Origin of the sequence: Nitrosomonas oligotropha, assembly GCF_009833085.1 — a bacterium.
Classification (GTDB): domain Bacteria; phylum Pseudomonadota; class Gammaproteobacteria; order Burkholderiales; family Nitrosomonadaceae; genus Nitrosomonas; species Nitrosomonas oligotropha.
On the sequence record NZ_QRBZ01000002.1, the window covers coordinates 114,835 to 172,505 of the forward strand.

Annotated in this window: 54 protein-coding genes (2 of these 54 only partly in view); 39 read left to right on the plus strand and 15 right to left on the minus strand. The window is 50.7% G+C overall.

Features of this window, described 5'->3' with window-relative positions; genetic code table 11:
• The 4 genes in view from ABD07_RS00865 to ABD07_RS00880 are tightly spaced (at most 44 nt apart) and all read left to right on the plus strand, a layout consistent with a single transcriptional unit that may run on beyond the window.
• Window positions 1–2,299, plus strand: the 3' portion of a protein-coding gene (locus ABD07_RS00865; RefSeq protein ID WP_160816706.1) for an ABC transporter permease. The gene continues 212 nt to the left of window position 1, outside the view; only the last 2,299 of its 2,511 coding nucleotides appear in the window; its start codon lies beyond the left edge, outside the window; the stop codon is at window positions 2,297–2,299.
• 4 nt (window positions 2,300–2,303) lie between these two features.
• On the plus strand, window positions 2,304–3,497 hold the full coding sequence (gene hemW, locus ABD07_RS00870; protein WP_160816707.1) for a radical SAM family heme chaperone HemW: 1,194 nt from the start codon (window positions 2,304–2,306) through the stop codon (window positions 3,495–3,497).
• Window positions 3,498–3,541: 44 nt separating this feature from the next.
• Complete coding sequence (locus ABD07_RS00875; protein ID WP_160816708.1) at window positions 3,542–4,345, plus strand: formate/nitrite transporter family protein; 804 nt, start codon at window positions 3,542–3,544, stop codon at window positions 4,343–4,345.
• Window positions 4,346–4,362: 17 nt separating this feature from the next.
• Window positions 4,363–4,773, plus strand: a complete 411-nt coding sequence (locus ABD07_RS00880; RefSeq protein WP_160816709.1) for a hemerythrin domain-containing protein — start codon at window positions 4,363–4,365, stop codon at window positions 4,771–4,773.
• A gap of 110 nt (window positions 4,774–4,883) precedes the next feature.
• Here the strand turns inward: ABD07_RS00880 and ABD07_RS14870 are convergent, their stop codons facing one another.
• The 7 genes from ABD07_RS14870 to ABD07_RS00915 form a co-directional block, all read right to left on the minus strand.
• Window positions 4,884–5,552, minus strand: coding sequence for an FxDxF family PEP-CTERM protein (locus ABD07_RS14870; protein ID WP_240142354.1), 669 nt, complete (start codon window positions 5,550–5,552; stop codon window positions 4,884–4,886).
• 306 nt (window positions 5,553–5,858) lie between these two features.
• Window positions 5,859–6,320, minus strand: coding sequence for a BLUF domain-containing protein (locus tag ABD07_RS00890; protein WP_108698320.1), 462 nt, complete (start codon window positions 6,318–6,320; stop codon window positions 5,859–5,861).
• Window positions 6,321–6,352: 32 nt separating this feature from the next.
• On the minus strand, window positions 6,353–7,948 hold the full coding sequence (locus ABD07_RS00895; RefSeq protein ID WP_160816710.1) for a sensor domain-containing protein: 1,596 nt from the start codon (window positions 7,946–7,948) through the stop codon (window positions 6,353–6,355).
• Window positions 7,949–8,193: 245 nt separating this feature from the next.
• Window positions 8,194–8,448: a type II toxin-antitoxin system RelE family toxin gene (locus ABD07_RS00900; protein ID WP_160816711.1), complete on the minus strand. Its 255-nt coding sequence runs from the start codon at window positions 8,446–8,448 to the stop codon at window positions 8,194–8,196.
• Entirely contained in the window at window positions 8,426–8,647 is a 222-nt protein-coding gene (locus ABD07_RS00905) for a ribbon-helix-helix protein, CopG family (RefSeq protein WP_160816712.1), read from the minus strand. The genes ABD07_RS00900 and ABD07_RS00905 overlap by 23 nt, the downstream gene beginning before the upstream one ends.
• Window positions 8,648–8,838: 191 nt before the next feature.
• Window positions 8,839–9,132: a helix-turn-helix domain-containing protein gene (locus ABD07_RS00910; protein WP_160816713.1), complete on the minus strand. Its 294-nt coding sequence runs from the start codon at window positions 9,130–9,132 to the stop codon at window positions 8,839–8,841.
• 280 nt (window positions 9,133–9,412) lie between these two features.
• A complete protein-coding gene (locus ABD07_RS00915) occupies window positions 9,413–10,678 on the minus strand; it encodes an esterase/lipase family protein (protein ID WP_160816714.1) in 1,266 nt (421 codons plus the stop codon).
• Between the two features lie 775 nt (window positions 10,679–11,453).
• On the opposite strand from ABD07_RS00915, the gene ABD07_RS00920 reads away from it, so the two are divergent.
• The 3 genes from ABD07_RS00920 (at window position 11,454) to ABD07_RS00930 (ending at window position 13,698) form a co-directional block, all read left to right on the plus strand.
• Window positions 11,454–11,750 carry a DUF1840 domain-containing protein gene (locus tag ABD07_RS00920; RefSeq protein WP_160816715.1) on the plus strand — a complete coding sequence of 99 codons (297 nt, stop codon included), beginning with the start codon at window positions 11,454–11,456 and terminating at the stop codon, window positions 11,748–11,750.
• 597 nt (window positions 11,751–12,347) lie between these two features.
• A complete protein-coding gene (locus ABD07_RS00925; protein WP_160816716.1) occupies window positions 12,348–12,770 on the plus strand; it encodes a winged helix-turn-helix transcriptional regulator in 423 nt (140 codons plus the stop codon).
• Between the two features lie 49 nt (window positions 12,771–12,819).
• The gene (locus tag ABD07_RS00930) at window positions 12,820–13,698 is read left to right on the plus strand and encodes a glutathione S-transferase N-terminal domain-containing protein (RefSeq protein ID WP_205010641.1); all 879 of its coding nucleotides are present in this window, start codon (window positions 12,820–12,822) and stop codon (window positions 13,696–13,698) included.
• Between the two features lie 49 nt (window positions 13,699–13,747).
• Here ABD07_RS00930 and ABD07_RS00935 read toward each other — a convergent pair whose 3' ends face one another.
• Window positions 13,748–15,259: a YifB family Mg chelatase-like AAA ATPase gene (locus tag ABD07_RS00935; RefSeq protein ID WP_160816717.1), complete on the minus strand. Its 1,512-nt coding sequence runs from the start codon at window positions 15,257–15,259 to the stop codon at window positions 13,748–13,750.
• A gap of 78 nt (window positions 15,260–15,337) precedes the next feature.
• Entirely contained in the window at window positions 15,338–15,634 is a 297-nt protein-coding gene (locus tag ABD07_RS00940) for an accessory factor UbiK family protein (protein WP_160816718.1), read from the minus strand.
• 241 nt (window positions 15,635–15,875) lie between these two features.
• Here ABD07_RS00940 and ABD07_RS00945 point away from each other — a divergent pair, with 241 nt between their 5' ends.
• Genes ABD07_RS00945 through ABD07_RS00960 form a run of 4 tightly spaced genes read left to right on the plus strand, consistent with a single transcriptional unit; the run spans window position 15,876 to window position 19,304 of the window.
• Window positions 15,876–16,880, plus strand: a complete 1,005-nt coding sequence (locus tag ABD07_RS00945) for an aminoglycoside phosphotransferase family protein (protein WP_160816719.1) — start codon at window positions 15,876–15,878, stop codon at window positions 16,878–16,880.
• A 19-nt stretch (window positions 16,881–16,899) separates the two neighbouring features.
• Window positions 16,900–17,616 (plus strand): N-acetylmuramate alpha-1-phosphate uridylyltransferase MurU, encoded by a 717-nt coding sequence (murU, locus tag ABD07_RS00950; protein ID WP_160816763.1) that lies wholly within the window; start codon window positions 16,900–16,902, stop codon window positions 17,614–17,616.
• Between the two features lie 18 nt (window positions 17,617–17,634).
• Window positions 17,635–18,942 carry a Xaa-Pro aminopeptidase gene (gene pepP, locus ABD07_RS00955; RefSeq protein WP_160816720.1) on the plus strand — a complete coding sequence of 436 codons (1,308 nt, stop codon included), beginning with the start codon at window positions 17,635–17,637 and terminating at the stop codon, window positions 18,940–18,942.
• Window positions 18,939–19,304, plus strand: coding sequence for a hypothetical protein (locus ABD07_RS00960; protein ID WP_108698306.1), 366 nt, complete (start codon window positions 18,939–18,941; stop codon window positions 19,302–19,304). Before pepP ends, ABD07_RS00960 begins: the two co-directional genes overlap by 4 nt.
• 32 nt (window positions 19,305–19,336) lie before the next feature.
• Here the strand turns inward: ABD07_RS00960 and ABD07_RS00965 are convergent, their stop codons facing one another.
• The gene (locus ABD07_RS00965) at window positions 19,337–21,655 is read right to left on the minus strand and encodes a penicillin acylase family protein (RefSeq protein ID WP_240142355.1); all 2,319 of its coding nucleotides are present in this window, start codon (window positions 21,653–21,655) and stop codon (window positions 19,337–19,339) included.
• Window positions 21,656–21,942: 287 nt separating this feature from the next.
• On the opposite strand from ABD07_RS00965, the gene flhB reads away from it, so the two are divergent.
• Genes flhB through motD form a run of 7 tightly spaced genes read left to right on the plus strand, consistent with a single transcriptional unit; the run spans window position 21,943 to window position 29,800 of the window.
• Window positions 21,943–23,085, plus strand: coding sequence for a flagellar biosynthesis protein FlhB (gene flhB / locus ABD07_RS00970; protein ID WP_108698304.1), 1,143 nt, complete (start codon window positions 21,943–21,945; stop codon window positions 23,083–23,085).
• Between the two features lie 53 nt (window positions 23,086–23,138).
• A complete protein-coding gene (gene flhA / locus ABD07_RS00975) occupies window positions 23,139–25,220 on the plus strand; it encodes a flagellar biosynthesis protein FlhA (RefSeq protein ID WP_160816722.1) in 2,082 nt (693 codons plus the stop codon).
• The gene (flhF, locus tag ABD07_RS00980; RefSeq protein WP_160816723.1) at window positions 25,217–26,545 is read left to right on the plus strand and encodes a flagellar biosynthesis GTPase FlhF; all 1,329 of its coding nucleotides are present in this window, start codon (window positions 25,217–25,219) and stop codon (window positions 26,543–26,545) included. The genes flhA and flhF overlap by 4 nt, the downstream gene beginning before the upstream one ends.
• Window positions 26,538–27,434, plus strand: coding sequence for a MinD/ParA family ATP-binding protein (locus ABD07_RS00985; RefSeq protein WP_160816724.1), 897 nt, complete (start codon window positions 26,538–26,540; stop codon window positions 27,432–27,434). The genes flhF and ABD07_RS00985 overlap by 8 nt, the downstream gene beginning before the upstream one ends.
• A gap of 6 nt (window positions 27,435–27,440) precedes the next feature.
• Complete coding sequence (locus ABD07_RS00990; RefSeq protein ID WP_160816725.1) at window positions 27,441–28,157, plus strand: RNA polymerase sigma factor FliA; 717 nt, start codon at window positions 27,441–27,443, stop codon at window positions 28,155–28,157.
• Window positions 28,158–28,201: 44 nt separating this feature from the next.
• Window positions 28,202–28,960, plus strand: a complete 759-nt coding sequence (locus tag ABD07_RS00995) for a flagellar motor protein (RefSeq protein ID WP_205010642.1) — start codon at window positions 28,202–28,204, stop codon at window positions 28,958–28,960.
• A 48-nt stretch (window positions 28,961–29,008) separates the two neighbouring features.
• On the plus strand, window positions 29,009–29,800 hold the full coding sequence (gene motD / locus ABD07_RS01000) for a flagellar motor protein MotD (protein ID WP_108698299.1): 792 nt from the start codon (window positions 29,009–29,011) through the stop codon (window positions 29,798–29,800).
• Between the two features lie 11 nt (window positions 29,801–29,811).
• Here motD and ABD07_RS01005 read toward each other — a convergent pair whose 3' ends face one another.
• Both ABD07_RS01005 and flgM read right to left on the minus strand, forming a co-directional pair.
• Complete coding sequence (locus ABD07_RS01005; RefSeq protein WP_160816726.1) at window positions 29,812–30,276, minus strand: flagella synthesis protein FlgN; 465 nt, start codon at window positions 30,274–30,276, stop codon at window positions 29,812–29,814.
• Window positions 30,276–30,581 carry a flagellar biosynthesis anti-sigma factor FlgM gene (gene flgM / locus ABD07_RS01010; RefSeq protein WP_160816727.1) on the minus strand — a complete coding sequence of 102 codons (306 nt, stop codon included), beginning with the start codon at window positions 30,579–30,581 and terminating at the stop codon, window positions 30,276–30,278. The genes ABD07_RS01005 and flgM overlap by 1 nt, the downstream gene beginning before the upstream one ends.
• Before the next feature lie 284 nt (window positions 30,582–30,865).
• Between flgM and ABD07_RS01015 the strand changes: the two genes are divergently transcribed.
• The 17 genes from ABD07_RS01015 (at window position 30,866) to ABD07_RS01095 (ending at window position 48,856) form a co-directional block, all read left to right on the plus strand.
• On the plus strand, window positions 30,866–31,615 hold the full coding sequence (locus tag ABD07_RS01015; RefSeq protein ID WP_160816728.1) for an EI24 domain-containing protein: 750 nt from the start codon (window positions 30,866–30,868) through the stop codon (window positions 31,613–31,615).
• Window positions 31,616–31,663: 48 nt separating this feature from the next.
• Window positions 31,664–32,497, plus strand: coding sequence for a DUF3025 domain-containing protein (locus ABD07_RS01020; RefSeq protein ID WP_160816729.1), 834 nt, complete (start codon window positions 31,664–31,666; stop codon window positions 32,495–32,497).
• Window positions 32,498–32,651: 154 nt separating this feature from the next.
• The gene (gene ndk, locus ABD07_RS01025; protein ID WP_160816730.1) at window positions 32,652–33,077 is read left to right on the plus strand and encodes a nucleoside-diphosphate kinase; all 426 of its coding nucleotides are present in this window, start codon (window positions 32,652–32,654) and stop codon (window positions 33,075–33,077) included.
• Between the two features lie 24 nt (window positions 33,078–33,101).
• Entirely contained in the window at window positions 33,102–34,202 is a 1,101-nt protein-coding gene (gene rlmN / locus ABD07_RS01030) for a dual-specificity RNA methyltransferase RlmN (protein WP_160816731.1), read from the plus strand.
• Window positions 34,199–34,987, plus strand: a complete 789-nt coding sequence (gene pilW, locus ABD07_RS01035; RefSeq protein ID WP_160816732.1) for a type IV pilus biogenesis/stability protein PilW — start codon at window positions 34,199–34,201, stop codon at window positions 34,985–34,987. The genes rlmN and pilW overlap by 4 nt, the downstream gene beginning before the upstream one ends.
• 5 nt (window positions 34,988–34,992) lie before the next feature.
• The gene (locus tag ABD07_RS01040) at window positions 34,993–36,174 is read left to right on the plus strand and encodes a helix-turn-helix domain-containing protein (RefSeq protein ID WP_240142356.1); all 1,182 of its coding nucleotides are present in this window, start codon (window positions 34,993–34,995) and stop codon (window positions 36,172–36,174) included.
• Between the two features lie 38 nt (window positions 36,175–36,212).
• Entirely contained in the window at window positions 36,213–37,451 is a 1,239-nt protein-coding gene (gene ispG / locus ABD07_RS01045) for a flavodoxin-dependent (E)-4-hydroxy-3-methylbut-2-enyl-diphosphate synthase (RefSeq protein ID WP_160816734.1), read from the plus strand.
• Window positions 37,451–38,710, plus strand: a complete 1,260-nt coding sequence (gene hisS, locus ABD07_RS01050) for a histidine--tRNA ligase (RefSeq protein WP_160816735.1) — start codon at window positions 37,451–37,453, stop codon at window positions 38,708–38,710. The genes ispG and hisS overlap by 1 nt, the downstream gene beginning before the upstream one ends.
• A gap of 39 nt (window positions 38,711–38,749) precedes the next feature.
• Window positions 38,750–39,385 carry a YfgM family protein gene (locus ABD07_RS01055; protein ID WP_108698288.1) on the plus strand — a complete coding sequence of 212 codons (636 nt, stop codon included), beginning with the start codon at window positions 38,750–38,752 and terminating at the stop codon, window positions 39,383–39,385.
• On the plus strand, window positions 39,363–40,622 hold the full coding sequence (gene bamB, locus ABD07_RS01060) for an outer membrane protein assembly factor BamB (protein ID WP_160816736.1): 1,260 nt from the start codon (window positions 39,363–39,365) through the stop codon (window positions 40,620–40,622). The genes ABD07_RS01055 and bamB overlap by 23 nt, the downstream gene beginning before the upstream one ends.
• Window positions 40,623–40,678: 56 nt before the next feature.
• On the plus strand, window positions 40,679–42,076 hold the full coding sequence (gene der / locus ABD07_RS01065) for a ribosome biogenesis GTPase Der (RefSeq protein ID WP_160816737.1): 1,398 nt from the start codon (window positions 40,679–40,681) through the stop codon (window positions 42,074–42,076).
• Between the two features lie 170 nt (window positions 42,077–42,246).
• Window positions 42,247–44,925 carry a bifunctional acetate--CoA ligase family protein/GNAT family N-acetyltransferase gene (locus ABD07_RS01070; protein WP_160816738.1) on the plus strand — a complete coding sequence of 893 codons (2,679 nt, stop codon included), beginning with the start codon at window positions 42,247–42,249 and terminating at the stop codon, window positions 44,923–44,925.
• Between the two features lie 103 nt (window positions 44,926–45,028).
• Window positions 45,029–45,697, plus strand: coding sequence for a uracil-DNA glycosylase (locus tag ABD07_RS01075; RefSeq protein WP_160816739.1), 669 nt, complete (start codon window positions 45,029–45,031; stop codon window positions 45,695–45,697).
• Between the two features lie 32 nt (window positions 45,698–45,729).
• Entirely contained in the window at window positions 45,730–45,918 is a 189-nt protein-coding gene (locus tag ABD07_RS01080; protein WP_090315907.1) for a tautomerase family protein, read from the plus strand.
• A gap of 5 nt (window positions 45,919–45,923) precedes the next feature.
• Entirely contained in the window at window positions 45,924–47,741 is a 1,818-nt protein-coding gene (gene uvrC / locus ABD07_RS01085) for an excinuclease ABC subunit UvrC (protein WP_160816740.1), read from the plus strand.
• Between the two features lie 57 nt (window positions 47,742–47,798).
• A complete protein-coding gene (pgsA, locus tag ABD07_RS01090) occupies window positions 47,799–48,383 on the plus strand; it encodes a CDP-diacylglycerol--glycerol-3-phosphate 3-phosphatidyltransferase (RefSeq protein ID WP_108698284.1) in 585 nt (194 codons plus the stop codon).
• Window positions 48,384–48,415: 32 nt separating this feature from the next.
• The gene (locus ABD07_RS01095) at window positions 48,416–48,856 is read left to right on the plus strand and encodes a YaiI/YqxD family protein (RefSeq protein WP_160816741.1); all 441 of its coding nucleotides are present in this window, start codon (window positions 48,416–48,418) and stop codon (window positions 48,854–48,856) included.
• A gap of 171 nt (window positions 48,857–49,027) precedes the next feature.
• On the opposite strand, the gene ABD07_RS01100 is transcribed toward ABD07_RS01095, so the two are convergent.
• Window positions 49,028–49,288 (minus strand): hypothetical protein, encoded by a 261-nt coding sequence (locus tag ABD07_RS01100; protein ID WP_160816742.1) that lies wholly within the window; start codon window positions 49,286–49,288, stop codon window positions 49,028–49,030.
• Between the two features lie 472 nt (window positions 49,289–49,760).
• Here ABD07_RS01100 and ABD07_RS01105 point away from each other — a divergent pair, with 472 nt between their 5' ends.
• Window positions 49,761–51,191, plus strand: a complete 1,431-nt coding sequence (locus tag ABD07_RS01105) for an esterase-like activity of phytase family protein (protein WP_160816743.1) — start codon at window positions 49,761–49,763, stop codon at window positions 51,189–51,191.
• A 181-nt stretch (window positions 51,192–51,372) separates the two neighbouring features.
• Here ABD07_RS01105 and ABD07_RS01110 read toward each other — a convergent pair whose 3' ends face one another.
• Window positions 51,373–52,236 carry a DNA adenine methylase gene (locus ABD07_RS01110; protein ID WP_160816744.1) on the minus strand — a complete coding sequence of 288 codons (864 nt, stop codon included), beginning with the start codon at window positions 52,234–52,236 and terminating at the stop codon, window positions 51,373–51,375.
• 449 nt (window positions 52,237–52,685) lie between these two features.
• Window positions 52,686–52,853 (minus strand): hypothetical protein, encoded by a 168-nt coding sequence (locus tag ABD07_RS01115; protein WP_160816745.1) that lies wholly within the window; start codon window positions 52,851–52,853, stop codon window positions 52,686–52,688.
• Window positions 52,854–52,967: 114 nt separating this feature from the next.
• On the opposite strand from ABD07_RS01115, the gene ABD07_RS01120 reads away from it, so the two are divergent.
• From ABD07_RS01120 to ABD07_RS01130, 3 genes are all read left to right on the plus strand, one after another.
• Window positions 52,968–55,832, plus strand: coding sequence for a ribonucleoside-diphosphate reductase subunit alpha (locus ABD07_RS01120; protein ID WP_160816746.1), 2,865 nt, complete (start codon window positions 52,968–52,970; stop codon window positions 55,830–55,832).
• 83 nt (window positions 55,833–55,915) lie between these two features.
• Window positions 55,916–57,103 (plus strand): ribonucleotide-diphosphate reductase subunit beta, encoded by a 1,188-nt coding sequence (locus tag ABD07_RS01125; RefSeq protein WP_160816747.1) that lies wholly within the window; start codon window positions 55,916–55,918, stop codon window positions 57,101–57,103.
• 69 nt (window positions 57,104–57,172) lie between these two features.
• On the plus strand, window positions 57,173–57,671 hold the 5' portion of the coding sequence (locus ABD07_RS01130) for a TIR domain-containing protein (RefSeq protein ID WP_160816748.1). Its footprint extends 422 nt past the window's final position; the window shows 499 of its 921 coding nt (coding positions 1–499); the start codon lies at window positions 57,173–57,175; the stop codon falls past the right edge of the window.

Genomic DNA, 57,671 nt, shown 5'->3' on the forward strand with positions numbered 1-57,671 from the left:
ATACGCCGATGAAGCTCAGCGGCTCGGTTTATCCGTTTCATCGCTGACCAAACTTGCCAGCATGATCTCCAATGGGGATAGCAATCTGCTAACTGAGATTAAGTCGGTTACGGAAGGCTATCCGTTACGCGGACATGTGCATTTGGCCAATCAGTCATCGCAAGCCTCCGCTACGGAAGCGGAAATCCGCGCAGCCGATGGAATTCCGCAGCCGGGCGCCATCTGGGTCGATGAAAAAGCCATGACCCGGTTGGATCTTAAGATCGGCGATGTGGTCGATGTCGGTGTTACTCAATTGACGGTCACCGAGATGGTGGTGCGCGAACCGGATCATTCGGTGGGATTCATCAACATGGGGCCGCGCGCCATCATTAACGCGGCCGATCTGGAAAAAACCGGTTTGATACAAGAAGGCAGCCGTGTCTCCTATCAATTGCTGATCGCGGGCGAACCGCATGCGGTGCAGCAATTCCGTGATTGGGCAAAACCTCAACTGACCAAAGCGCAAAGAATGGAAGGTATCCGCGATGCGCGTCCGGAAATTAAAGCCGCGCTGGAGCGTTCGGAAAAATTTCTCAGCCTGGCAGCACTGGCCAGCGTGGTGCTGGCCGCCGCTGCAATCGCCTTGGCCGTGCGCCGTTTTACCCAACGCCATCTGGACGGCTGTGCCGTGATGCGCAGCCTGGGGGCCAGCCAGCGCCAGCTGTTTTATATGTATGTCTATTATTTCGTTGCGCTGGGGGTGATCGCCAGCAGCATTGGCTGTTTGCTCGGTTTTGCCGCGCAGCAAATTTTGACGCATTGGCTGACCGGCCTCGTGGAAACCGAATTACCGTGGCCAAATTGGCTGCCGGCGGTGCAAGGTCTGCTGGTGGGGCTGGTGTTGCTGCTCGGGTTTGCCTTGCCGCCCGTGCTCAATTTACGCAGTGTTCCGGCATTGCGTGTGCTGCGCCGGGATATCGGATTGTCCAATGCGCATAGCATTGCGGGCTATTTACTGGGATTGGCGGCTTTATCCCTGCTGTTTATTTGGAAAGCCCAGGATCTGAAGCTGGGGCTCTATATCGTAACCGGATTCATTTCAGCCATCGCCATTTTCGGCGGTCTCGGCTGGCTGCTGATCCGTGTGCTGGCAGGATTGCGGCATCAAGCAGGCGGCGCTTGGCGCTATGGCCTGGCCAGTATCCGCCGCCGCGCGGTTTCCAGTGTTTTGCAGGCAGTGGCGCTGGGTTTGGGCTTGATGGCTTTATTGGTGCTGACTTTGATCCAGGATGACCTGATCGATGATTGGCACACCAGCTTGCCGCCGGATGCGCCGAATCATTTTCTGGTGAATATCCAGGCGGATCAACTGCAACCGTTGCAGGAATTTTTTCAGCAGCATGAGCTGGAACCGCCACGGATGTATCCGATGGTTCGCGGCCGTTTGATCAAAATTAACGGCAAGGAAGTATCCGCGGAGGATTATGCCGATGATTTGCATGCGGAGAGGCATGTCCGGCGCGAATTCAATTTAACCTGGGCCGATGAATTGGGAGCGGATAACGAAGTAGTGCAGGGCGCCTGGTGGGATCACGGTACACAGAAAGCGGAATTGTCGATCGAAGAAGGTATCGCCAAAACCATTCGCGTCAAACTGGGCGATGAGCTGACCTACGATATTGCAGGCAGTCATTTTTCCGCCAAAATCACCAGCATGCGGAAAATCGATTGGGATACTTTCCGCGTCAACTTTTTTGTCGTTGTGCCTCCCGGTTTGCTGGAAAATTACCCGGCCAGTTACATTACCAGTTTCTATGTGCCGCCAACGGAAATTCATCGTGTTCATGAATTGGTTAAGGCATTTCCGAATATTTTGGTGGTCGATGTGGCGACGGTGATCGGTCAAGTGCAGCAGATGATCCAGCAGGTTTCGCAAGCGATCGAATTTGTGTTTTTATTTACGCTGCTGGCTGGTTTTGCCGTACTGTACGCCGCGATAGCCGCAACGCAGGATGAGCGCATCTACGAAGCGGCTATTTTTCGGGCATTGGGCGCGCGGCGTGAGCAATTGTCGCGCGCCTGGGCCGCGGAGTTTGTGATCCTGGGCGGACTATCCGGATTATTCGCATCGGCGGGCGCCAGCGCGCTAGGGTATGTGATCGGCAAGCATGTGCTGCATCTCAATTACACGTTTAATCCGTGGATCTGGGCGGTGGGTGTGTCCATCGGCGTGATTGGTGTGTTGATCGCCGGTTTGCTGGGCACGCGCTCGGCGCTATCGAGTCCGCCATTGTTGACGTTACGTAAGATCGGATAAATCGATGACCGGTTTGCCAGCTCCAAAACTTAAAGCGCTGCCGCCACTGAGTTTGTATATCCACATTCCCTGGTGTCTGAAGAAATGTCCTTATTGCGATTTCAATTCACACGAAATTCGCGGACAGGACAATCAAACACCCGAAGATGAATATGTGGCGGCACTGCTGCGCGATCTTGAATTCGCCCTGGCCGATGTGTGGGGGCGGCGTCTGAGCAGCGTATTTTTCGGCGGCGGTACGCCAAGCCTGTTCAGCGCCCGTTCGATCGATACCATCTTGACGGCGGTACGCACACTGCTGCCGTTGGAACATTTCGCCGAAGTCACGCTGGAAGCCAATCCCGGTACGTTTGAAGCACAGAAATTCGCCGAATTTCGTGCGACAGGCATCAACCGTTTGTCGATCGGTATCCAAAGCTTTAATCCGCAGCATCTGAAAGCCTTGGGGCGGGTGCATGACGATCAAGAGGCGCATCGCGCCGTCGAAATTGCGTTGCAGAATTTTGACAATATCAATCTCGATCTGATGTATGCGCTACCCGGGCAAACCTTGCCGGAAGCGCAAAACGATATCGAAACGGCATGCGCTGCGGGGGTCACGCATATTTCCGCTTATCATCTGACGTTGGAGCCGAATACGCTGTTTCACCGCTTTCCGCCGGAACTGCCCGATGACGAACAAGCGGCAGCGATGCAGGAAATGATTGAACAGGTTACGGCAAGCCAGCAGTACCGCAACTACGAAACCTCGGCGTTTGCACGCGCAGGCAAGGAGTCGCGCCATAACATGAATTACTGGCAGTTCGGCGATTATCTGGGGATTGGCGCGGGTGCGCACAGCAAAATCAGTTTCGCCGATAAGATCGTGCGCCAAATGCGTTACAAGCAGCCGAAAGAATATCTGGCCAAAGCACAATCCGGTGAATCGTTGATTCACACACACCAGGAAGTGACTGCGGAAGACCGTGGCTTTGAATTCATGATGAACGCGCTGCGGCTTACCGGCGGGTTTGATACGGCATTATTCCAGGAGCGTACCGGCTTGCCGCTCAGCGCCGTGCGGCAACAGCTGGATGAAGCCGAACAGCGCGGTTTGCTGGTGTACGATCATCTGCGCATCAAGCCGACCATTCTGGGCAGACGATTCCTCAACGATCTGCTGCAAATCTTTCTGCCGGGAAAAAATTCCGCCGGATAATACGCTAAAATCGCAACCTCGAATTTGTCATTGGAGGAGGCGTCATGGCGTATGTAAAACCGGAAGAAATCGTCGAAAACATGCTGCAAGCGGGGGCGAAAAAAGCCAACCTGCCGGTCAGCCAGCTGTTGTTGCGTGGTTTTTTGTCCGGTGCTTTCCTGGGTTATGCCACCACGCTGGCGATTCTGGCGGCGACGCAAACCGGTTGGGGCATCGCTGGTGCTCTGGTGTTCCCGATGGGTTTTGTCATGATCGTGCTGCTCGGTCTGGAACTCGCCACCGGTAATTTCGCGCTGATCCCGATTGCCGTTAAAGACAACAGAGCGCCGTTCAACCGCCTGCTCGTCAACTGGACTTGGGTGCTGACCGGCAATCTGATCGGCAGCGTCACCTACGCGTATTTATACTGCATTGTAGCGACCAAAATGGGTTCTATCGATCCGGCCACCATCCCGGCATTGCACCGTACCATCACCATCGCCGAGACCAAGACGCTCGAATACGCCAAACTGGGCTTCGACGGCACGATCGCTGCGTTTACCAGCGCAATGCTCTGCAACTGGATGGTGACGTTGGGCGCTGTCATGGCCTTCACCTCGACCAACACCATCGGCAAAATCGCCGCGATGTGGCTGCCGATCATGACGTTCTTCGGTTTGGGTTACGAACACGCCATCGTCAATATGTTCGTGATCCCCGCCGGTATGTGGCTGGGTGCGGATATCACCATCGCGGATTGGTGGCTGTGGAACGGATTGCCGGTGATTGCGGGAAATTTGTTTGGCGGGATGCTATTTACCGGATTTATGTTGTATTGGAGTTATGGCAAATCGGCTAATCAGTCTTGATTATTTGGATTTTTACTATGCCCCGAACCGGCGCTTTACTTTCATTATCCCGTGAACATCATTCGTCGCTGGTGTTGGCGCGCGCTATCCGTCAAGCAGCGGGGAGCGGCGATAGTGCCGCTTTCCCGGCGATGATGAAACGCATCGAAGCACATTGGCGAACCGTATTGTGTGAACATTTTGCGCGAGAAGAACAATTGTTGCGTTTGGCGGCGGATGCAGTGGATGCTGCATCCGCCGATCGAATCCTGGCCGAGCATGCGGAATTGCGCAGTCTGGCTTGCGGGCCTTGTGCACTGGATTTGCCTGCGCGGGTGCAGCGGTTCGGTGAATTATTGGCTGTGCATGTGCGCTATGAGGAGCGTGTGCTTTTTCCGCAATTGCAATCGCACCCGAGCATCGATTCCGCAGCTACGGAATCGACCTAGCGCATATCAAGTCAAGCGGAGACAAGCGCGAATTTTCCGGAATTTCATCCGGCTAGAAAAACAAATCCCGCTACGCGAGCGGGATTTGTTAGCAATGCAGTGAAATGCGATTATGCGTTTGCTTTTTTGCGGCGTGCTGCGAAACCCAACAATCCGAGACCGGCTAACAGCATGGCATAAGTTTCGGGTTCGGGAACCGGTGCAATACCGGCGACACCAACTGTAAATCCATGCCAGCCTTCGGAAACATGGGTAAACGTGATGGAATCAAAAGAACCTGGCAATCTGATCACGCCGTGAACTTCACCGGAACCGAAGAATCCTGTGCTTGTTCCGTTCAGAATGGGTGTGCCGGAACCCCAGTATCCAGGACCGAAGCTGTCGATTACGATAGGCACGCCAAAATCCACGGTGTTGCCATTCCAGCTGACCAATCCGATGTATGGATCCACGACGGTTTGTGAAAATTTGATCGTGACGGTACCGCCTGTGCTAAGTGCAACGATGTCGGAAGCGGGCGGCGCGTTATCGACGGTGCCGTTGGTATACGCTGTTCCTGTCCAAAAATTCGTTCCTGCGCCGGTTGTTACGAAAGAATGCGCACCGGTAGCGGAGTAACCGACACCGACCGTGGTTGATCCAACCAACAGATCGCCGGATGCCGAAAACGAATCGGTTGAGGTGGTCCAATCCGTCCAGGATACGGTTACCGCAAATGCGGATGCAGAGAACAAAGTTGTAATGAGAGATCCGGCTGCGAGTTGTATGATGCGTTTCATGATGTTCACCTTATGCCTGAGTAAGTAAAAATAAATCCAATCGTTACCAACGATATATTCAACACTAAGGCGATATGCTAACCGGTAAGGCGGTTTAATGCTGTAGTCAGATGTTCCTTAATTTTTTAGGACGATTGCCCTGGTTACGGGGTACACGATGCGTGTAATTTGGCAAATTGGTTGTTGGAATAGGTATTCGCGGTCACCGGAAATTGTGTGGTACGCAAGGTTGATTGGGTTGACGAGAGGATTTCCCGCCGGGATGAAAGTTTACTTTACAGCGATGAATTAGCGGTTTGGTCCGGGTTAAGCAATTTTCTCCAGATCGCTGCCGGTTTTTTCAGCCGCGTATAAATGCACGTGCAACAGATCGTATATGCGCTCCCCGCTGAGTTGCTTCACATCGAATCCCGTCGCCAGCTGGATTTGCGTGAATTCCTTGCTGGCCAGGGTATCGTAGCCGATGTAGCCCATCGACCAGCGTGAGAAGCGGCGCGTGTCTACCGGCTCGAAATCAAGAACTACCACGTCGCCATGGCGCGGATCGCACTGAATGCGCTCAAAAGTTTCCTGAATCTGATCGTGCACGCCTTCGAGCACCTGAGCAAAGCATTCGCGGTTGAACATGAGCGCGCCGGTAATGCCGGATGCCGCATTCCGTTGCCGGGAAATGGCCAGTATCTGCTCGATTTCCTGATGAACATTTTCGTTGCTGCCAAGAATCGTATTGCGGCTTAAATAAATGAGCCGGTATAAATTTTGCGTCATGGTTGCTTCCTCACTGCGATGGTCATCGTAAACTATGATATGAGCGCTTGAATTTGTTCAGCCGGGACCGGTTTGCTGATTAAATAGCCTTGAATTTCCATGCAACCATTACGTGCCAGATAATCGAACTGCTCTTCTGTTTCAACGCCTTCGGCCAGGGTTTTTATCCCCAGCGCGTTACCGAGCGTGATTACCGCTTTAATCAGGGTGCGTGACTTGTCAATTTGCATACGGTGAACAAACGATTGATCGATTTTGATTTTTGAAAACGGAAAACTGCTCAAATAATTGAGAGAAGAATATCCTGTGCCAAAATCATCCATCGCGACGGATACGCCCAACGCCTGTATTTCCCTGAGTTGTTCCAATGCGTTGGTTACATTTTTGATCAGCAAGCCCTCGGTGATTTCCAGTTCCAGGCGCTGCGGCGTGAGGCCGCTGGCTGAAAGCGCCGCTTGAACGATTTGCTTCAGGTTGCCGCTTTCAAACTGCACGGGAGAGACATTGACGGCGATCTTGATGTCTTCCGGCCAGGCCGTTGCTTCCCGGCAAGCCGTTTGCAGCACCCACTTGCCGATTTCGTGAATTTCCCCGGTTTCCTCCGCCAGTGGAATAAAACGGACCGGCGATATGATTCCGGCACCCGGTTTTTCCCAACGGATCAGTGCTTCAAAGCCCACTATTTTTCTATCCTGCATGCGGACTTGCGCTTGATAAAATAACGTAAATTCCTGCAAAAAAAGCGCGCGCCGCAAGCCAACCTCAAGATCATACTGTTCACCCGCATTCTTTTGCAGCGATTGCTCATACAAGCGGTAGCTCCCGCGCGCGTTGTGCTTGGCATCATGCAGCGCCAATTCGGCATGCTTGATCAGATCGTCGCTTGATTCGGTATCTTGATGCAAAATCGCCAGTCCGATGCTGGCGCTGATATTGGCTTGTTGACCATTGATCAAAAAAGGGCGCTTGAGCAGCTCGATGATGCGTTCCGCCATTGCGATAGCAGCGACGGGTTGATTTTGATTGATTTGCAGCACGACGAATTGATCGCCTGCAAAATGCGCCACGAGATCATCCGAGCGAACGATGCGTAACAACCGCTGCGCGGCAAATTTCAATAATTGATCACCGGCATCGTGCCCCAGCGTTTCATTGATCCGCTTGAAGCGATCCAGGCCGATCATGATCATGGCCAGCGAAGCAGCGCCGGATTCATCCGGCTTCCAATGTGCGATGCATTCATTGAGCATGCCGCGACTGGCCAATGGCACAGCGCTATGATTCTGTGCCTGATGGTTGATTCCGGATTGAGAAAAATTGCCGGAAGACAGATTCTCAACCATGATCAACCGCTGTTCCTGATTGCACGCGATGACATGCACATGAAGCGTTTTGTTATCGACGGCGGAAACCAGTTTGATCGTTTCCGTATGCTGCCCGGCAACGGCTTGCCGGAGTAAACCGGCTGCCGATGCATTGAGCGGTGCGATCAAATCAAACAATGTTTTATTCGCAACATCCGCTGGCAGGGCAAGTAGATTCAGAAAAGCCGGATTGGCGGAAATGATTTTTCCTGCCGTATCCACCCAAGCGAATCCGCAAGGCGAATCGATAGCCGTAAAATCCATTGCACTATGCTGTGATTGACGATTGTTAATCTTGAGCTCCCCAATGGCTGAATGATTCAGGGAATTATAAATCATTCCAATTCCAAACCGGGATGGCGAATGATGATGTGATTTACATGAAGAATCTCTGCTGCACTATGTGCTTGTGCTTATTGAATTGACCCTGAAAGGCGAAAAGGGGTAGGTCTAGAATCAAGAATGTACTGAACACTATTATTGATGAGTGACCTGAACCTGGCGCGAATTTACCGGTAAACTTCGCGGCGATGGCCGATGCGAATAACTAACACCGTCAATTGTGCATCATGCACTTCGTATACAACGCGATACGAACCGATGCGAATGCGGCGCAGTCCTGAATATTCTCCTTTGAGCACGCCACCAGCAGCCGGGTTTATTTTAAGTTGATCAATCGCTTCGATAATGCGGAGCCGATCTTCATAGGCTATGTTTCTTAATGACTTCAGCGCGCTTTGCTTAATGCTGACGGAGTAACTCATGCTTTGCGGTTTCCCAATCTAATACTGGATCAGCCGGATCGCGCAAAACTTCTATGGCACGGGAAATATCTTCAAAATCGTCCAGGTAATATTCAACAGCCTGTCTGATTACATCGGCACGCGTGCGATGCAATTTTGTAGCAGCTTCATCCAGAGCAGCAATCAATTCATCCGGTAGTCTTGCTGATATTTGGCTCATTTCAGGGTTCCAATTTTAATTTTTAATGTCAACGAAATTCACTGAATGTCACATTAGCGTAAGCTTATACATTTTGCAAATTAAATTCGGTTAATGTGCCTTGTGGATTGCCATTGTTGATCCTGGATGACGCAAGCTTATCCAGGCTACTGGTTCATGATCAATAAAACCGATGCGCCAAGCCAAAACCGTCAAACAAAAGTCGCTGACGATACTCCGAATTGCTTGCTCAATGTCCGGATCTGGCGGATGTTGAGTTCTCGCTTGCCGGATAGAATTTCCGAGACGACATCTTGGCTGTCGATTTCTGTTAAATCGTTTTGTTTAAGCCCATGCTGTTGTTGCATGAGGAATTTGAGCGTATCGATGTCGGTTGTATCGGGTGAGCGCAAATGTAGTGTTTCATAATCTTCGATCAGATCGCCGACGATATCGGCCAAACTCATAGCCGGATGTTTGAGAGTATCTTGGATTGCACGCACCATGATGACACTGAGATGCCGCGGGAGGATCCTGACATCAAAGTCCGCCCAGCGGGTTTGATGCTTCGGAATGATTGGTGATTCGGAGCTGCCTTCACGGTTCCGAGGGATTCCGGTGGCAATTCACCGGATTGGCCTTTCAGGGTCTTACGGCTTTCACCATCGTAACCGGGATTTGGCTTTTTTTGCAGGGCACGTTTAAATAACGCTTTGGTGAGTTGTATGGATTATCGGCAATTCAGGTGACATTGCTCCATAAACTCACCATCTATTGCATTGCTATCTATTGTAAATTTCTCAAAATTTCTGCCCCTACATCAATATCGGTTGTTTCGCAGGTATGTGTCTGACCTACGCTCCCGATGACAGGCACCTTGATTTTGTTGCCACATTCCCGGAATGGAATGTCAATTTTGGCTGACTTCAGTTCAAGAGGAAGTTCCCCGGTTACCGCTATAAGATTCTGGGAAGTATCGGTTACGATTCCATCTCCCTCTTTGAAATCCACTAAGCCGGTCAAGGTAGGCTGTCCCGTTCCAATGATTGAAACGTAGGATACATTCGCTGGAAGGGGATGCGTAGTCAAGTCATTCAGCACATCCAAAGCTGAACTGCTGGGCTGTAAATCTCTGATTGAAACACTGTTTGAGTCGATATGGTAAGGTAGAAGATCGCAAATGCCGACTTTATCGAAAATGTCGAAAATATCGAAGTTAACGTGACATGTCTCGGCCCAGAAACTCCCTTGATGTGGAGTTCCTATCGTAATGAGTCTCGCAACATCATCCCGGTACGGAATTGCCGTTGATGAATCGAACACGCGAGCCAATCCCTGCAGATATTCTCTAGCAGCAAGACCACCTGTGCTATGGCCAATCAAAAGGACTTTTGTGGCTCCGGGGTTTGCGTCTAAAACCGCTTGAATGATTACAGCTAATTCTCCTCCCTGAACATCAAGGGGTAATTCCTGATTGTCAGAGAAATTTGCTGTGTAGAAGTTACCGGCGCTTCCTGTACAGCCCATAGAATCCGCTGGGCAGCTGATAGTAACAGTTTTGGCGGCTGGGTTAAAAGCAGGGATCCCGCCAAATGTCCAACCAGCGTTGTTGATGAGATATTCCCTATAAGTTGCCCATGTGTCCGCAGAGGAAGCGATACCATGAACAAAGATAATAGGGTACGGCTTTTCTCCACACCCTGATTCTTTTAGTAAAAGGGATAAATCTCCCATATCCCGCGGCGTGGCATCGCTTGGTCCCTGATAGTAGACATGATTATCTGTAGAGGAAACGCCTACATACGCATTGGTGCCGGGGTAATAACGATAGATGTAGGGTGACGCGAATTGCACGCCTGATACCGGCGGCGAAAACAGGCTGGGATAGAAAGTTTGCGCCCAGTTCATCATGCACACTATACCCGGCGGTGTTGCGGTATCCGCTTTCACTGCTGAATCATCAGCCGATGCGGTTTTGCAAAACGTTACGAGAATTAACAATCCAAGTACGTGCACTAGCAAGGAGTTGTTTTTACGTTGTTGGTTATCCATAGTATTTTTCCAAAGTAAAGAAGCAAGGCGGCCAATGATGAGAAATTATCCATACTGAATAACCAGATCTCGAAACGAGACTGGTGCCGCATCAAAAGCTTCGAGAATACTATAATGATGAATCTAATCGCGGTCGGTACGGAAGCGCACATAAAATGCGGGGTTGTGAATAGCGGATTGTGAGAATGCCGACGGCAACGGCTCCAGCCGCCGCAATGTTTTGATACTGCAGCCGGTCAAAGAGTACCGGCACACAAACTGATCACCGCGTTTCTATCCTGCGCTGACATTCCGGGGCGGCCTGTAAGCTGAATATCACTGCTTCACCAGATATCGAAACATAGGGTGTGTGTGCCACCGTACAGAACCGATGATATTTCAAGGAGATAATTAATTTACTACTAACCCACTCGATTGAAGTTTAAAAGGAGATCGCGATGCTTAAAACCAGTTATTTTAGCCGCCTCACAAAAGGAGCCGGTTCGTCGCGGAATATTTCAGCTTTTAAAAACCGGCAAGAAGGCAAAATGGGTTACATCCTATTGTGGCTTCTAGGAATTCCCTTACCCATTCTGTTTTTCGTCTTTCTGTTGCGGGGTTGCGACTAGTCCGGTAAATCAGGAAAGAAAATTCTGCAAAAAACACTTTCAACCGATGACTTGGTTTTTCTTGTTCCGGTATTGAATGATCGCTCAGCGGAAATTATGCCGGGTGCGGTATTGATAGCGAAGAATGCGAAGGCTTGCGAACTTTTGATGCACTCGAGGAGAATGATATGCTCGTAACATTTACAACCGATGCGTATGCCGACATAACGATGTTCGGCGACGTTGCGCTTGCTATGCTTAAAATGATGGGACACAGCAAAACAGTCCCCGGCGCTATTTTGGCCGCGGATGTTCCTATGGCATTGGATCGATTAAAAGCCGCAATAAATGCAGATAACGCTTCTCCGCCTGCTGAGAAAGAGAACGAAGATGAACCGGTAGTGAGTATGGCCGATAGAGCGCTACCGCTGATTGATTTACTGACTGCTGCAGCCGAGGCTGAGTGTAACGTGATGTGGAAATAGTTTTCTATATCAAGAGAAAGATCTTCATCAGTATTTTCGTCAATCTTATTCACGATGAATACTTGGGTAATGTCGTTATTGTTCCCCGCCGGATAAAAATGATATTGGCTAAATATTTCCTTGCGCTTTCTATATCACCGATCCAATCCGGTGACTTTCTGACTGAAAATAACAAGACCTTCGCTATCAATTAGTAGCGTACCGAGTTTTTTCTCGATGCGATTTCCCAATCTAGAATGGGATCAGCCGGATCGCGCAAAACTTCTATGGCACGGGAAATATCTGCAAAATCGTTGAAGCAATATTCAACAGCCTATCTGATCACATCGGCACGTGTGCAATGCAATTCTCGAGTTTTTATTTCAACGAAATTCATTGAATGTCACATTTGTGTCGGCTGATATATTTTGCAAATTAAATTCAGCTAATGTGCCTTATGGATTGCCTTTGTTGATCCTGGATGACGCGAGCTTATCCAGGCTACTTGCGATTGAGTACAAGCCATATTTTTTATTGTCTGCATTGATTGTAAAATGCAAGTATAATTTAATAATTGCAAAGAGCAAGTAAATCTACAGTGTAGACAAACACAAAGTTATGACAAAACTAAATCAGATCGGCCGTTCCTCCTGCCCAGTCAGCTGCGCATTGGACATAATCGGCGATAAATGGACGCTGCTTGTGGTCCGTGACCTCATTTTCTTCCGTAAACGATACTTTGGGGATTTTCAAAATTCCCCAGAAAAAATCGCCACCAATATTCTTTCCGATCGCCTGAAAAGGCTGGAGGAATGCCACATGATTTTGCGGCGCCAAGATCCGGCTAATGCACGAAAGGTTATTTATATGCCTACTGAAAAATGCTTGGATCTGGTTCCCCTGATTATAGAGCTGGTAAGTTGGGGCGCAAAATATGTTCCTGAAAGCGATGCGCACGAAGATCTGGTTCAACGATTTCAACAGAATCGGGCGGAATTCATGGCGGAAATACACCAATCCCTGCGTGAAGAAATGGAGTGAGTAAGAATAAAAATCAAATATTCAAAAACTTAATTTTATTGGACTGCCCGTGGCATTACTGCCACGGGTGCAGCATGACATGCCCCCTACAGGGCATCTACTTAATAAACTTAATGCAAAAGGAGTTTCTATGCTAGATCAATCAAATGCCGAGCGTACCCTTTACGGATTCTGGCTTTCACCATATATGAGTCAGGTCGCACATTTCCTCTCGGAAACCGGGCTAAATTATCGCTATGAGCGAGTGTCGCCGTTTCAGGGGAGTACACTTACCCCCGAACACAAAGAACGAAATCCTCTGGGAAAAATTCCCACTCTTAGTGATATCAACGGCGTTAATATTTCGGAAAGTCAAGCGATCTGCCGCTATCTCGCGAGAATCTACCCCGAAGCGCGGAGGTTTTATCCGATTGACGATCCATTGTTGTGCGCAGAGATTGATGCTAAGAATGACTACATTGCTTTCTCGATCGCTGGTCCATTTTTTAATTGGTTTGTTGTCAGCGCGTATTTCCCAAAAGCATGGAAACTCAACGTCGAAAAAGAAGCGCATACATACAGTCTTTGTTCTGTCTTAATGACTAAAATGTGGTTAACCCGGCTTGTTAATGGTTCGAAAATGGAACCGTTCCTTTTTGGCAATGAACCTTTTCTACCGGATTTCCAGTTGTTTTATACGCTCGAACTGAGTCAAATGTTTTCTGAGTTGTTCGAAATGCCTGAGATGCATTTATTTCGAGACGATGCAATATTGCAGAAGTTTTACTATGCAATGTGCGAGCGCGCTTCTACACGCGAAATACTGATGGCTAAAGAATCAGAATTGGATGTTACTAAGAATGAGCTCTTCGGGGGATTCGGTGAAGCTTATCTTGATAAGCATATCGATAGAGGAATTCTGGAAAAGGTATTCGGGCATACAGTCTGACTAAAATCAGATTTTCTATTGGGTTCCAAAAGACGCTGCAACATGAAAGCTATTGCTTATCCAACCGGCGATACTGAATCGCTTCCGCAATATGCTGATTGCTGATTTTCTCGATCCCAGCCAAATCTGCAATCGTTCGCGCGACTTTGAGAATACGGTGATACGCCCGCGCGGATAGGTTTAAACGGCTGATTGCTTGTTTCAGCAGATTCTCGCTTGCGTCATCGAGTGCGCAGAGCCGATCAATTTCCTTAACGCTTAAGCGGCTGTTGGTTTCCCCTTGCCGGTCAAGCTGCAGTTGATGCGCTTTTTCTACACGCTGGCGGATGGTGCTGCTTTTCTCGCCCGTTGTTTGTTGCTTCATTAATTCCTGCTGCGGCACGGCGGGTACTTCGATTTGCATGTCGATGCGGTCGAGTAATGGGCCGGAGATCCGGCCGCGGTAGCGAGCGATCTGGTCGGGGGTACAGTGGCATTTGCCGGAGGGGTGGCCTAAATAGCCGCAAGGGCAGGGGTTCATCGCGGCAATTAACTGAAATTGCGCTGGAAATTCGGCTTGCCGGGCGGCGCGGGAGATGGTGATTTTTCCGGATTCGAGCGGTTCGCGCAGGACTTCCAATACTTTGCGGTCGAATTCGGCCAGCTCGTCCAAGAATAGTACGCCGTGCATCGCCAGTGAAATTTCCCCGGGGCGCGGATGGCTGCCACCGCCGACGAGTGCGATGCCGGAGGCGGTGTGGTGCGGGGAGCGGAATGGGCGTTTTTTCCAGTTATCGGTATTGAAGCTACCCTGGCTCAATGATTGTATTGCGGCGGATTCCAACGCTTCCGCTTCGGTCATGGGCGGTAGAATACCGGGGAAGCGCGCCGCCAGCATCGATTTTCCGGTACCCGGCGGGCCGATCATCAGCAGGCTGTGTCCACCGGCGGCCGCGATTTCTAGCGCGCGTTTGGCGTGCACTTGTCCTTTGACTTCGTCCAGATCCGGATAAGCTGAGCTACTGGAATCCCTGTCATTTTCGAACGCATTTTGATACACCGGCAAGGGTTCGTGTCCGCTCAAGTGTGCGCACACTTGCAGCAGCGACTTGGCGGCATAGATCGTAGCATTGTTGACGAGCGCCGCTTCAGCGGCGTTTTGTTGCGGTAACACAAAACTCCGGCCGGATTGCGATGCGTTGTAGGTCATCGCCAGCGCGCCGTGGATTGGCCGTAATTCGCCGGTCAGCGCGAGTTCTCCGGCCCATTCGTATTGATCCAGCTTATCGCCGGGAATCTGCCCCGTCGCCGCGAGTATTCCCAAAGCGATGGGCAAATCGAAGCGCCCGCTTTCTTTGGGCAGATCGGCGGGCGCCAGATTCACGGTAATGCGTTGCGCGGGGATTTTGAATTGCGCGTTTTGCAGTGCCGCGCGGACGCGGTCTTTACTTTCTTTGACTTCGGTATCGGGGAGTCCGACGATGGTGAAGCTGGGCAAACCGTTGGCGATGTGTGTTTCCACCGTCACCAACGGTGCTTGAATACCTGCCAGCGCCCGGCTATACAGAACAGCGAGAGACATAGGCGTGTCGCAATCCTAGCGGCGCAAGTACGGCCTGGAGCAGGTCTGAACGAAGCCAGGAATGATGACCTGTGTGACTTACCCTTCGGTTTGCATTTGATCCGAAGTCACATTTCTTTCCGCTGATGCGGGGGTGGATTGATTAAAGCGTGCTTCCAGTTCAGTGACCCTGGCTTCGAGCAGGATTAATTTCTCCCGGGTGCGTTGCAACACTTCCTGCTGGATATCAAATTCATCGCGCGTAACGAGATCAAGCCGTGAGAATGCGCCCGATAACAGGACGCGGATATTTTTTTCGATATCTTTGGCCGGGCTGTTCTGCAATATTTCGCTGACTTTGGTATTGATTTCGTCGATTACATTTTTGTTAAGCATTGATGTTCTCCTTGTTGATGACTTACCAGTTGATCAGCTGATTGGGATGGCTACGTGATAAAATCCAAAACACTTTTTACTTTACGAAAACGGATTATCCACTGTTATTCAATTGGGTTCCAGTTTAAACAAACTGTGAACAATCGCCGGTTATTGTGCCATGTTGCCGCCAACCGGTGAATAGATGAATACACTCAATTAATGCTTTGTTTTAATACCGGTAAATTATCCGGGTACATCAATGGAACGTAAACAATTACTTGAACATTGGCTGCAGGATCAATTTCCCGCGCAGCCATTTACTCTGCAGCCTGCATCCGCGGATGCCAGCTTCCGCCGCTATTTCCGCGCAACGTTCGGCGATCGGACATTCATCGTCATGGACGCGCCGCCGCAACAGGAAGACTGCACGCCGTTTTTGCGCGTGGCGGAGATTCTCGCGGCCAGTGGTGTGCATGTGCCGGAAATACTGGCGCAAAATTTGGATTTGGGTTTTTTGCTGTTGTCCGATCTGGGCAATACGACCTTTTTGCAGGCGTTGAATGACCAGCCTGGCGATGCCAGCCAGCTGTACGGCGAAGCGATGGATGCGTTGATCAGCATGCAATTGTCGCATCAAGCGGAAAATTTACCGGCTTACGATGAGGCGCTGTTGCAACGGGAACTGGATTTGTTTCCGGATTGGTATATCGCAAAACATTTGCAAGCGGATTTGTCGGAACAGCAACAAACTGTTTTACGCACGGCTTTTGCCCGGATTCTGCAGAACAATCTGGCGCAACCCAGAGTACTGGTGCATCGCGACTATCACTCGCGCAATCTGATGGTGACATCCCCGAATCCGGGCGTCATCGACTTTCAGGATGCCGTGTATGGCCCGATTACCTACGATCTGGTGTCGCTATTCAAGGATGCCTATATCCGCTGGGACGAGGAGCACATTCTGGATTGGTCGATCCGTTATTGGGAAAAAGCACGCAAGGCCGGATTGCCGGTCACTGCCGATTTCGCGGAATTTTACCGCGATTTTGAATGGATGGGTGTGCAGCGCCATCTCAAGGTGCTGGGCATTTTTGCTCGCCTGAATTACCGCGACGGGAAAGCAAACTATCTGAACGATATGCCGCTGGTGATGGAATATCTGCGCAAAGCATGCGAACGCTATCGCGAGCTTGGCCCGTTGCTGAATTTGCTGGATGAATTGCATCCGGTTGAATCAGGTCAGAAAGTTGGTTATACCTTCTAAACCCATTCCCTATAAAGCGATGATTCTCGCGGCCGGGCGCGGCGAGCGCATGCGCCCGCTGACCGATGCGCTACCGAAACCTTTATTGAAAGCGGGCGGTTCTGCGTTGATCGAATATCAATTGCACAATCTGGCGCGCGCGGGTTTTACCGATATCGTCATCAATCATGCCTATCTGGGAGAAATGATAGAAAATGCATTGGGTTGCGGTGAGCGTTATGGTGTTACTATCCGCTATTCGCTTGAAAAAGTGGTGCTGGAAACGGCGGGCGGGATAGCCAATGCGTTGCCCTTGTTGACGGATGAATTCGCTAATCTGCCGTTTCTCGTCGTTAACGCGGATATTTTTTGCGATATGGACTACGCGGCGCTGCTGCCGGTTTTGCATGCGATGCAAACGGACACACACCGGCGGCTTGCTCATCTGGTCCTGATTGACAATCCGCTGCATCATGCCGATGGTGATTTTGCGTTGCAGGGCGATCAAGTAAAATTGACCGGTAATCCTAAGCTGACATTCAGCGGTATCGGCATCTATCGAGCACAGCTTTTTAGCGGCATATCACCCGGTTTACCGGTAAAACTGGCGCCGCTGCTGCGGCAAGCCATGACAGAAGGAAAAGTCAGCGGTGAATATTTTTCCGGCCAGTGGGTCGATGTCGGAACACCGCAGCGGCTTGAATGGCTGGACAAACAACTCCAATCGCGCGCAGAATCAGCCGCAGGATCGGTTTAAGGACATCAGAATTCGTTTATGACACATTTTTCACATTTCATCGCCCGCCGCCAGCATCTGGCCAGCACAATGCAATCCGGCATCGCCGTCATTCCAACAGCGCCGGAACGGTTGCGTAACCGGGATGCGCATTATCCGTACCGGTTCGACAGCTATTTTTATTATTTAACCGGATTCCGCGAACCCGAAGCGGTGCTGGTGCTTGTTGCCGCGACCGGTAAAACGCCGGTGAAGCATATTTTATTCTGCCGCCAGAAAGACCAGGAACGCGAGATCTGGGATGGTTTCCGTTATGGCCCAGAGGCCGCCAAAACAATTTTCGGTTTTGACGAAGCATACCCAATCGATCAGCTGGATGAATTGCTGCCCAAATTATTGGCCGATCAAACGGCTGTCTATACGGCGTTGGGATTGGACGCGGCGTGGGATCAACGCGTTATCGGCTGGTTAAACCGGGTGCGCGAACAAGCCCGCACGGGTGTCGCGGCGCCGGAGCAAATCCGCGATAGCCGGGTATTATTGGATGAAATGCGTTTGATCAAAGGCACCGACGAATTGCAGATCATGCAGCGCGCCGCGGATATCTCGGCACAAGCGTATCAGCGCGCGATGCAGACGGTGCGTCCCGGCATGCGCGAATTTGAGATCGAAGCGGAATTGCTTTATACCTTCTACCGGCACGGGTCGCAGGCACCGGCTTATACTTCTATTGTGGCGGGCGGCGCGAATGCGTGTGTGCTGCATTATGTGCAGAATGACGCCGAGCTGAAATCGGGCGATTTATTACTGATCGACGCCGGGTGCGAGTTGGATGGCTATGCGTCGGATATCACCCGCACATTTCCAGTGAACGGTAAATTTACCGCCGCGCAGCGCGATGTGTACCAGCTGGTGCTGGCGGCGCAAGCCGCTGCGATTGCGCAAGTGCAGCCGGAAAAGCACTGGAATGATCCGCATCAAGCGGCATTGCACGTGCTGGCGCAGGGTTTTATCGATCTGGGATTGTGCCAAGGCAGTGTCGATGCCGTGCTGGAATCGGAAGATTACAAACGCTTCTACATGCACAGAACCGGGCACTGGCTAGGCATGGATGTGCACGATGCCGGTGAATACAAGCAGAAGGGCGAATGGCGCGCATTACAGCCCGGCATGGTACTCACTGTTGAACCGGGGTGTTATATCCGTCCGGCGGATAATGTGCCGGAACATTTCTGGAATATCGGTATCCGAATAGAAGACGATGTCGTGGTTACCCCATCGGGTCATGAGATTTTGACGCAGGCAGCGCCCAAAACAATTGCCGAAATAGAGGAGTTGATGCAATGAGCGACGAAGAAAGGAAAATTATTATCAGCAGGGTTTCCGAGTACCGCCAGGACGAATCGGGCCAGTATCAGCGCGTACCGGTTTCTCCGGTGAATCGCTGGCTGACCTATGCGATACTTATTCCCGTTGTGGCGATCATGATCGTACTCGGCATGTTCTTTTTTGCCGCCTTTCTTGCTCTGCTGGCGGTGGCCATTTTGGTGGTTGGAACACGTTTCTGGTGGCTGCGCAGAAAGTACGAAAACGCCATGCAACATCCCGGCGATGCCAACCGGCAAGCGGAAACGGATCAGACCGTGATCATCGAAGACGCGCAGATCATTGAAGAAACGGAAGCCCGCAACGGGCAGAAGAAACATTAAACCGGGTTAAATCAATCCGCGTTGATTACCAATTATTTCGATGGAATCAATTTCATCTGTCTTTCAGCAATCCCCGGAAGAAACGCCGTCGGTTTCCCGCTGATCCAGTTGGCGTGTCCGCTGCCGTAATACGGCGACAGCGGGTGCCCGCTTTGTCCGCCGGGCATATCAAAATACCCTTGCTCTTCCTGCCCCGGCGCAACTACCGAGCGTTGTGACGCGCCAAAATTGGGCGATTGTACGCGTGGTATGTTGTGATCGCCGGGCAGCGGGTCATGCGGCATATCCAGCCATTGCGCGATCCATGCGGGCAGTTTCTGGCTGAGCGGATGTTTGATTTGTGCCGCGTTTTGCATTCCCCAGTTTCGTCCGGTAATACCGCCATCCTGCTGCAATTGCGTTGCAACCGTTTGCGCGCAGCGGTAGAGCAATTCATCCCAGGTTTCATACAGTGCCGGAAGCAGATGCTGCGGCTGATGATCGATCAATTGCCAGAGAATCGACTCGGTTTGGCTCAGTCTGGGCAGTTCAAAATGTTCATGATGCTGACGTACCGGTGCGGCAAATCCGTTCAGCACGGTTTTCATCACTTCATAGCGGTACGCGCGCACGATGCGGTACGCGACGGAGTCCACGGCAGCTTGTTCATTCCAACCGGTAAGCGCGGTTTTCATTAGCGGAATCCATGAAGCTGCGTCGTCTGTCGTTTCAAGTGTGGTTTGCAACAATCGATGCCAGCGTGTGAGTAACAATGCGCGGTAATCCAGTTGAATGGCTTGTAAGTCATCGACCGTAAACTGTTCTCGAGCCAATAAGCTGTCACGGATTTGCGTGGCGCGTGCGCCCAGATCGAAGCCGCCGTTGCCCAGCAGCGCGAGTTGATCGCCCGAAACGGTGCGCGAATTGGCCGACCATAATCGCTGCGAGGCGGGATTGTGCAGTACGGGATAATGCCCGGGGTCGAGCCAGCCATGCCAGCCGGTATTAGGTTGCGTCCAATCGGCGGGTATTTGCGCGTCATAATGACCGGAACGCGCGGGAATGCGGCCCGCGAGCGTCCAGCTGATATTGCCATCGCGATCACCGGCGATGAAATTTTGTACCGGAATACCGAATCGTTGCGCAATGCTGGCGGCCTGTGTGGCGGTTTTTACTTGTTCCAGTTGGATCAGATTGAGATTGACGGCTTCCGGCCGCAGTGCAGTCCAGGCCAGCGCCAGCGGGGTTTTATCATGATCTTCCGCAATGACCGGTCCCCATTCGGTTTCGGTAATCGTCAACACTTCATCCGAGGCGTTGCGGATGCGGATAGTTTCTTCGGCGATCCGCAGCGGTTGCCAGCCGGTTGCGCTGAGATAGCGCGTGTTATCGCGGTCATCGATGGTAATGCGCACCCAATCGGAGAAATCGCCATGACTATTGGTAAAACTCCATGCGATGTGCCGGTTCGATCCGGTCACGATCGAAGGCACGCCAGGCAAGCTGATGCCGGTGATGTCATGCAGTTGCTCTGTTGCGGCCGCATCGGGATAAATCAGCCGGGAACGGAACCACAGATTCGGCACCCGCAGCGTCAAATGCATGTCGTTGGCGACGATTGCGGCGCCATCGGCCAACGCGCCGGAAACCGCGAAACTGTTACTGCCCGGGGATTGTTCCGTGCCTGGGCGGCCATCCTTGAATAAATGTTTATCCAGCACTTGCAGGTTGATATCGTTTACTGGCGGGAGTGGTATCTGATCAATCGGCGCATCCAGCAGCGGTGCGTCCCAGTTCCCGGCATTCTGCGTCAGAAACTGATAGACCGAGGCGGGTAGCGTTGCGTGCATACGCGATAGCGCCAGCTCCCGGTCGATATTTTCTTGGTTCAAGGTAAAAAACATCGCATAAATGACCAGGATACTGTCCTCGTTGCGCCAAGCGACAGGCTGGTTTTGTGTCAGCAAATAAGGAAACGGGCGCACCGCCAAAGCGGCGAATCCCTGGTTCACGCCGGTGCGGTAAGCATCCAACAATTGCCGCTGTTCCCCGGAAAGCTGCTTCAGCACCTCGGTTGCGCGGGCGCGCATGCGGAATAACCGTGCTTTACGGTCATGCGGCGCTGCACCGGAGCCGAATAATTCGGCCAATTCACCCGCCGCCTGACGGCGCATCAAATCCATCTCGAAGAAACGTTCCTGTGCATGCACGAAACCCAGTGCTTGCGCCAGATCCAGCCGGTTATCACCCTGCAAGGTAACGCTGCCCAAGGCATCCCGGTCGATGGCTACCGCGTCGGATAAACCGGGCAGCGCCATTTCGCCGTCATAACGCGGCAAGCTGCCACGCAATAATAAAGCCGCTGTAAGCATCGAAAAGCACACGATTAGCAGGCTTGTTATCAGGAAGGGGCGGATAAAACGTAACGTAGACTGCATAAGGAAATGAAAGTAATTAGACCGTTGGGTGAATACCGGTGAATGGCATGCACAGAATGCGCGATATCATGCGTGAATTATTATCTAAAATATTGATATTAATAATTATTAATCATTGTTTTCAATATTTCGATAATAAAGGGGATGATTCCTTCTTTATTCCCGCTATTGAATCCCAGTGTTCGCAATGATAATTCATTTGCAGATATTTGGAGTTTGTCATGGCTGAAGATAGCGATTTAGAACGTACCGAGGAGGCGACGCCGAAGCGCATAGAGAAAGCGCGAGAGGAAGGGCAGGTTGCGCGTTCTCTGGAACTGACTACGTTTACTGTATTACTGGCGTCCGCTGCCGGAATACTGTTCATGGGAACCGGCATGATGGACAAATTGCTGAAACTCATGAAAGCGGGCATGCAAATGGACCGGGAGCTGGCATTTCAGCCGGACCTGATGATCAACCGCATGTATGAGCTTGCTTTTGAAGCTTTGATCGCAATCGCACCTTTGTTGTTTTTACTGCTGGTCGTAGCATTCTTCGCACCGATGTCATTGAGCGGCTGGATGTTCAGCACCAAGGCGCTGATGCCCAAATTTGACCGCATTGACCCCATTAAAGGTATCGGCCGGATTTTCTCCGTGCACAGCTTGGTCGAGCTGGTGAAAGCGCTTCTTAAAACGATCGTGATTGGCAGTGTCGCCGCGCTGGTGATTTGGCACAACAAGGAATCCGTGATGATGCTGCTGACCATGCCTGTCGATCTTGGCATCAGCCGCACGGGTGAATTCCTGACCATGAGTTTTCTGCTGATCGTGGGCGCGATGATTGTGGTTGTAGTGATCGATGTGCCTTACAAACTCTGGGAACATGCCAAACAATTGCGCATGACCAAGGAAGAGATCCGCAAGGAGTTCAAGGAAAGTGAAGGCGATCCATTCATTAAAGCACGTGTCCGCGGTTTGCAACGGGAAGCCGCGCGCCGCCGCATGATGGCGGAAGTGCCGAAAGCAGATGTGATTGTCACAAACCCGACGCACTATGCCGTGGCGTTGCGTTATCACAGTAACAGCATGCGGGCGCCGAAAGTCATCGCCAAGGGCGTGCATTTACTGGCGGCGCGTATCCGCGAGGTCGCCGAAGAACATCGTATCCCGATTCTGGAAGCTCCGCCGCTGGCGCGTGCTTTATATCACCACGCCGAGTTGGAAAGTGAAATACCGGAAAAATTATATACCGCGGTTGCCGAAGTGCTGGCTTATGTTTTCCAGTTGAAGCGCTATAACGAATACGGCGGCAAAGCACCGCAGCCGCCGGTGGATGTGCCGGTTCCGGCTGAATTGGATCCGGGACAACAGGCAGTCTAACGGGACCGGATAATGTTGAACATGATTGATTATCAGTTTTTATCGAACACACTATGAATAATGCAGCTACATTGTCATCCGTAGGAATGCTTAATAATCTTAAGAATTTGGCCGGACCAATCTTGATTATTATGATTCTGGCCATGATGGTGTTGCCGTTGCCGCCATTCATTCTGGATGTGTTCTTCACGTTCAATATTGCGGTATCGATCATCGTGCTGATGGTCAGTCTGTACACCCGGTATCCGCTGGATTTTGCGGTTTTCCCGACCATTCTGCTGATTACTACTTTGCTGCGATTATCGCTGAATATCGCTTCCACCCGGGTGGTATTGCTTGACGGTCATACCGGGCCCGATGCGGCCGGTAAAGTGATCGAAGCGTTCGGACACTTTCTGGTAGGCGGGAATTACGCCGTCGGTATCGTCGTATTCATTATTCTGGTGGTGATCAACTTTGTTGTGATTACCAAGGGTGCGGGGCGGATTGCCGAAGTGAGCGCGCGTTTCACCTTGGACGCCATGCCGGGTAAGCAAATGGCCATCGATGCCGATCTGAATGCCGGTTTGATCGGCGAGGATGAAGCGCGCAAACGCAGAGCGACAATTTCTCAGGAAGCGGATTTTTACGGTTCCATGGATGGCGCCAGCAAATTCGTGCGCGGCGATGCCATTGCCGGCATCTTGATTATGCTGATTACCATCATCGGCGGGTTGATTGTCGGTGTCATGCAACACGATCTGGATCTGGGCGTGGCGGCAAAGAATTATACCTTGCTGACCATCGGCGACGGCTTGGTCGGGCAAATTCCGGCGCTGATCATTTCCACCGCTGCCGGTTTGATGGTGAGCCGAGTCACTACCGACGAGGATCTGGGCGAGCAAGTTCTGAATCAGATGTTCAGTCAACCGCAGATATTGGTTATTACTGCTGTTATTTTAGGTGTGATGGGAATGATTCCTGGCATGCCGAATTTTGTATTTTTGCTGATTTCGTCCATTTTGGGTGGAATAGCCTACTTGAAAATAAAAAATCCAGTTGTTAAGCCGGTTGAAACGGCGGTTCCGGAATTGCCTTCCATCGAAAAAACGGACGCAAGCTGGAGTGACGTCACGCCGATCGATACGTTGGGACTGGAAGTCGGCTATCGCTTGATTCCTTTGGTCGATAAAGCGCAACAGGGCGATCTGCTGAAAAGGATCAATGGCATCCGCAGAAAATTCGCCCAGGAAATCGGTTTCCTGCCGCCGGTCATTCATATTCGCGACAACCTGGAACTGCGTCCGAATGCTTATTGCATCACGCTAAAAGGATCGATCATCGGGCAAGGCGAGTCGTATTCCGGCATGTATCTGGCGATCAATCCAGGCCGCGTCACCGCGCAGTTGCCGGGTGCAGCGACGACCGATCCGGCGTTTGGTCTGCCCGCCGTTTGGATCGAAGCCAATTTGCGTGAGCAAGCGCAAATCAACGGTTATACCGTGGTCGATGCCAGCACCGTGGTGACCACCCATATCAATCATCTGATTCATATGCACGCAGCCGAGTTGCTGGGGCGGCAGGAATTGCAAAAGCTGCTGGACCATCTCAATGCGCAGTTTCCGAAACTTATCGAAGATTTGGTGCCGAAGTTGCTGCCGTTATCGACGGTACAAAAAGTTTTGCACAACTTATTGGAAGAAAATGTGCATATCCGCGACATGCGCACCATCATTGACGTGTTGACCGAATATGCGGCGCACACACAAGACGCGATCGAACTGACTGCAGTGGTCAGAACCGCTCTGGGGCGTGCGATCGTCGATCAATTTTATCCTGCCGGTTCCGAAGTGCAAGTCATGAGCCTGCATCATGACCTGGAGAACATACTGGGTCAGGTGATGCAGACCGGTGGCGGACAAGGCGCGGGGATCGAGCCCGGATTGGCCGATACCCTGTTGCGGGAAGCGCGTAACGCAGCGCAGCAGCAGGAAAAACTGGGATTGCCGATGGTGTTGCTGGCGCCGGGTCCGCTCCGCTTTTTGCTGGCTAAATTTTTACGCCGCGCGATTCCACAGTTAAGGGTGTTGGCGCATTCTGAAATTCCGGATTCACGAAAAATCAAAATCACTTCCGTGATTGGAGGTAACAAATGAAAGTAAAACGCTATCTTGCTTCCACATCCCGTGAAGCGCTCCGTCATGTCAAAGAGGAATTGGGTGAGGACGCGGTTATTCTGTCGAACCGGAAAACCCGCGACGGCGTGGAAATCATGGCGCTGGCGGATTCCGATATGACCGATCTGGTGCAACCCCACACCCCGTCAATACCGGCTATGTCGTCGATGAAATCAATGCCTTCAATGCCGCCGTCGCAGGGTATTTCGCATTATGAACAAAGCAAAATGCTGAGTGCGGCGGAACCGTATCCGTATCCGGCCATGCCACCAATGGGCAATGAACCGGCGGAATCCCGCAAAACGTCGAGCGATGTGCTATCCGCATCCTTAGCCAAGGATATCATCGCTGAGATCCAAGCAATGAAAAGCACGTTGGAAGATCAGCTTGCCACCGTGGCTTGGGGGAGTTTCACCCAACGCAGCCCGGAAAAAGTAAAGCTGTTACGTACCCTGCTGGATACGGGATTCAGTCCGCTATTGGCGCGCCGTCTGATCGACAAGCTATCCGCCGGCCTCGATTACGAGCACAGCCTGAAACAAGCCATGTCAGCGCTGGCATTTAATCTGCGGACAGCGGCCAGTGACGACATGATTGAAAAGGGTGGGGTGTATGCACTGATCGGCCCGACCGGCGTCGGTAAAACCACCACTACAGCGAAACTGGCGGCGCGTTGCGTGATCCGGCATGGCGCCGATAAGGTGGCGCTGCTGACGACCGATAGCTACCGTATCGGCGGCCATGAACAATTGAGAATTTATGGGCAACTGTTGGGTATTCCCGTGCGCAACATCAAGGATACCGAGGATTTGCAGCTGACGCTGTCGGAACTCAAAAATAAGCATATGGTGCTGATCGATACCGTGGGCATGAGCCAGCGCGATCAAATGGTGGCGCAGCAAATTGCCATGCTCAGCAACTGCGGCGCGGATGTGAAACGCATGCTCATTCTCAGCGCCACATCCAGTGGTAGCACATTGGATGAAGTGATTGCCGCCTATCAGAAGAACGGGATTTACGGTTGCATCATCACAAAAATCGATGAAGCCGCGAGCCTGGGCGTGGCGCTGGATGTCGTCATCCGCAGAAAATTGCCGCTGCACTATGTCGCCAACGGGCAGAAGGTTCCGGAGGATATTCACGCCGCCAATTCACGATATTTGCTGCATCGCATTTTTAAATCGGCGCCGGGCGATACGGCTTTTACTCTACAGGATGCCGAGTTTGCGTTGGTCATGGCGACGCGGAACACTGAGCCAGCACTATCGGAAGAAAGATCGTTAGCGGGATTCATGTATGACTAGGCTGATTTTACAAGACCAGGCCGCGGGCTTGCGCAATCTGACTTCCTATCAGAAGCGTGATCCGGCGCGCGTTTTTACCATCGCTGGCGGCAAATCGCGTGTCGGGAAAACCAGTGTGGTGGTGAATCTTGCGGCAGCGCTGGCGCAAAACGGTCAACGGGTTTTATTGATCGATGAAAATCCTTGCCATAACAATATCTGCACCAGTTTGGGTTTGCAGGCGCGTTTCGATTTGCTGCATGTGATTCACAAAGATAAAAGACTCGACCAGGTGCTGCTGCAAGGCCCGGAAAATATCACGATCTTATCGGCGATGCGCGGCATTCATGCATTGAACACGTTGAACCCGCTCGAACAGGATTGGCTGGTTAAGAGCTTTTCCGAGCTGACGGAGTCGGTCGATATCGTGTTGATCGATACCGCCATGACCGGCACGACGCATGTTCTACCGTTAAGCCTGGCTTCGGAGCAAGTCATGATCGTGATTTCCGGTTCTGCGGCGTCGATTACCGGTGCTTACGCGTTGATCAAAATCATGAGCCAGGAGTATTCCAAGCAGCATTTTCTGATTTTAGTGAATAAGGTTGAATCGGAAACGGAAGCATTGATGATTTACCAGAATTTATACCGGGTGGCGCGCCAGTATTTGTCGGTTTCGCTTGAATATGCCGGTTACGTTGAAAGCGATGAGCGATTACGCAGTGCAACGCAATTGTGTAAACCGGTGATTGAGATGTTTCCGGCTTCGCAAGCAACTGCTTGCTTCCGGCATGTGGCGGAAAATATTTTGCGCTCTACTTGCCCGGATAAATATAGCGGGGGAATGGATCATTTCATGCAGCGATTGATTATGACGAGTCATCTGAGTATGGCTAATTTTACGGTGTGATTGAATATGTATACTGCGACTGGAACTAAAACGATTGATAAAGAACAATTTATCACTGAATTTACGCCGCTGGTCAAGCGCATTGCTTACCATATGATGACGCGTCTGCCAGCAAGCGTACAGGTTGATGATTTGATTCAGGCCGGCATGATCGGTTTGCTGGATGCGATTAATCGCTACGAGGGATCTTACGGACGCCAGTTTGAAAGTTACGCGGCGCAACGGATACGCGGTTCGATCCTGGATGAGTTGCGCGAAGCCGATTGGCTGCCGCGCAGTATCCGGAAAAAGATGCGCCGGATCGAAGCGGCGGTGAACATGCTGGAACAACGCAATGGCTGCTCGCCGAGTGAACTGGATCTGGCAGCCGAGCTGGATATGTCGCTGGATGAATATCACGAGACCCTGCAAAGCGCACGCGGTGCGCAGTTGATTTATTACGAAGATTTTCAGCAGGATGATGAAGAGCCGTTTCTGGATCGTCTTTATATTGATTCCGAAGGTGATCCGCTGAATGCGCTGCTGGATGAGAATTTCCGCAGCACATTGATTGCTGCCATTGATAACCTCCCGCCGCGGGAAAAACAGGTCATGGGCATGCATTACGAGCAGGAAATGAATCTGAGGGAAATCGGCGAAGTCCTTGGCGTCAGCGAATCCCGTGTATGTCAGTTGCACACGCAAGCAGTGGCAAGGCTGCGTAGCCGCTTAAAAAATATTTGAAGTGTTTTATACCGGATTATCCGCGCCATTAAACGGATTATGTGATGCTTAAAAAATCAAAGATGGATTTGAACAGCGTCTTCGGCATTCTGCTGGCCTTGGTGGCGATCGTAGGCGGGCAGTTTCTGGAAGGCGGTCATCTCAGTTCTTTGTTGCAAGCGGCCGCATTTGTGATTGTGATGGGCGGTACTGTCGGAGCGGTTTTACTGCAAAGCCCGATGAAAATTTTTATCAATGGTGTGCGAATGGGCGCATGGGTTTTCTTTCCGCCGGAACAATCGCCGCAAGCGCTGATTAAACAAATTATCAACTGGGCGCATATCGCACGGAAGGAAGGGTTGCTGGTGCTTGAAGAGTTTGTTCCCGGCGTAAAAGATCCGCTGACAAAGAAGGGATTGCAACTGCTGGCGGATGGCAGTCCGCCGGAAAAACTGCGCGAGGCCCTGGAAATTGATGTCCTGGCTTTGGAGAATCATCAACGGCAATCGGCCCGGATCTGGGAAGCTGCCGGCGGTTATGCGCCGACGATTGGTATTTTAGGCGCTGTACTCGGATTGATTCACGTAATGGAAAACTTGTCCGATCCCAATCTTCTGGGAAACGGTATTGCGGTTGCTTTTGTGGCGACAGTCTACGGTGTGGGATTGGCCAACCTGGTTTTCTTGCCGGTAGCCAATAAACTCAAAACGATCATCGGCGAGCATGTCGTGATGCAGGAAATTCTGGTCGATGGCTTTGTGGCGATTGCGCATGGCGAGCATCCGCGCCTCATCGAGAGCCGGTTGAACGGCTATTTCATTTAAATCCGCTGCAAGCAGAATACCGGTCAGTCAATAATTCTTGAAAATCCGATGCTGAGAAAAAGAAAACAAAAAAATGACGATCATACTGAAAACCAGGAACGCTGGCTGGTGTCCTATGCTGATTTCATAACGCTGCTGTTTGCTTTTTTTGTGGTGATGTATGCCGTTTCATCGGTAAATGAAGGAAAGTACCGCGTTCTCAGTTCTTCGTTAGTGAGCGCATTTAAGAGCAGTAATCCGACAAACGCAGTGCCGGTGCAATCCACGGAATTTATACCGATCAATATCCATCCAACAAATGAAACGGATTCAATCAAACTGATTGATAATCTCAGTATTCATAAAGCGAAAAAACAAGAAAAAATGAAAAGCATGGCGAAAAATATTCTTCATGCTTTGGATCCTTTAGTGAAAGATGGTCAAGTGAGAATTACCCAGAGTTCTTTGGGAATAACGGTTGAGATCAATGCCAGCGTTCTTTTTTCACCAGGACAAGCTAAATTGGCTGAGAATTCAAGCTTGACGCTACAGGCCGTAGCCAATGTGATCAAGGGTCATGAACATGAGATTCATGTTGAAGGACATACGGATAATATGCCCATCCACAATGGCAGTTTTCCATCAAACTGGGAATTATCGACTGCGCGTGCCAGCAGCGTAGTCAGATTATTTATAGAAAATGGCGTTGAAGCGCACCGGCTGACTGCAGTGGGATATGGCGAGAATCGGGCAATAGAAAGTAATGACACCCCTGAGGGAAGAAAAAGAAACCGCCGGGTATCGGTTATGATTTTATCTGCCGATCCGGATAAAGTAACTGAAATTCCTATCGTTGAGTAATTGCGCAAAGATCAAATGTAAGTTTGACCTTTTGGGCCATAGAGCGAAACATTTCCTGCTGCACAGTGCAGTGCGGCGAAAGCGCGTTGATTATGTTGCAGTTGAGTTGAAATCATCAAACCGTTTGAATGATTCAGCTGTTGAGCTATTCTTGCCAAATCGAGTAATTCATTCCATAAATTTTTTACTTCTAATAGATCTGAATGTTGCTCGATTAATCCCATCAACCAGGCATCAATACTGTTTTTCTCCAGATTCAGCCCTTGTTTCTTAAGATAATCAGTGCGATGTTCATCAAACTGAATCAATTCTTCGATTAAACGTGATTTATCTGAAGCCAGGAAATCTATCGCTTCTATTTTTCCTTCCACGAGTGCATTTTCTTCTTTTTTGAGAATCTCAATAAAAGCTTGAAAAATACCTTTTTCATCCTTCAGTTCTTTCAAAAAGCACATTACGTGCTGTGATGGAGACATTAGACGGCACCTTTCTTCGATTGAATTAATTCTTTAACTGTTTCGAGTAATCGATCAGCCACAACTTCCGGATTTATCTGAAAATTACCTTCGCTAATCGCTTGTTTTATTTCCGCGACACGCGCAGTATTTACGATCGAGCCATTTGCGGAACTGCTATCAATACTTTGCAGTTTCGCCGCATTCGGGCTTAAGTGCACACTATCTTCTTGACTCGCATCCTTGCTCGTTGTGATATCCGCACGCCTTTTTCCATCACTGACAGATACGGTTGACACTGGCTGTAATGATTTATCTATTTTCATTTTTAGACCTCTTGACGAAATTCATTGAGTGCCTTATCGACACCTTTGCTCAGAACTTTAGTAATCAAAGCTTTTTCATGAAGCTTAGGAATATTAAAGCAAATGATTAAATTTTATTTTGTTGTAATGTTGTTACGACACAAGTTGAAATGAAATTCAGTGTTTTTTAAATATATATAATTCTATTATTTTGCAGGGTTTGGGTGACTGGTAAACCAAATGGATATCGTAGATAATCAATTTTCCTCGGAAATCATCATATATTATTTTTAACCGGTAGCTAAATGTCTTTCATATTTAAAGCAAGTGCCAGCGCATTTCGTGACTTAGTACGCTTCAAGATTGCTTGGATCATTATTTGGCCAATTTTGGTTTCGATCCTATTCTGGTTCATCATCGGTTTTGTTTTTCAGAATAGTTTTTCTGAATTAGTCGCCATGTTATTTGATCAGATTGGAATTGGCGAATGGTTGCGGAATCTTGAGTCCGATTGGGTGTCCGCTGTTATTCAGAATCTCATATACTTTATGGTGTATGTGCCGCTCGTAATAATGACAACACTGATGATTACCGCTATTTTTATAATGCCAGCGCTTATCAATCTGGTGGCGAATCGTGACTATCCCGAACTCAAGCGGGAATATGGCGGTTCCATCGCCGGCAGTGTCATCAATGCAATTCTGGCTTGCGGTGTTTTCATACTCATTTGGGTGGTCACGTTACCGTTATGGGCGGTAGGCGCGGGTATCATTATTCCTTTTGCTGCCGCCGCCTTTATGAATCAGCAGCTATTCCGCTACGATGCATTATCGGAGCATGCCAGCAAACAAGAAATCAAGACGATATGCGCGGAAAACAGATATTCACTGTGGGGATTGGGATTGTTGACCGGGCTAATTCAATTTATACCGGTACTCAATTTGCTGGCGCCAATTTATACCGCGCTCGCGTTTATTCATTTTGGATTGGATCATCTGAAGATCTTGCGCGCTCAAAATCTACTGGATAACAACTTACCTGCGGATAATCACTAGCCCGTAGCCGTTGAAGCAGTAATAATTCCGGTCAAACTGAAATCAGGAATGAATGTGCAACAGTGGAATCCTGATTTCATTGAGCTTTCACCGATATTTAAGCCTTTTTTGTATCTGCAGGGCTATTTCAAGAATCAGCAATCCTGGCCCGAGCCTGACGATTTAAATAAGCTCTGCGCCTTGCAGAGCCGGGAGATGCTGACCCGATCTGGAAAACCAGTTTGCTTTGTACCTCAGCTTCCTGGAAAGCTTGATGCTGAGCAACGATATGAGTCCGGAATTTATTTGACAGGTCAGATACCGACCAGAGTAGAAAATTGGCACGATTTTTTTAATGCTTTGGTATGGCAAATTTTTCCGCGCGCTAAGTCCGTGCTGAACCAGTTGCATTATCAGGCGCAGTTGGTCGAGTTATCGAATCAGGAACCAAATCGGTGCAAATTACGAGATGCTGCAACGCTGCTCGATGAATCTGGTGTGATTGTCGTATGCAGTCAGGCAGCATTAATCCAGTTGATAAAAGATTTTGAATGGAAGGAATTATTTTGGCGGCAGCGAAAAACGGTGTTGTCATCAATGCGTTTTTTTGTTTTTGGCCATGGATTGTACGAGAAGGCATTGAATCCCTATACCGGTATGACAGGCAAAGCGGTAATTTTTAATGTGCCGGAAACTTTCTTTGCGCAGAATTTACCGGCGCAATTGTGTGCTATCGATGCCATGTTGGAGCTTTATTTATTGCAAACGTTATCGTCAAGTTCCGATTTGGTGCCGGTTCCGCTTTTGGGGTATCCGGGCTGGATTGGCGATAACAACAACGAGCCTTACTATGAAAATAAACAATATTTTCGTGATCGCCCTAAACCCAGGCAAATGAGATAAGCGTTTTTCTTTATCGATTCTCACAGGTGCATGGATTGCATGGATTCCGCAACGAAAAACGCCCGGCACCGGAATTAATCCATATGTTTTACGAATCCCGGCTGTTTTTTTGTTAAAATACACCGCTTAATTTACTAATTTATTGGAGTATTTAATGGCAATTGAAAGGACACTATCCATCATTAAACCGGATGCTGTGGCGAAGAATGTAATTGGGCAAATTTATTCCCGTTTTGAATCAAATGGTTTGAAAATCATTGCGGCACGGATGATGCATTTATCACAAGCTGAAGCTGAGCAATTTTACGCCGTGCATCGTGCGCGTCCGTTTTTTAACGATCTGGTTAAATTTATGACCTCGGGTCCTGTGATGGTGCAAGTATTGGAAGGGGATGACGCCATTAAAAAGAACCGCGATTTAATGGGCGCTACCGATCCCAAGAAAGCGGAGAAAGGAACGATTCGCGCCGATTTTGCCGACAGCATTGACGCCAATGCGGTACATGGTTCCGATGCACCGGAAACAGCAGCGATTGAAATTGCCTGTTTTTTTCCAACATTAAATATCCATTCCCGTTGAAGCACTGCGTACTGTAGCTCAATAGTGACAATCAATCTGTTAAATTACGATGGCAAAGGTCTGGCTGATCTTTGCACCGGAATAGGCGAAAAACCTTTTCGCGCCAAGCAGCTGTTGCACTGGATCCATCAATCCGGTACAGCGGATTTTGCTGCGATGAGCGACTTGGCCAAAAGTTTGCGTGAAAAACTTGCTGCGATGGCGGTTATCGAATTGCCGCAGATCACTTCGGATCATGTCGCCGCAGACGGTACCCGCAAATGGCTGCTATCCGTCGGTTCCGGCAATGGCATAGAAACGGTATTCATACCGGAAGCAAATCGCGGCACGCTATGTGTCTCCAGTCAGGTAGGATGCGCTTTGGCCTGTACCTTCTGTTCAACGGGGATGCAAGGTTTTAATCGTAATTTAACAGTGGCCGAAATTATCGGGCAGTTGTGGATTGCCAACAAAACCGTAGGATTGGATGCCAACGATAAAGTACCACATGCAAACAGAGCCGTGACTAATGTGGTGATGATGGGCATGGGTGAACCCCTAGCCAATTTTGATAATGTGGTGACTGCGCTGGACATCATGCTGGATGATCATGCTTATGGTCTTTCACGCCGGCGTGTCACGGTCAGTACATCCGGGCTGGTGCCCGCCATCGATCGATTACGCGAGCGTTGCCCGGTCGCTTTGGCGATTTCCTTGCATGCGCCGAACGATGCATTACGCGATCAATTGGTGCCGATCAATAAGAAATATCCGATCAAGGAGCTGTTGGCTGCCTGTCAGCGCTATCTGCCATCGGCGCCGCGTGATTTCATCACGTTTGAGTATGTCATGCTGGACGGTGTGAATGACAGTGTTGTGCATGCGCGCGAGCTGATAAAACTGGTGCAGGATGTTCCCTGCAAATTCAATTTAATCCCGTTCAATTCATTCCCGGGTTCCGGTTTCAAGCGCTCAAGCGCGGAAGCTGTGCGGATTTTTCGTGATGTATTGATGCAAGCGGGATTGGTGACTACGGTGCGGAAAACCCGTGGTGACGATATAGCGGCGGCATGCGGTCAGCTTGCCGGGCAGGTGAAGGACAAAACACGCCGTACCGCTAATTTAAAGACAGAGGCGATGCAGTGAAAAAAAAGCTGTTATTTTTTTTCACACTGCTGCAATTTCTGATAGGGTTTAGCGGTTGCGTGCAACAATCAATGAATAACGGAATGCCGGTTCAAGCAAATTCGGACCGGGCTTTTCAAAGTGCAAAGATTCATACGGAACTGGCGGCGGAATATTTTTACCGCGGCCAGCTCGATGTGGCGATCGAAGAAGTTAACGAAGCATTAAAAGCGCAATCCAATTATGCGCTGGCCTACAATGTGCTGGGGCTGATTAACATGACGTTGAATGAAGATAGCAAAGCACTGGATAATTTTGAGCGCGCTATTCGTCTGGCGCCGAGGAATTCGGAAATCCGCAATAACTACGGATGGTTCCTATGCCAGCGCTTTTCACAGCGCATGGATGAAGCCATTGATCATTTTATGACGGCTGCTAGAGATCCTCTTTACGCAACACCGGAAATGTCTTATACCAACGCCGGGATTTGCGAGGTTAAGCGCCAGAATTACACTGAAGCAAAAGTTTTTTTACAAAAAGCATTATCCCTAAAGTCCAATTATGCGCCCGCAGCGATCGGACTGATTGATATCGATTTTCAGCGCGGTAATTTAGCCGATGCAAAATCCAAGCTCGCGCTGTTTTTGCAAAATAATACGCAAACAGCCGAGAGTCTGCTGATGGCGATAAAGATTGAACAGGCAATGGGTAATCAATTAGCCGTCGAGAGCTACATTTTTCAATTGCAGAAACATTTTCCGGAATCTAAAGAAACGGCCATGATTCGAGAAGGAAGGGTGAGATAATGACGATGACCGATGAAAAGAGCAGCAATGATCGTTCGTTTCCTGAGAATGCGTCTCCGGATCCAATGACGCATGGAAATGTACACATAATCGCGACGGAAACGATCGAATCGCCTGACAAACCCGCGAACGATTTCAGTCCGCTGGCTTCCGGTTTTGATAGTCATCAAAAGCAATTGCAAACGAATAATAACTACAACAGCATGAATACTTCATTTGATAATAAGCCGGCCAGAAATGAATTCAACGCTATCGATTCGGCGAGTGTCGTACAAAGCGTCGGGCACTTGTTGCGTAATGCGAGAACGGCCAAAGGCTTGAGTATTGATGATGTATCGCGGCAATTGCGGTTGTCGTCGCAACAGATTGAAGCGATAGAAAAAGAAGATTTTGAAAAATTACCCGGACGGACTTTCCTGCGCGGCTTTATCCGCAATTATGCCAATCTGGTTCAACTGGATCCCGTTCCGCTGCTGCAAATGCTTCCCGAATCGACCCGGGTGATATCGACTTACGAGCGCACACCGTTTAAAAACAAACAAATATCGTTTTCGTCGAATCGTGAAAAGCCGGGCAATCACTCATTGATCATTGCGATCATTTTATTTGTCATCATCTTGGGCGCGTATTTCCTTTTTGAAAACGGCGGCTGGAATAAAAATTCTGATACCAGCGCCGCAAGTGAAGAAACAAAAACGGAGTCCGCGACTGCCTCGGTGGAAATTCAGCTGCCTTTGCCGGGAGTGATTAAAAATACATCCAATACATCTGACTTACCAGTCAATAAGCCATCGGATGTGAGTAATCCGGTTTCCGGCGCGGAAAATGCGGCGGCTCAGGCGGATGCAAAAGCTGAAAGCGCGGCAGAAAATAAGTCTGTTGTTGAAAAAACCGAAAAAACTGGAAAAACCGATAAAACTGAGAAAACCGCTGCTTTCGATAAAAACACCGGGCATTTATATTTCAAACTTACCGGCGATTCATGGATCAAAGTGGTGGATGGCAAAGGTGTGACGGTGTTCGAGCAGCTCAAAAAGAGCGGCAGCGAGCAGATTGTCACGGGTAAGCGGCCGCTATCCCTGGTCATTGGCAATGCATCGGGTGTCAATCTCACCTATAATGATAAGGAAATCGATATTTCATCCTATAAGAAACAAGGTGGAACCGCGCGTTTCACGCTCGAATAAAAGTACCTGTAATCTTTTGATCTCAATACAATTAAATTATGCCTGAGAAAAGTTCTGCAATAAATCGCCGATCCAGTGTGGGTGTCCGGATTGGTTCTATCATGCTGGGTGGCGGTGCGCCGGTCGTCGTGCAATCCATGACGAATACGGATACGGTTGACGAAATTGCCACGACCGAACAAGTTGCGCAATTGGCGCGCGCCGGATCCGAATTGGTGCGTATCACCGTCAATTCCATGGAAGCGGCGAAAGCGGTAGCCGGAATCCGCGCGCGTTTGGACGATATGGACTGCCATGTGCCGCTGGTCGGTGATTTCCACTTCAACGGCCACAAGCTGTTGACCAGTTATCCCGATTGCGCCAAGGCTCTGGCGAAATTCCGGATCAATCCGGGAAATGTCGGCCACGGCAAAAAACGCGATGAACAATTCGCTACGTTGATTGAAACCGCGTGTAAATATGACAAACCGGTGCGTATAGGCGTCAATTGGGGAAGTTTGGATCCGGAAATGCTGGCGCGTATCATGGACCAGAATGCTGCTTCCAGCGATCCGCAAGATGCCAAATACGTCATGCGCGAAGCGCTGATCACCTCGGCGCTGGAAAGCGCGGCCAAGGCGGAAGAAATCGGCTTGAACCGTAACAAGATCGTTTTATCGTGCAAAGTCAGCGGTGTGCAGGACTTGATTATGGTTTACCGCGAATTGGCTGCGCGCTGTGATTATGCGTTGCATTTGGGATTGACCGAAGCGGGTATGGGCTCGAAAGGGATCGTGGCATCCACGGCGGCATTGGCCGTGCTGTTGCAGGAAGGCATCGGCGATACGATTCGAATCTCGTTGACACCGGAACCGGGCGGCAGCCGTTCGCGCGAAGTGATTGTCGCACAAGAGATTTTGCAAACGATGGGATTGCGCGCGTTCGTTCCGCTGGTAGCAGCATGCCCGGGATGCGGCCGCACCACCAGCACGTATTTCCAGGAACTGGCGGAAAGCATCCAAGCGTATGTGCGTGACGAAATGGTGGTATGGCGCGAGCAATACGATGGCGTTGAGAATATGTCACTGGCTGTGATGGGATGTGTGGTGAACGGCCCGGGTGAAAGCAAGCACGCCAATATCGGCATCAGTTTGCCGGGTTCCGGTGAAAATCCGGTGGCGCCGGTATTCGTGGACGGACAAAAAACCGTTACCTTGAAAGGCGATAATATCGCCAACGAATTCCGCGCGATTGTCGATCGATATGTCAGCGAAAAGTATCCGAGAAAAGCTGTCTGATGGCTAATGGTGTTAAAGCAATCCGCGGGATGAACGACATCCTGCCGGATGAATCGTATCTCTGGGCGTATTTTGAACAAACGGTACAGCAGTGGCTTGCCGCGTATGGTTACCGCAATATCCGTACTCCTATCGTCGAACAAACCGATCTATTTATCCGTTCCATTGGAGAAGTTACTGATATTGTTGAGAAGGAGATGTATACCTTCGTGGATCATCTCAACAATGACAGCTTAACATTGCGGCCGGAAGGCACGGCTTCATGCGTGCGTGCTGTGATCGAACATAGTTTGCTATATTCCGGTCCGCAGCGCTTGTATTATGCCGGTCCGATGTTCCGCCACGAGCGTCCGCAAAAAGGCCGTTACCGGCAGTTTCATCAAGTCGGCGTGGAAGCATTGGGTTATGCCGGGCCGGATATCGACGCGGAGCTGATCGTGATGTGCGCGCGTCTGTGGGATTTACTGGGGATTTCAGGCTTACGGCTGGAAATCAGTACACTCGGCAACACCGAGTCGCGCGCGCTGCATCGCGCCCGGTTGATCAAATACTTTGAACAGCACCGCGATGCGCTCGATGAAGATTCATTACGGCGTTTGCATACCAATCCGCTGCGCATCCTCGACAGCAAGAATCCGGCAATACAGGGCATCATCAACAATGCGCCGAAGCTGATGGATGATCTGGACGCCGAGTCGCTCAGCCATTTTGAATCTTTGCAGCATATTCTGCGGGCGCGAGGCATTAATTTTGAAATTAACCTGCGCTTGGTGCGCGGGCTTGATTATTACAATCGCACCGTATTTGAATGGGTTACCGACAAGCTCGGCGCGCAAGGAACGGTGTGCGCGGGCGGACGTTATGATGGTTTGATTGAGCAAGTAGGCGGCAAGCCTTCACCGGCTTGCGGTTTTGCCATGGGTATCGAACGCTTGCTGGCATTGATGCAGGAATGCGGCAAGGAGATTGCGCAACCGGCGCCGGATATTTATATTGTTCACCAAGGCGATCAGGCGATGGATTACGCTTGGACTTGCGCTGAATTTCTCCGCGATGAAGGGCTTGATGTCATTTTGCATTGCGGTGGCGGCAGCTTCAAATCGCAAATGAAAAAGGCCGATGGTTGCGGCGCCCGCTATGCCATGATTATCGGCGATGATGAATGCCAGGCGCAAGAAGTGACGCTGAAACCGTTGCGTGAACCGGTCGAACAAGCAAGAGTGAAATTAAACACCGTTACTGAGTTAATTAATAAATAATATTATTATCAATAGTTTAGCATTAATCAGGAAAATACCATGGCATATTCTCACGAAGATCAGGAAAGAATTGAAGGATTCGCTGCGTGGTGGAATCGGTACGGCAACACGATCACCATTTTTTTGATTGCGGTTCTTGTCACGGCTGGCGGTACCAAAGCCTGGCAGTATTATCAGCAAAAACAGGCACTGCAAGCGGCCGATTTGTACGCTTTATTGCAGCAGGTGCAAACCAGCGAAGATGCCGCAAAAATAAACGATGCGGCGCAGCTGTTGACAACAGGTTATCCATCCAGCGGCTATGCGCCCCGGGCGGCGCTGATCGCCGCGCAAGCCGATGTGCAGGCGGGCAATAACAAGCGTGCTATACAAACCTTGCAATGGATTATCGATCATGCCAAAGAAACTGAAATGCACGATCTGGCGCGCTTAAGATTGTCCGGCATTTTACTGGACGAAGGAAAATACGACGAAGCATTACGGTTGTTGAGCACTGGGCACGGTAAAACTTTCGCCGGATTGTATTTGGATCGCAAGGGCGATATTCAAGTGGCGGCCGGCAAAATTGCCGAGGCCAAACTGAGCTATCAGGAAGCGATTGATAAAATGAACAAAAGTAACAATTACTTCAATATCGTCCAGATGAAACTGGATGCACTGGGCGATTCCGATTAGATCCGTCGCTACCGTGGCTGTGCTGTTGAGTTTCGCCCGGTCCGGGCGTTTATTTCCTTCCTGGTTGATCGTTGCGCTGTGGCTGTCAGGCTGCAGCACGTTCAATCCCTTCGATATGCGCATCATCGAATCGATGAGTACGGGGATATCCGATCTGCTGATCACCGATGAGCCGATTGTCTATGAGAAGGAAGAATTGGATGCTTTAAAGGCGGCTGATCGTATTCCGCTGAAGTGGAAAGATAAGGTTGGTGAGAACGAAATCGCTTCCTTCTATACCGCGTACGACAGTGGCGCAGTCTATGTTGCCGACGAAGCCGGTAAACTGACCAAATATAACGCCGCAACGGGCAAGCAGGAGTGGCAGGTCAAATCCAAAAACAAATTTTCTGCCGGCGTGGGTATTGGTGAAGGGTTGATTCTGATCGGAACATTCAAAGGCGAAGTGCTTGCTTATAATGAATCCGGCCATATGTTATGGCAAGCATCGGTTACGAGCGAAATCCTGAGTCCGCCGCAAGTGCAGAATAATATCGTGGCGGTGCGTACAGTCGACGGCCGCATATTTGCATTGGATGCCATCGATGGCAAGCGGAAATGGATTTACCAAGGCGCGACGCCATCATTGACGGTGCGCAGCACGGCTGGAATAACATTGGCGCATGGCGCTATTTTCGCCGGTTTTCCCGGTGGAAAAATGGTGGCGATGAGTTTATTCAACGGCAACATCGGCTGGGAAGTCGCTGTTTCACAACCGCGTGGCGTGACCGAATTGGAGCGCATGACGGATATTACCAGCGCGCCGGTGATTAACAATCGCCTCGTCTGCGCGGTGGCGTATCAAGGGCGTGTCGCCTGCTTTGCGATTAACGACGGCGCGTATATCTGGTCGCGCGAATCCTCCAGCAGCGCGGGCTTGGTGATGGACAATGATTATGTGTATGTAACCGAGGATAACGGCGTGGTGGCGGCCTACGATTTGCTGAGCGGCGCCGGTATGTGGAAACAAAGCCGGCTGGGGAGCAAGAAATTAACCCGGCCTGTCATCATCGGGCAGTATATTGTGGTCGCGGACGATCAGGGTTTTGTTAATGTATTGCGCAATTATGATGGCGCACTGGTAGCCCGCGCCGCCACCGATGGCAGTGTGATTCATAATGCCGCCAGTGTTTTGCCGGATGGTTTTGTGGTGCAGACAACCAAGGGCGGTGTTTACGCTTTCAGTACGCAATTCTAGCCGCTTCATTCTTTCCATTTGACGACACATAACGTGTTACGGTAGCAGTAAATATCATGAAACCCACTCTTGTTCTGGTTGGCCGTCCTAATGTCGGCAAATCGACCTTATTTAACCGCCTGACGCGCACGCGCGATGCGATCGTCGCCGATATTCCCGGTTTGACGCGGGACCGGCATTACGGTCAAGGCCGGGTAGGGGATAAGCCCTATCTGGTCATGGATACCGGCGGTCTGGAGCCGGTCATCAAGGAAGGCATTCTGCACGCCATGGCCAAGCAGACGCTGCAAGCCATCGACGAAGCCGATAAAGTCATATTCATTGTCGATGGCCGTCAAGGCGTGACCGCGCACGACAAAATCATCGCCGAGCAATTGCGCAAATCCGGGCAAAAAATTCTGCTGGTGGTGAATAAAACCGAAGGGATGGCCACCGCCGTCGTCACAGCGGAATTTTATGAGTTGGGTCTGGGCGATCCCTGCGCAATTTCAGCCATGCATGGCGATAACATCCAGGACCTTGCCGATCTGGCCTTGGCGGATTTTCCCGACGCCGAAGAAGAAGCGCCTGAAAGCAAGCATCCTAAAATTGCCATCGTAGGCCGCCCGAATGTCGGAAAATCTACGCTGGTCAATACGCTGCTTGGCGAAGAGCGGGTGATCGCTTTCGACCAGCCGGGCACCACGCGCGACAGCATTTATATCGATTTCACGCATCGGGACAAACAATACACGCTGATTGATACGGCCGGATTGCGCCGCCGCGGTCAAGTACACGAGACCGTGGAAAAATTCTCCGTCATCAAAACGCTGCAAACGATTGAAGACGCCAATGTGGTCGTGCTGGTGCTGGACGCGCGCAATGAAATTTCCGATCAGGATACGCATATTGCCGGATTTATTTTGGAAACCGGGCGCGCATTGGTTATTGCGGTAAATAAATGGGATGACCTGGACGACTATCAACGCGATACCATCAAACGCGAATTAAACCGCAAACTGGCATTTCTCAGCTTCGCGCAATTGCACTACATTTCCGCGCTGCACGGCACCGGCATGAAGAATCTGCTGCCTTCGATCGATCAGGCGTATGCCGCGGCCATGGCGCATTTGCCGACACCGAAACTGACGCGCGCATTGATAGCCGCAGTCGAAAAGCACCCGCCGCCGCGCGGCGGCATGTCCCGTCCGAAAATGCGCTACGCGCATCAAGGCGGCTCCAATCCGCCGTTGATCATCGTGCACGGCAGCATGCTCCAGCATGTGCCGGAAACTTACCGGCGCTATCTCGAAAACACCTTTCGCGAGACTTTTGAACTCAAAGGCACGCCGTTGCGCGTCGATTTTAAAGTCGGACACAATCCCTACGCGGACAAAAAGCCCGCGCCGCCAACCGAGGACGAGCAACGGCGCGCACACAACCGGCGCAGACGTAACCGCAAGAAATACGGCTAAACCGGAAAACGCGGTTGCCCATCTTCCGCGTAACCGGAGGCAGCACTTGGATTCCAATACACGGCTGCGGATTGACGGGCACGGACGATCGGATTAGATTGGCCGCTGCAGCGGAAAAGGGTTTCCCCGGCATCCCCTGTGTACCTTCCCGAACTGAAATGGGCCAATCGATGAGTAAACATTACCTCAGCTTGCTTTTCTCCCCGCGTTCCGTCGCCGTGATCGGCGCCAGCAACCGGCTGGATTCGGTCGGCGGCGTCGTGTTCAAAAATATGCTGGATAGCGGTTATCAGGGCAAACTGTATCCGGTGAATCCGAATCACCCTGAGATCCAGGGTCTCCCCGCTTATGCCAGCATTGCGGCGATTGCCGAACCGGTCGATCTGGCGGTCATTATCACCCGGGCGGCGACAGTGCCGGATATCATCGAGTCGTGCGGCAAACGCGGCGTGCGCTTTGCATTGGTATTGTCGGCAGGATTCAGGGAAAACGGGCCGCAGGGCGCCGCGCTGGAACAGGCCGTGGTTGAAAACGCCCGGCGTTACGGTATGCGGCTGATCGGACCGAATTGTCTGGGCATTTTGTGTCCGGCGTCGGGATTGAACGCCACGTTCAGCAACGGCGGCGCGAAAGCGGGCGGATTGGCGCTGATTTCGCAATCGGGCGCATTTTGCACCGCCATCATGGATTGGGCGCGGCCCAACGATGTTGGTTTTTCCAGCATCATTTCCATGGGTTCGGCCGCCGGCATGGATTTTGGCGAGATACTCGATTACCTCGCGTCCGATCCGCACACCGACAGTATTTTGCTGTATATCGAAGGCGTGCAGCATGCCCGCAGTTTTATGAGCGCGTTGCGCGCGGTGGCGCGGATCAAACCGATCTTCATCGTCAAGGCGGGCCGTCACGCGGCGGGCTCCAAAGCGGTGCTTTCCCATACCGGCGCTCTGGTCGGCTCGGACGATGTATTCGATGCGGCCTTGCAGCGCGCCGGTGTAGTCCGGGTCGATACGATCGTGCAATTATTCTCCGCGGCTAAAGCGCTCTCAACCCATTTCCGCCCGGGCGGCAACCGGCTGGCGATTGTCACCAACGGCGGTGGTCCCGGCGTCATGGCGGCGGATCGGGCGGCTGATCTGGGGGTGACGATGGCTACGTTGTCCGATGGCACGTTAGCGCAACTGAACGCGGTTTTGCCGGATACGTGGTCGCGCGCGAATCCGTTGGATATCATCGGCGATGCGACTGCGGAACGTTACCGCCATGCGGTCGCGTACTGTTTGCAGGATGACGGTGTGGACGGCGTGCTGGTGATTCTGACGCCGCAGGCAATGACCCGGCCACTGGAAGTGGCCGATGCGATCATTGAGCTCGCGGCAAAATTCGACAAACCCCTGATTGCGTGCTGGATGGGAGAAGTGCAGGTCGACGCCGGCAGACAAGCGTTCAATCGGGCAGGAATCCCCAACTTTCGCACACCGGAACCCGCCGTCGAGGTGTTTTCCTTTATCTCCGCTTATTATCAAAATCAAAAGCTGCTGCTGCAAACTCCCGGACCGATAGCCGATCACAGCGTGCCGGACGAAGAAGGCGCGCGCTTGTTGATTGAAGGTGCGTTGGCGGAGCATCGCAAGGTACTGAGCGAGATCGAATCGAAAGCGATTCTGGCGGCGTTTCGCATTCCAATCGCCAAAGCCGTGGTGGTTCGTTCTCCGAACGAAGCTCTGTTGATCGCGGAAGAATTCGGCTTTCCGGTTGTGATGAAAATCAATTCGCCGGATATCACGCATAAATCCGATGTTGGCGGAATCCGCCTCAATCTCGGTAATGCGCAGGCGGTGCGCGCGGCGTATCACGAGATTATCCAATCGGTGCAAAAGAAAAATCCCGGCGCAAGGATCGACGGCATCGTCGTTGAACCGATGGTGGTCAAACCCAATGGCCGGGAGTTGATGGCCGGTGTGACCACGGATGCGGTATTTGGTCCGGTCATTACGTTCGGCGCGGGCGGTGTGCTGGTCGAAGTACTGGGCGATCGCACCGTGGCTTTGCCGCCGTTGAACGGTTTCTTGGTGAAAGACATGATTCAACGCACACGGATCGCCAAGCTGCTAGGCGCTTTCCGCCACATGCCCACGATCGACATGGCGGCGCTGGAAAACGTTCTGTTGCGCGTGTCGGAAATGCTGTGCGCATTGCCGTGGATCAAGGAGATGGATATCAATCCGCTGATCGTCGATGAAAACGGCGCGTGCGCGGTCGATGCGCGCATTGTCGTGGATTATCTGCTGCCTTCGGCCGATCGCTATGCGCACATGGCGATTCATCCATATCCCGCTCACCTGATCACGCGCTGGCAATTACCGGATGGCACCGGCCTGACGATCCGGCCGATACGCCCGGAGGATGCGGAAATAGAGCAGGAGTTTGTGCGCGGATTATCCGCCGAAGCAAAGTATTTCCGCTTCATGGATACGCTGCAAGAGCTTTCCCAGAGCATGCTGGTACGTTTCACGCAAATCGACTACGACCGCGAAATGGCGCTCATTGCCGTACTGAAACAGGATAACCGGGAAAAGGAATTGGGCGTATGCCGGTATGTGGCGAGCGCCGATGGCCAGTCCTGCGAGTTCGCCCTGGTTGTCGCGGATGAATGGCAGAACAAAGGCATCGGCAACAAGCTGATGAATTGCCTGTTCGATGCCGCCCGCGCCAAGGGCATCAAAGTCATGGAAGGTGAAGTGCTGGCAACCAACCGGTCGATGCTGGAATTGGTTCACCGGCTTGGCTTTGAAACGAGCATCAGCCAGGAAGACAACGCCATCCGGCGGATTGTGAAACAGCTGTAATCTTTCATTGCGTTGTTTGATTTATAACGCGCGCAGGCGATAATGCGGTCTATTTGCGAATTGATCGAGCCACTGCGGCTAACCCATTTTTCCGGTTTTCTTCATGACCAATGATTTTTTAACACCCGCCTGCGACAGTTTAAATATCCTGGATTGCACGCAATGCCCGCGCCTGGCCGGTTTTTTACAAACGGTCAGAACGCAGCACCCGGATTATCATGCGCGCCCCGTCAATGCATTCGGTGACGCGAACCCCAAACTGCTGATCGTCGGCCTGGCGCCCGGCATGCACGGCGCGAATCGCACCGGACGGCCGTTTACCGGCGATTACGCCGGAATTCTGCTGTATCAGACCTTGCATAAATACGGCTTTTCCACTCATCATGAATCGGTATCGGCCGACGATGGATTGCAACTGACCGGCTGCCGCATCACCAATGCGGTGAAATGCCTGCCGCCGGAAAATAAACCGGTTCCGCAAGAAATCAAGCAATGCAATCAGTATCTGTCGGTTGAACTGAATCAGTTTGTGCAACAAGACGGTGTTGCCGTGCTCGCGCTCGGTACGGTCGCGCACCAGGCGGTGTTGCTGGCAATGCGGCTCAAGGCGAAGGATTATCCGTTTGGTCACGGCCGGGTGCATCAGTTACCGGCGAACGATGGCGTACGGCTTTATGACAGTTATCATTGTAGCCGCTACAATACGCAAACCAAGCGCCTGACGGCAGAAATGTTCGAACAGGTGTTTGCGGACATCGTTGCTGATATATAACCATAACAACCCATTTGGAAGGAGAGATTCACATGCCTTACGTCAATATCCGCGTGGCGGGCACATTAACGCGCGAGCAAAAACGGCAGATCGCCGAAGAACTGACCGATACGCTGGAGCGCATCGCCAAAAAACCGAAATCGTACACCTACATCTGTTTTGACGAACTGCCGGATGAAAACTGGGCGGTGGCGGGAAAACTGCTCGGTAGCGAGGATTAAGCCATTTGACGAACAGCGGTTTTAACGCCAAGGAATTTTGCCGGAACCTGCCGCTGCAGCCCGGCGTTTATCGCATGCTGAACGCCAAAGGCGAGGTGATCTACGTCGGTAAGGCGGTCAGTCTCAGAAAGCGCGTTTCTTCCTATTTCCAGAAAAGCAATCTGGCGCCCCGGACGCAGTTGATGGTGTCGCAGGTGAGCGGTATCGAAACCACGGTGACGCGCTCGGAAGCCGAAGCGTTGCTGCTGGAAAACAATCTGATCAAAAGCCTGAAACCGCGCTATAACATACTGTTTCGCGACGATAAGTCGTATCCGTATGTGATCTTGAGCGGACATAAATTTCCCCGGCTGGGATTTTACCGCGGCGTGCTGGATAAAACGCACCAGTATTTCGGACCATATCCGAACGCCGGTATCGTGCGCGAGAGCATCCAGCTGCTGCAAAAGATTTTCCGCTTGCGCACTTGCGAAGACAGCGTGTTCAGCAATCGCACCCGGCCTTGTCTGCTGTATCAGATCAAGCGTTGCAGCGGTCCGTGCATCCAGCAGATCAGTCCGCAGGAGTATCAGGCGGATGTCAATAACGCTGAGTTGTTTTTGCAAGGCAAACAGACCGAGGTGATGGAAGTGATCAACACCAAGATGCTGCAAGCTTCCGAGCGGCTGGAATTTGAGCAGGCTGCGCTATTGCGCGATCAGATTCAGGCGTTGCGGCGCATTCGCGAGAAGCAGTTTGTCGATAGCGGCAAAGCGCTCGATGCCGATGTGGTGGCCTGCGTGGTGTCGCCGGACGGTTCCGGCAAAGTGTGCGTCAACCTGGCGATGATCCGCGGCGGGCGGCATTTGGGCGATAAAAGTTTTTTTCCGCAAAATGCCGACGATTACAGCGCCGCTAGCGTCATCGAAGCATTCCTGGCGCAGCATTATTTGAACCGCAGCGCGCCGCCGTTGATTATTCTGGGCGAGAAAATCGAACGTGAGGCGTTGCAGCAATTACTGACCGAGCAGTGCGGCCATAAAATTACCATTCAGCTCAATCCGATCGGCGAAAAGCGGGTCTGGCTCAATATGGCCATCGAGAATGCGCAGTTGGCGTTGAAGCAGATGATGAGCCGCCACGCCAGCCAGGAAAAGCGTTTGCAAGCGTTGCAGCAGGAATTGCAGATGCCGGGAATACAGCGCATCGAATGTTTCGACATCAGCCATACGCTCGGCGAAGCAACCGTGGCTTCGTGCGTGGTGTACGATAATTTTGCCATGCGCAATAACGAGTATCGCCGCTACAACATCGACGGCATTACGCCCGGCGACGATTATGCCGCCATGCGCGAGGCATTATCGCGGCGCTATCAGAAAGTCGTCAGCGGCGAGGGGCAATTACCGGATCTGATTTTGATCGACGGCGGTAAAGGGCAAGTTTCGGCGGCGCAGGAAGCCTTGCAGGAGCTCGGTATTTCCGATGCCAACTTGCTCGGTGTCGCCAAGGGTGAAGAACGCAAACCTGGCTTGGAACAATTGATTTCTCCGCTGTTCGAAAAGCCGTTACAATTGCCCAGCGAGCATGCGGCATTACATCTGATTCAACAAATCCGCGACGAAGCGCACCGCTTTGCCATCCAAGGCCACCGCGGCCGGCGCGCCAAAGCCCGCACCAGTTCTACGCTGGAGAATATCGAAGGTGTTGGCGCCAAGCGCAGGCAGCAATTGCTGGGCCGGTTTGGCGGATTGAAGGGAGTGTTGACCGCGAGTATCGAAGAATTACAACAAACTGAGGGAATCAGCCGGAAATTGGCGGAAAAAATCTATAAGGAATTACATTAATTTCGCGCTGGATAGCCTCCGGACGATTTCCCGTTAAACAACCCATTTCATATCATCATGCCTTTCAATCTCCCCAATATTCTCACTTGGCTGCGCATTCTGGCCATTCCGCTATTTGTCGGTATTTTCTACCTGCCGCACACCTGGCTGTCGCCGGTGCAGCAGAATTTAGTGGCGACCGTGATTTTTGCCGGCGCAGCGATTACCGATTGGCTGGATGGTTATCTGGCGCGCGTCCTCAATCAAACCTCGGCATTCGGCGCATTTCTCGATCCGGTCGCCGATAAACTGATGGTCTGCGCGGCTTTGATCGTGCTGGTTTACCTGGAGCGGCTGGATGCGCCCATCGCCTTTGTGATCATTGGACGGGAGATTACCGTATCGGCATTGCGAGAATGGATGGCGCAAATCGGCCAATCGAAAAGCGTCGCGGTATCTTTTCTCGGCAAAATCAAAACCACGTCGCAAATGATCGCCATTCCGCTGCTGCTGTACCATGAGAAAATTGGCGAACATTTCGATCCGCAGCAAGTCGGCACTTGGTTTATTTACATTGCCGCCGTGTTAACGCTGTGGTCGATGTTTTATTACCTCAAAGCCGCCGTGCCGAAGGTGCTGGAAGATGAAAAGAAACGTTCCTGATGGTTTCACACACATGACCGGGACGATCGGCAATGAAAATATGGATTGATGCGGATGCCTGCCCGGTCGTGATCAAAGAGATTCTCTTTCGAGTGGCCGAACGAACGAAACGGCAGTTGATCCTGATCGCCAATCATCCCCTCTACATCCCGCCATCGCCCTTTATCCGCATGCAGCAAGTCGAACCCGGGTTTGACGTGGCTGACAACGAAATCGTCAAACGAGTGGAAAGCGGCGATCTGGTGATTACCAGCGATATTCCCCTGGCGGCGGAAGTGATCCGGAAGGAAGGCCTGGTGTTGAGCCCGCGCGGCGAGCTGTACACCAAGGAAAATATCGGCGCGCGCTTGAGTATGCGGGATTTCATGGAAAATCTGCGCAACAGTGGTGTGGATACCGGCGGCCAGTCCGCCTTGAATCAGAATGACCGAAAAATGTTTGCCAATCAGTTGGATAAGCTATTGACGCAATAGCCGGATCGGATTCTTATTCTATCAAGGCTGGCCTCACTTTCTGATCCGTGGCTTGCTTGCCCTTTCAGGCTGGAAAGATCGCAAAAGCCTGCCGCTCTATTATAAAGTCATCATTATGTTGTAAGCCGTTCCGGAATCCCGTGCTTTCTTCCCGTTATGCCGGGTATTTAATTACATTCGCAATTGTCTATTAAACATAGATTCCAATGCACGCAGCGATATGACTTGCTGCAAGTTCCTTTTTTCAGTGCTTTTTCTCTGCTTTAAAATTAATTCATGCAATTGCTGCTCAGTTATGTCAAAAAAATGCTTTTTTCTCTTGCCATGTATCGATGTTTGTATTTTGGCTTTGATTCCAGCATTTTCCAGCTTTCGCTTGGCAGTAATTGCGCAACAACCCAATATTTTTGATACTTGTTTTGTGGTTAGCATTTTTATTTCCTTGATTAGAACCGGCTCAACTGGTTTTCTTCCTATCTGCAACTGATTTGAAACTGGGGATGTTGCTTTGCCGTGAAGTATTTCCGCATGAATTGGCAGTTGCGGATGGCGTCAGCTATCTCATTTATAAAAAATGTATTTTATTCAGGTAGCTGTTACATCTGAATGACAGTTTTTAGAAATCGCTATGTGGAATCGCCGATAACTGTCTCTGTCATTGACTAAAGTTGAACTGAGATCATTCTGTTTCTTAAGCTTGGAACGGGCTTAATTAACCGCTTCGGTTGAAGAAGCATGCAAGCAAGTTTTTGCTGAAGGCTTAGCTTATGCCATTGAGAGATCCGATCCGGTTAATGTTCTTGTCATGCTGCTGTCATTCCAGCGTGTAAAAATTACACGGCCTTCCAATATCAAGATTAATCGTCAAATAATTGAATTTCACCGAACTTCGTAGGAAATATATATGATAATTTTTAAACAAAAATCAAAAATAATTCTGCCAATGCTTTTGACCATCTCATTGGTAGTACCGGCTGCAAATGCAACACCCGTACTGCTTGGTATCGGTAATCTCTCAGGTGCCGGAAGTGATTTGTCAGGTTTGACAGATACACTTGAAAGTGGAACTTCGGCTAACCTGCTTGGCGGAATGGGTTCCGGTTTTGCGTATGCTGGCAACAATACGTTCCTGGCATTGCCGGATAGGGGGCCGAATGCTCTCGCCTATGCCGGAGGGAGTGCCGTGGATAACACGACATCCTATATTTCCCGTTTTCATACGATTAGCTTAAGCTATTCGGCAGGCGCCACTCTACCGCTCACAGTTACAACTACTTTAAACAGCACTACTTTACTTGCAAGCACCACGCCTCTGACTTATGCAGCGGGCGCCGCACCTTCCTTAAATACAGCAACGCTAAATTATTTCAGCGGACGTTCGGATAATTTTGGAGCTGGCAATTCACTCAACCCCAATAACGGGCGCCTCGATCCGGAAGGAATCCGTGTTTCAAACGACGGCAAAAGTGTGTTTATCTCCGATGAATATGGTCCTTATGTTTACCAATTCGACCGTCAAACTGGCGAGCGTATCAATTCCTTCGCTTTGCCGGGCAATTTAGCTGTTGCTAACCTAAGTTCAAATGGTGCTTCAGAGATCAGTGGCAACGCTACTGGCCGGGTTGCCAACAAAGGTATGGAAGGGCTGGCTATTTCTCCGGATGGCACAACGCTATTCGGTTTCATGCAAAGCCCGTTGTTGCAGGATGGCGGTGACGGCGGACGAGCCAACCGCATCGTTTCGATAAATATTGTTACCGGTGAAACGCACGAATTCGCGTACGACAACCAGATTGGCACTAAAAATTACAATAGCAGTGAGATACTTGCCATTAATAATCATGAATTCTTAGTTCTCGAACGGGATGGCAAGGGATTGGGCGACGGTTCAAAAGCAGCGATCAAACAATTATGGAAGGTAGATTTGAATGGCGCTGCCGACATAACCGGAATGAGCGGTGAAGCAAATCTGTTGAACAATCAGGGACACCCGGCTAAGAGTTTGTTCCTTGATATTAGGGCATTGTTAAATGCGAATGGAATTACTGATGCGAATATCCCGGCCAAATTGGAGGGCGCTGCTTTTGGCGATGATGTAGTGGTTGGCGCGGAAACTTATCACACGCTCATATTGACGAATGATAATGATTTTTCAGCCATTGCAGGTGATAATCAGTTTTTCGTGATTGGTTTCAAGGATGCGGATCTCGGAGGATCTGTTTTTCTTCCTCAAGCCGTAGCAGCAATTCCAGAATCGGAGACTTATGCAATGTTGCTCGCTGGATTGGGTTTATTGGGATTCATGGCGCGTGATAGAAAGTTATCTTCAATATAATTTAGGTTTTTACCTATAACAAAGCGGGGGGTTTAGGCCCCCATTTTGTTATCTTGGATAAAGGCGGGATTCTTTTCCCTCGAAATTTCTGCAAAGACCGTGCAAGCTAATTGCCACACCACAGATTGTGGCAGCCAATTTCCGATTAACGGGCATTGGTAGAAAGTTGCGCTCTTAAATTTTAAGCGGTTTTTAAATTCGATGGATTTTTCCAGTCAGGAATGACCAATCTATTACTGAAAATCATGATTTCAGAATCTTTCGGGTGATTCCGTACATTGTTGCAGATATTATAGATAATAGCCGGATAACCTTTGTACATCTCCATGATTCCGGGATTATTAGGATATGAAACCATCCAGTGCTGCAAGACATTTTTCTTGATCAATTCTGCCAAGCTCGCTCGGTTATTTTGAAAATCGCGATCTTTTTGAAGACATCGTTCTCCAGTTTGGTAGGGGACATCAAAATAAATAAGTGTTTTATCCGGCAGTGCCGGTAATACCGTTTTAATTAAGTCAGTAGCATCTTGGTTATATAGACGAATCAATGAACGGTGCAGCGCAACCCACTCAATTCCGCGAATCAAATTCAGCTTATTAAAGCGGGCATCAAACTTCCAGTGACTGCTGTGGCTTTTTTCATCAGTAACATCTCCATGTAGAATTCCTAACCGATTAATCCGATTTAGAAAGAAGATCGAGAAGCCGACTTCGAGTGCGCTATGGTTTTCGGGAAAACTCAGGATATCTTGTTGCCGCCGCCATTCTTCCGTTGTTATTTTAATATCGTGAATAGCTTTACAAAACTCTTCAGGTTGATTGATGACGCTGTGCCAAAAAGCATATATCGCAGGATTTGCATCGTTCAAATGAACACGAGATACGTAACCTTGCGTGAGTAAATTCAGTGCGATCCCCGCGCTTCCGGCATAGGGCTCAACATAATGTCCGCCTAGCAGATCATTTTGCGCGAAAATTATTTTAAAAAAGCTAAGTATATTGCTTCTTCCCTTGGGATAACGTAGCGGGGTATTGAACTTCATAGCGCACTCCATCGTGAATTTGATGTGATGCTAATAATAAGCTCACATGCAAAATTGAAATCATATTTTTATTATACATTCGCGATGAAAAATAATGTGTAATCAGTAATTTGTAACATTCCTGTAACAAAACTTTTCCGGGCTTTGTGGCATCACATTGTTGAATAATCGGGAATTGTTGGAAATATGTTAAAAAGGCGGCAAATCTGAAGCACTGCATGCGTATGCCAGCTTACTGAATGAACTTGAAGAGTTACGTAGTGAATTGCACTATATCTAACTATTCGTTTACTTGTCTCAATCCACCAGGTCTAACCGGCGTGGCGTCATCTCCAAGTCAATTCGCTAAGCAAGGGTTCGGTCATCGGTGAAACATAGCAATCAACTGGCGATTGAGAAACCGGATACCGAATTGCTATTGCTGAATCAATCATGGATCCGGCGGGTCCCTAATTTTTCAACAACCGTTGCAAATTAACATCACGCAGCAGTGCAATCTTAACTTCCTGATAGCAATTAATCTTAAGCAAAAAGTTATCGATTTTTTGCTGCCATAATAAAAAATCCGTAAAATTTTTCTGCACAAAAAATAATTTGTGTTGTACCATTGGTGCCATAGCATTCTCCATCAACCACTAGATATAGTGGTTCTATTCAAATAATGCTATTCCATTGAATCAACAGAAATTTGTATTTTTCTTTGATGAATCATCAGTCAGGAGGAATCACCGATGCAGCTCGCGACAGAACAAACTCACCACAAACCTGTTTCCGGAAGTCAAAGTTTTATGGATACACCCGTACAAAATTCCCGTTTTTCCCAGCACAAAATTATCCGCCGCAACGGTGCGGTGGTGGCGTTTGAGCCGGGCAAGATTTCGGTGGCGTTGACCAAGGCGTTTATTGCCGTCGATGGCGGGCAGGGCGCGGCGTCGGTGCGGGTGCGCGAAGTCGTGGCCAGCCTGACCGAAGAAGTGGTCAATGCCTTGCTGCGCCGTCAGCCGGATAGCGGCACGTTTCATATCGAGGATATTCAGGATCAGGTCGAGCTGGCATTGATGCGCTCTGGCCAGCACGATGTGGCGCGCGCTTATGTGTTGTACCGCGAGGACCGCGCACGCGAACGCGCCAAGCTGAAGCAGAAATCGGCCGCTGAGACAGCTGCGGAAACACTCTATGTGGTGGATAACGGGCAACGGGTGCCGCTGGATGTGGCCAAATTATCCGCGTTGATCGAATCGTCCTGCGCCGGTTTGGGCAATACCGTCGACCCCGCGCTGATTCTGAAAGCCACCGTCAAGGACTTGTACGACGGCGTGTCGCTCGATGAAGTCAATAAATCGTTGGTGCTGTCGGCGCGCGTGCTGATCGAGAAAGACCCGGCGTACAGTTATGTCACCGCGCGTTTGTTGCTGAACAACGTGCGTCACGAAGTGCTGGGCGAGGAAGTGTCGCAACAGGCGATGCAGGCGCACTATAAAGATTATTTCCCGGTATTCATCAAACGCGGCATCGAAGCCGAGCTGCTCGATCCGCGCCTGGCGCAATTCGATCTGAAGCGTTTATCCGACGCGCTCGACGCCGAACGCGATTTGCAATTCGATTATCTCGGCTTGCAAACGCTGTACGACCGTTATTTCCTGCATATCAAGGAACGCCGCATCGAGCTGCCGCAAGCGTTCTTCATGCGCGTGGCGATGGGTCTGGCGTTGAACGAGATCGACCGTGAAGCGCGCGCCATCGAGTTTTATCACGTGCTGTCGAGCTTCGATTTCATGAGCTCGACACCGACGCTGTTCAATTCCGGCACCTGCCGCTCGCAATTGTCGTCGTGCTACCTGACCACGGTACCGGACGATCTCGATGGCATTTACGAAGCGATCAAAGAAAACGCATTATTGGCGAAATACGCCGGCGGATTGGGCAACGATTGGACGCCGGTACGTGCCATGGGTGCGCGCATCAAGGGCACCAACGGCAAATCGCAAGGCGTGGTGCCGTTCCTGAAAGTGGTGTCCGATACCGCCGTGGCGGTTAATCAAGGTGGCAAGCGCAAGGGCGCGGTGTGCGCGTACCTGGAATGCTGGCATCTGGATATCGAGGAGTTTCTGGAACTGCGTAAAAACACCGGCGACGACCGCCGCCGCACGCATGATATGAACACCGCCACATGGATTCCCGATCTGTTTATGAAACGCGTCATGGAAGGTGGCGACTGGACCTTGTTCTCGCCTTCCGATGTACCCGATTTGCACGAGAAATTCGGTCAGCAATTCGAGCAAGCGTATCTCGGTTACGAAGCCAAAATCGAGCGCGGCGAACTGGAGCTGTACAAAAAGATTCCCGCCGTGCAACTGTGGCGCAAGATGTTGAGCATGCTGTTTGAAACCGGTCATCCGTGGATTACCTTTAAAGATCCGTGCAACGTGCGTTCGCCGCAGAATCATATCGGCGTGGTGCACAGCTCCAACTTGTGCACGGAAATCACGTTGAACACCAACGACAAGGAAATCGCCGTGTGCAATCTCGGTTCGGTCAATCTGGTCGCGCATCTGAAAGACGGCGCGCTCGATCTGGACAAACTGAAGCGCACGATCCAAGTGGCCATGCGCATGCTCGATAACGTCATCGACATCAATTTCTACGCCGTGGCCAAAGCGCGCAACGCCAATCTGAAGCACCGCCCGGTCGGACTCGGCATCATGGGATTCCAGGATTGCCTGCATCAACTGGGCATTCCGTACAGCTCGCAAGAAGCGGTGGAATTCGCCGACCGTTCGATGGAAGCGGTAGCGTATCAGGCTTACTGGGCATCGACCGAATTGGCGCAAGAGCGCGGCTGCTACAGCAGCTACAAAGGCAGCCTGTGGGATCGCGGCATTCTGCCGCACGACACGCTGGAAGTGCTGCGTCAGGAACGCGGCGGCTTCGTCGAAGCGGATTTCTCCGCCACGCTGGATTGGGACGCATTGCGCGCGCGCATCAAGCAGTACGGCATGCGCAATTCCAACTGCCTGGCGATTGCGCCGACGGCGACAATTTCCAACATCGTCGGCGTTTCCGCCAGTATCGAACCGACCTATCAGAATCTGTACGTCAAATCGAACTTGTCGGGCGAATTCACCATCGCCAACAAATCGCTGGTCAACGATCTGAAAAAACTCAATCTGTGGGACGAAGTGATGATTTCGGATTTGAAATACTTCGACGGCGCGATCAGTAAAATCGACCGCATTCCGGACCATATCCGTGCCTTGTACGCCACTGCGTTTGAAATGGATCCGCTCTGGCTGATCGAAGCGGGCGCGCGGCGGCAGAAATGGATCGACCAATCGCAATCGCTGAATATTTACATGGGCGGCGTATCCGGTAAAAAACTGGATGAAACGTACAAACTGGCGTGGTTGCGCGGCTTAAAAACCACGTACTACCTGCGTTCGATGGGTGCGACCGCAGCGGAGAAATCCACGGTGCGCGCCGGTTCGCTGAATGCCGTGCCTGCCGACGGCGGTGTGGTGAAAGCTGCGGTGGAAGTGTCGACGGTTGAGATCAAGTACTGCGCCATTGACGACGAGAGCTGCGAGTCCTGCCAGTAAGTAACAACAAGGGAACGCTGAATTAATCGATGTTTCGCCAGTAATCGAAACACAAAGATAATTGAAATATAAAGGAATTCATTATGCTGACATTTGACGACGAACCGCTGCAACCCGAAGTACCGCCCGTTAACGCCATGCCGAGCACTGCGCTGCACGATTTTGAATTGCCGCTGATCACACCGGCGCGGGATGACCGGGATCACAGCACTGCCAGCCGCCAGGCGGCGGATGACGTGGCGGGCAGCGCCAACCGCCGCATCTCAGTCGAGGACAAATCAATCATCAACTGCAAAGCGGATGTCAATCAACTGGTGCCGTTCAAGTACAAATGGGCGTGGGATAAATACCTCGGTGCTTGCGCCAACCACTGGATGCCGCAGGAAATCAGCATGAGCCGCGATATCGCGCTGTGGAAAGACCCGAATGGATTGACCGAGGACGAACGCCGTCTGGTCAAGCGCAATCTGGGTTTCTTTGTCACCGCCGATTCGCTGGCGGCGAACAACATCGTGCTCGGCACCTACCGCCACATCACCAACCCGGAATGCCGCCAGTACCTGCTGCGCCAGGCGTTCGAGGAAGCGATTCATACCCATGCGTATCAGTACATCGTCGAATCATTGGGCTTGGACGAAGGCGAAATCTTCAACGCCTACCACGAAGTATCGTCGATCCGCGACAAGGACGAGTTTCTGATTCCGTTCATCGATACGCTGACCAATCCGCACTTCAAGACCGGCACATTGGAAACCGATCAGCAACTGCTGAAAAGCCTGATCGTGTTCGCCTGCATCATGGAAGGACTGTTTTTCTATGTCGGCTTCACGCAAATTCTGGCGTTGGGGCGGCAAAACAAAATGACCGGCGCAGCGGAACAATACCAATACATCCTGCGCGACGAATCGATGCATTGTAATTTTGGCATCGACGTGATCAACCAGATCAAAATGGAAAATCCGCAGCTGTGGACCAAAGCGTTCCGCGATGAAATCGGCGCGCTGATGCAAAAAGCCGTGGCGCTGGAATACCGCTACGCCGAAGACACCATGCCGCGCGGCGTGCTCGGCATGAACGCGCCGATGTTCAAGGAATACCTGCGCTACATCGCCAACCGCCGTTGCCAGCAAATTGGTTTGGACGCGCTGTACCCGAACGCCAACAACCCGTTCCCGTGGATGTCGGAAATGATCGATTTGAAGAAAGAAAAGAATTTCTTTGAAACGCGGGTTACTGAGTATCAGACGGGCGGGGCGTTGAGTTGGGATTGAGGGTTGCATAGTCGAATCAGCTATGCGACATTTTTTGTGGATATATTTCGTCAGTGATAGGGGGCGTGCATGTCGTCAGATTCTGATAAGGATAAGTGCGAAGTCTGTTCTGATCAGATGGCTACGTTTATTCCATCTGGTGGGTTTGATGGCATCCATCAGAATTGTCCTAGGTGTGGGGAGTTTAAAATATCGGGAACAGCATGCTCATTAATACGTCAGCCACATGGAAAAGATAAACGAGCTAAGCTTTCAGGGTGGGTTAGAGCCCAGAATCGAAATGGTACAGTTCCACTGATTACATCTGAAACTTTACAGAAGGTTTCGGAATCTCCTCTTCCCTCAATAGTCGAAAGAGCTTACGGCATTCTGATTGAAGCAGAAGCAGGAATGAAAGGCCTTGGTGAAAGCTTCAATATACTTGAGCCCCGATTCTTAGCCGCATCGTATTCATCAAATAAGCAGGACCTTCACTTTCTTCTCAGCATGTTGAAGGAACAGCGGTTGGCTGAAGGCAAGACTCTCGCTGGCGGTTGTGAAATTCTTCCTGGGGGGTATATGCGGCTAG

Coding starts and splice junctions, on each gene's coding strand:
- hemW (WP_160816707.1), top strand. CDS start 2,304: ATGACCGGTTTGCCAGCTCCAAAACTTAAAGCGCTGCCGCCACTGAGT.
- ABD07_RS00875 (WP_160816708.1), top strand. CDS start 3,542: ATGGCGTATGTAAAACCGGAAGAAATCGTCGAAAACATGCTGCAAGCG.
- ABD07_RS00880 (WP_160816709.1), top strand. CDS start 4,363: ATGCCCCGAACCGGCGCTTTACTTTCATTATCCCGTGAACATCATTCG.
- ABD07_RS14870 (WP_240142354.1), bottom strand. CDS start 5,552: ATGAAACGCATCATACAACTCGCAGCCGGATCTCTCATTACAACTTTG.
- ABD07_RS00890 (WP_108698320.1), bottom strand. CDS start 6,320: ATGACGCAAAATTTATACCGGCTCATTTATTTAAGCCGCAATACGATT.
- ABD07_RS00895 (WP_160816710.1), bottom strand. CDS start 7,948: ATGGATTTTACGGCTATCGATTCGCCTTGCGGATTCGCTTGGGTGGAT.
- ABD07_RS00900 (WP_160816711.1), bottom strand. CDS start 8,448: ATGAGTTACTCCGTCAGCATTAAGCAAAGCGCGCTGAAGTCATTAAGA.
- ABD07_RS00905 (WP_160816712.1), bottom strand. CDS start 8,647: ATGAGCCAAATATCAGCAAGACTACCGGATGAATTGATTGCTGCTCTG.
- ABD07_RS00910 (WP_160816713.1), bottom strand. CDS start 9,132: ATGGTGCGTGCAATCCAAGATACTCTCAAACATCCGGCTATGAGTTTG.
- ABD07_RS00915 (WP_160816714.1), bottom strand. CDS start 10,678: ATGGATAACCAACAACGTAAAAACAACTCCTTGCTAGTGCACGTACTT.
- ABD07_RS00920 (WP_160816715.1), top strand. CDS start 11,454: ATGCTCGTAACATTTACAACCGATGCGTATGCCGACATAACGATGTTC.
- ABD07_RS00925 (WP_160816716.1), top strand. CDS start 12,348: ATGACAAAACTAAATCAGATCGGCCGTTCCTCCTGCCCAGTCAGCTGC.
- ABD07_RS00935 (WP_160816717.1), bottom strand. CDS start 15,259: ATGTCTCTCGCTGTTCTGTATAGCCGGGCGCTGGCAGGTATTCAAGCA.
- ABD07_RS00940 (WP_160816718.1), bottom strand. CDS start 15,634: ATGCTTAACAAAAATGTAATCGACGAAATCAATACCAAAGTCAGCGAA.
- ABD07_RS00945 (WP_160816719.1), top strand. CDS start 15,876: ATGGAACGTAAACAATTACTTGAACATTGGCTGCAGGATCAATTTCCC.
- murU (WP_160816763.1), top strand. CDS start 16,900: ATGATTCTCGCGGCCGGGCGCGGCGAGCGCATGCGCCCGCTGACCGAT.
- pepP (WP_160816720.1), top strand. CDS start 17,635: ATGACACATTTTTCACATTTCATCGCCCGCCGCCAGCATCTGGCCAGC.
- ABD07_RS00960 (WP_108698306.1), top strand. CDS start 18,939: ATGAGCGACGAAGAAAGGAAAATTATTATCAGCAGGGTTTCCGAGTAC.
- ABD07_RS00965 (WP_240142355.1), bottom strand. CDS start 21,655: ATGCTTACAGCGGCTTTATTATTGCGTGGCAGCTTGCCGCGTTATGAC.
- flhB (WP_108698304.1), top strand. CDS start 21,943: ATGGCTGAAGATAGCGATTTAGAACGTACCGAGGAGGCGACGCCGAAG.
- flhA (WP_160816722.1), top strand. CDS start 23,139: ATGAATAATGCAGCTACATTGTCATCCGTAGGAATGCTTAATAATCTT.
- flhF (WP_160816723.1), top strand. CDS start 25,217: ATGAAAGTAAAACGCTATCTTGCTTCCACATCCCGTGAAGCGCTCCGT.
- ABD07_RS00985 (WP_160816724.1), top strand. CDS start 26,538: ATGACTAGGCTGATTTTACAAGACCAGGCCGCGGGCTTGCGCAATCTG.
- ABD07_RS00990 (WP_160816725.1), top strand. CDS start 27,441: ATGTATACTGCGACTGGAACTAAAACGATTGATAAAGAACAATTTATC.
- ABD07_RS00995 (WP_205010642.1), top strand. CDS start 28,202: ATGCTTAAAAAATCAAAGATGGATTTGAACAGCGTCTTCGGCATTCTG.
- motD (WP_108698299.1), top strand. CDS start 29,009: ATGCTGAGAAAAAGAAAACAAAAAAATGACGATCATACTGAAAACCAG.
- ABD07_RS01005 (WP_160816726.1), bottom strand. CDS start 30,276: ATGTCTCCATCACAGCACGTAATGTGCTTTTTGAAAGAACTGAAGGAT.
- flgM (WP_160816727.1), bottom strand. CDS start 30,581: ATGAAAATAGATAAATCATTACAGCCAGTGTCAACCGTATCTGTCAGT.
- ABD07_RS01015 (WP_160816728.1), top strand. CDS start 30,866: ATGTCTTTCATATTTAAAGCAAGTGCCAGCGCATTTCGTGACTTAGTA.
- ABD07_RS01020 (WP_160816729.1), top strand. CDS start 31,664: ATGAATGTGCAACAGTGGAATCCTGATTTCATTGAGCTTTCACCGATA.
- ndk (WP_160816730.1), top strand. CDS start 32,652: ATGGCAATTGAAAGGACACTATCCATCATTAAACCGGATGCTGTGGCG.
- ABD07_RS01040 (WP_240142356.1), top strand. CDS start 34,993: ATGACCGATGAAAAGAGCAGCAATGATCGTTCGTTTCCTGAGAATGCG.
- ispG (WP_160816734.1), top strand. CDS start 36,213: ATGCCTGAGAAAAGTTCTGCAATAAATCGCCGATCCAGTGTGGGTGTC.
- hisS (WP_160816735.1), top strand. CDS start 37,451: ATGGCTAATGGTGTTAAAGCAATCCGCGGGATGAACGACATCCTGCCG.
- ABD07_RS01055 (WP_108698288.1), top strand. CDS start 38,750: ATGGCATATTCTCACGAAGATCAGGAAAGAATTGAAGGATTCGCTGCG.
- bamB (WP_160816736.1), top strand. CDS start 39,363: ATGCACTGGGCGATTCCGATTAGATCCGTCGCTACCGTGGCTGTGCTG.
- der (WP_160816737.1), top strand. CDS start 40,679: ATGAAACCCACTCTTGTTCTGGTTGGCCGTCCTAATGTCGGCAAATCG.
- ABD07_RS01070 (WP_160816738.1), top strand. CDS start 42,247: ATGAGTAAACATTACCTCAGCTTGCTTTTCTCCCCGCGTTCCGTCGCC.
- ABD07_RS01075 (WP_160816739.1), top strand. CDS start 45,029: ATGACCAATGATTTTTTAACACCCGCCTGCGACAGTTTAAATATCCTG.
- ABD07_RS01080 (WP_090315907.1), top strand. CDS start 45,730: ATGCCTTACGTCAATATCCGCGTGGCGGGCACATTAACGCGCGAGCAA.
- pgsA (WP_108698284.1), top strand. CDS start 47,799: ATGCCTTTCAATCTCCCCAATATTCTCACTTGGCTGCGCATTCTGGCC.
- ABD07_RS01095 (WP_160816741.1), top strand. CDS start 48,416: ATGAAAATATGGATTGATGCGGATGCCTGCCCGGTCGTGATCAAAGAG.
- ABD07_RS01100 (WP_160816742.1), bottom strand. CDS start 49,288: ATGCTAACCACAAAACAAGTATCAAAAATATTGGGTTGTTGCGCAATT.
- ABD07_RS01105 (WP_160816743.1), top strand. CDS start 49,761: ATGATAATTTTTAAACAAAAATCAAAAATAATTCTGCCAATGCTTTTG.
- ABD07_RS01110 (WP_160816744.1), bottom strand. CDS start 52,236: ATGAAGTTCAATACCCCGCTACGTTATCCCAAGGGAAGAAGCAATATA.
- ABD07_RS01115 (WP_160816745.1), bottom strand. CDS start 52,853: ATGGCACCAATGGTACAACACAAATTATTTTTTGTGCAGAAAAATTTT.
- ABD07_RS01120 (WP_160816746.1), top strand. CDS start 52,968: ATGCAGCTCGCGACAGAACAAACTCACCACAAACCTGTTTCCGGAAGT.
- ABD07_RS01125 (WP_160816747.1), top strand. CDS start 55,916: ATGCTGACATTTGACGACGAACCGCTGCAACCCGAAGTACCGCCCGTT.